Genomic DNA, 55,068 nt, shown 5'->3' on the forward strand with positions numbered 1-55,068 from the left:
AAGTCCGGTGTTTACCTGCGTGTTGTAAAGAATACCCTTGTGCGTCGTGCCGTCGCCGGCACCCCGTTCGAAGGCTTGTCCGACAAACTGGCCGGTCCCCTGATTTATGGAATTTCCAGGGACCCGGTGGCTGCCGCCAAGCTGCTCAACGATTTCGCCAAGGGCAACGACAAGCTCACCATCAAAGTCGGCGCAATGCCCAACTACGTCATGGACGCAGTTGGTGTCAAGGCGCTGGCGACGATGCCGAGCCGCGAGGAACTGTTGTCCAAGCTCCTCGGCACCATGCAGGCACCGATCACCCAGTTCGTCCGCACGCTCAACGAAGTCCCGACGAAGTTCGTTCGGGGCCTCGCTGCCGTGCGTGACGCCAAAGAGGCTGCGTAATCGTTTTTTATTGAAGCAATCATTCATTCAGGAGTTGTAATCATGGCTGTAAGCAAAGCTGAAATACTTGATGCCATCGCTGGCATGACCGTTCTGGACCTGTCCGAACTGATCAAGGAAATGGAAGAGAAGTTCGGCGTTTCCGCCGCCGCTGCGGCTGTTGCCGTGGCTGCTCCCGCTGCCGGCGCCGCCGCCGCTGTCGAAGAGCAGACCGAGTTCACCGTGATGCTGCTTGCCGCGGGTGAGAAGAAGGTGGAAGCAATCAAGGTCGTTCGCGCTGCCACGGGCCTCGGCCTCAAGGAAGCCAAGGATCTGGTCGATGGCGCGCCGAAGGCCGTCAAGGAAGGCATCAGCAAGGCCGACGCGGAAGCCCTCAAGAAGCAGTTGGAAGAGGCTGGCGCCAAGGTCGAAGTCAAGTAACCGAAGTTCAATCGCGGGTTGGCGGCGAGGCCGCCAACCCGCTTTTGTGCTTGCAGGAACATGTATTGAAGCAGCACTTCCAGCAATTGACGCGGAAGTCAGACGAGAGTGCTGAACCAGTTTGCCGCAGCCCTGTCTTTTGACCTTGACGTCTGAATCCTGAACGGAGCCACCATGGCCTATTCCTACACCGAGAAAAAGCGCATTCGCAAGAGCTTTGCCAAGCGGGCCAACGTCCTTGACGTTCCCTTCCTGCTGGCCACGCAGATTGAGTCCTATACGCGCTTTCTGCAAGCGGACGTGCCGCCGGCACAGCGCCGCAACGAAGGCCTGCAGGCGGCGTTCACGTCGATCTTCCCGATCGTTGCGCATTCTGGAAATGCACGCCTGCACTTCGTGGAGTTCATGCTAGGCGAGCCGACCTTCGACGTCAAGGAATGCCAGCAGCGAGGCCTGACCTTCGCCAGTCCTTTGCGCGCCAAGGTGCGCCTTGAACTTCTGGATCGCGACACGAAGGCGGTCAAGGAGGTCAAGGAAGACCAGCCGCTCTACATGGGCGAAATTCCGCTGATGACCACCACGGGTTCGTTCGTCATCAACGGTACCGAGCGCGTCATCGTTTCCCAGTTGCATCGTTCCCCGGGCGTGTTCTTCGAGCACGACAAGGGCAAGACCCACAGCTCGGGCAAGCTGCTGTTCTCCGCGCGGATCATTCCCTACCGTGGCTCCTGGCTGGATTTCGAGTTCGATCCGAAGGACATCCTCTATTTCCGTATCGACCGCCGCCGCAAGATGCCGGTGACGATCCTGCTCAAGTCGATCGGCATGACTCACGAGCAAATCCTCGCCACCTTTTTCGAATTCGACACCTTCCATTTTGCGAAGAAGGGCGTCTCCTTCGAAGTGGTGCCGGAACGTCTGCGTGGCGAGGTGGCCAAGCTCGACATACTCGACAAGGCCGGAAAACTGATCGTGGCCAAGGACAAGCGGATCACGGTCAAGCATATTCGCGAGATGGCAGAGGCTGGCATCAAGCGCATCCTGGTTCCCGATGAGTTCATGATAGGCCGAATCGTTGCCCACAACATCGTGAACCCGGAAACGGGCGAGATCCTGGCGAACGCTAATGACGAGATCACCGAGGACCTGCTGGCAAAACTCGCGGCCGGCGCCATCGAGCAGATGCAGACCCTCTATATCAATGACCTGGATCGTGGCGCCTACATTTCCTCGACCCTGCGCATCGACGAGACGGCCGACCAGTGGGCCTCCCGTGTCGCCATCTACCGCATGATGCGTCCCGGTGAGCCTCCCACCGAGGATGCCGTCGAGAACCTGTTCCACGGGCTGTTCTACTCGGAAGAGCGCTATGACCTCTCCGCCGTGGGCCGCATGAAATTCAATCGCCGGGTCGGCCGCGACGAAATCCAGGGGGCAGGGACGCTGTCGAACGACGACATCGTCGACGTGGTGCGCATCCTTGTCGAATTGCGCAACGGCCGTGGCGAAGTCGACGACATCGATCACCTCGGCAATCGCCGTGTACGATCGGTAGGCGAACTCGCGGAGAATCAGTTCCGTGCCGGCCTGGTTCGCGTCGAGCGAGCCGTCAAGGAGCGCCTCAATCAGGCGGAGTCAGACAACCTGATGCCGCACGATCTGATCAACGCCAAACCGATCTCGGCGGCGATCAAGGAGTTCTTCGGCTCCAGCCAGCTTTCGCAGTTCATGGACCAGACGAACCCGCTGTCGGAAATCACCCACAAGCGCCGCGTTTCGGCACTTGGCCCGGGCGGCCTGACGCGCGAGCGCGCCGGCTTCGAGGTGCGCGACGTGCATCCGACGCACTATGGCCGCGTTTGCCCGATCGAAACGCCGGAAGGTCCGAACATCGGTCTGATCAATTCATTGGCGCTGTACGCCCGCACCAATGAATATGGATTCATGGAGACGCCCTACCGCAAGGTGGATGGCAGCCATGTCACGGACGAGATCGAGTACCTGTCCGCGATCGAGGAGGGCAAGTACGTTATCGCCCAGGCCAATGCCCAACTGGACAAGAAGGGCAAGCTCACCGATGCGCTCGTGTCGTGCCGTTTCAAGGGCGAGTTCGAGCTAAAGGAGCCGTCGGAGGTCCAGTACATGGACGTCGCGCCCAGCCAGATCGTTTCGGTTGCTGCATCGCTGATCCCGTTCCTTGAGCACGATGACGCCAACCGCGCCCTGATGGGTGCCAACATGCAGCGTCAGGCCGTACCCTGCCTGCGTCCGGAAAAGGCGCTGGTCGGCACCGGCATCGAGCGCACCGTCGCCGTCGACTCGGGTACCGCAGTGCAGGCGTTGCGCGGCGGGGTCGTGGATTACATCGATGCCAACCGCATCGTGGTTCGTGTCAACGACGCCGAGACGGTTCCTGGCGAGGTCGGCGTGGATATCTACAACCTGATCAAGTACACGCGTTCCAACCAGAATACCAACATCAATCAGCGCCCCATCGTCAAGGTCGGGGACCTGATTGCCAAGGGTGACGTGGTTGCCGACGGCGCGTCCACGGACCTGGGCGAACTGGCATTGGGGCAGAACATGCTGGTGGCCTTCATGCCCTGGAACGGTTACAACTTCGAGGATTCGATCCTGATCTCGGAGCGCGTCGTTGCGGATGACCGGTTTACGTCGGTACATATCGAAGAACTGACGGTTGTGGCGCGCGATACCAAGCTGGGCGCGGAAGAGATAACCCGCGACATCGCTACGCTTGGCGAGTCCCAACTGGGGCGCCTCGACGAATCCGGCATCGTCTATATCGGAGCCGAAGTGGAGGCTGGTGACGTGCTGGTCGGGAAGGTTACCCCCAAGGGCGAAACCCAGCTGACACCGGAAGAAAAGCTGCTGCGCGCCATCTTCGGCGAGAAGGCTTCGGATGTGAAGGACACTTCGCTGCGCGTACCCTCGGGCATGATCGGGACCGTGATCGACGTGCAGGTATTTACCCGCGAGGGCATTGAGCGCGACAAACGTGCCCAGTCGATCATCGATGACATGCTGAAAGGCTACAAGCAGGATCTCGCCGACCAGATGCGCATTGTCGAGCGTGATACCTTCTCCCGGATCGAGAAGCTTCTGACCAACCGCGTCGCCGCCAAGGGCCCGAAGAAACTCGTCAAGGGCACCAAGATTACCAAGGCCTATCTTGAGTCCGTTGAGCACTATCACTGGTTCGACATTTCCCTGGTCGATGAAGATGCGCAGCAGCAGTTGGAGAACCTGCGTGACAGCCTGGAGCAGACCCGCAAGGACTTTGATGTCGCTTTCGAGGCAAAACGCAAGAAGCTGACGCAGGGGGACGAACTGCCGCCTGGTGTGCAAAAGATGGTCAAGGTGTACCTGGCCGTCAAGCGCCGCCTGCAGCCCGGCGACAAGATGGCTGGTAGGCATGGCAACAAGGGCGTGGTATCCAAGATCGTTCCGATCGAGGACATGCCGCATATGGCGGACGGCACACCGATGGACATCGTGCTGAACCCGCTGGGCGTACCTTCGCGGATGAACATCGGCCAGATTCTGGAAACCCACCTCGGTTGGGCCGCGAAGGGATTGGGTCACAGGATAGGCGAGATGCTGCGCAAGCAGGCCGCTGCGGCGGAAATCCGCAGGTTCATGAACAAGATCTACAGCTCCTCCGGCCGTGGCGAGGACATCGACGGTCTTAGCGAAAAGGAAGTTGTCGAGCTGGCGGAGAACCTCCAGGGCGGCGTGCCGTTTGCGACACCGGTTTTCGATGGCGCACACGAATCGGAAATCAAGGCGATGCTGGAGCTCGCCGGCTTGCCGAGCAACGGACAGGTGGAATTGTTCGATGGGCGCACCGGCGAATCGTTCGAGCGCAAGGTGACCGTCGGCTATATGCACGTGCTGAAGCTGCACCACCTGGTCGATGACAAGATGCATGCGCGGTCGACCGGCCCCTACAGCCTTGTTACCCAGCAGCCCTTGGGCGGAAAAGCCCAATTCGGCGGCCAGCGCTTCGGCGAAATGGAGGTCTGGGCGCTTGAAGCTTACGGGGCAGCCTACGTGCTGCAGGAAATGCTTACGGTCAAGTCGGACGACGTAAATGGCCGGACCAAGGTGTACGAAAACATCGTCAAGGGCGAGCACAAGATCGACGCCGGCATGCCGGAATCCTTCAACGTACTGGTCAAGGAAATCCGTTCGCTGGCGATCGACATCGATCTCGAGCGTTACTGAGCCGCCAAAGCCCCTAGGAGAAAATACACATGAAAAGCCTGTTTGCAGACCTGTTCAAGCAGAACCTGGCGGCCGAAGAGGAGTTCGACGCGATCACGATCGGTCTTGCTTCCCCGGACAAGATCCGTTCCTGGTCCTACGGTGAAGTCAAGAAGCCGGAAACGATCAATTACCGTACCTTCAAGCCCGAGCGCGACGGCCTGTTCTGCGCCAAGATCTTCGGGCCGGTCAAGGACTACGAGTGCCTCTGCGGCAAGTACAAGCGCCTCAAGCATCGTGGCGTGATCTGCGAAAAGTGCGGCGTAGAGGTTACCCAGTCGAAAGTGCGCCGCGAGCGCATGGGCCACATCGAATTGGCCTCGCCGACCGCGCACATCTGGTTCCTCAAGAGCCTGCCGAGCCGTCTCGGCATGGTGCTCGACATGACGCTGCGCGACATCGAGCGCGTGCTGTACTTCGAGGCCTTTGTGGTGGTCGATCCAGGCATGACTCCGCTCAACCGTGCGCAACTGCTGACGGAGGACGACTACCTCGCAAAGGTCGAGGAGTACGGCGACGACTTTACTGCGGTGATGGGTGCCGAGGGCGTACGTGAACTGCTGCGTACCCTGGACCTCAACCGCCAGGTTGAGACCCTGCGCCAGGAATTGGAAACCACGGGTTCTGAAGCGAAGAGCAAGAAGATTTCCAAGCGCCTCAAGGTACTCGAGGGCTTTCAGCAGTCCGGCATCAAGCCGGAGTGGATGATTCTAGAAGTGTTGCCGGTCCTGCCGCCGGACCTGCGTCCGCTGGTGCCGCTGGACGGCGGCCGTTTCGCCACCTCGGATTTGAACGACCTGTATCGCCGCGTCATCAACCGCAACAATCGCCTGAAGCGCCTGCTTGAGCTCAAGGCACCGGACATCATCGTGCGCAACGAAAAGCGCATGCTGCAGGAGGCTGTCGACTCGCTGCTCGACAATGGCCGTCGCGGCAAGGCCATGACGGGCGCCAACAAGCGCCCGCTGAAGTCGCTGGCCGACATGATCAAGGGTAAGGGTGGCCGCTTCCGCCAGAACCTGCTGGGCAAGCGCGTGGACTACTCCGGTCGTTCCGTAATCGTGGTCGGTCCGCAGCTCAAGCTGCACCAGTGCGGCCTGCCGAAGAAGATGGCGCTCGAACTGTTCAAACCCTTCATTTTCGAGCGCCTCGAGAAGATGGGCATCGCCAGCACCATCAAGGCAGCCAAGAAGGAAGTCGAAGCCGAGACCCCGGTGGTGTGGGACATCCTTGAAGAAGTCATCCGCGAGCATCCGGTGATGCTGAACCGCGCGCCGACTCTGCACCGCCTCGGCATCCAGGCCTTCGAGCCGACGCTGATAGAAGGCAAGGCCATCCAATTGCATCCGCTGGTCTGCGTGGCCTTCAACGCCGACTTCGACGGCGACCAGATGGCCGTGCATATTCCGCTGTCGCTGGAAGCGCAAATGGAAGCCCGCACGCTGATGCTGGCCTCGAACAATGTTCTTTCGCCGGCCAATGGCCAGCCGATCATCGTGCCTTCACAGGACGTGGTCTTGGGCCTGTATTACGCCACGCGCGAGAACGTCTCAGCGCGCGGCAATGGCATGATCTTCACCGATATTGCCGAAATCACCCGCGCCATCGACTCGCGCCAGATCGACCTGCACGCCCGCATTTCGGTTCGCATCCGCGAGTTCGAACTGGACGCGGACAAGCAGTGGCAGCCCAAGATCACCCGCTATTCCACCACGGCCGGGCGTGCCCTGCTGTCCGAAATACTTCCGCGCGGGCTGCCTTTCAAGGTGATTGACAAGCCGTTGAAGAAAAAGGAGATCTCAAAACTGATCGACGAGAGCTTCCGGCGCTGCGGTCTCAAGGAGACCGTGGTGTTCGCCGATCAGTTGATGCAGGCGGGTTTCCGTCTGGCCACGCGCGCCGGCATCTCGATCTGCGTCGATGACATGCTGGTGCCGACGCAGAAGCACAGCCTGATTGCCGCCGCGGAAGCCGAGGTCAAGGAAATTGAAAAGCAATACACTTCCGGCCTCGTGACGGTCGGCGAGCGCTACAACAAGGTGGTTGACATCTGGGGTCGTGCTGGTGACCAGGTGGCGAAGGCCATGATGGACCAGTTGGCCCATCAGACGGTAACGGGTGCAGATGGCAAGCAAGTAAGTCAGGAATCGTTCAATTCCATTTACATGATGGCTGACTCGGGTGCCCGCGGTTCGGCCGCCCAGATTCGCCAGTTGGCCGGCATGCGAGGCCTGATGGCGAAGCCGGACGGATCCATCATCGAGACCCCGATTACCTCGAACTTTCGCGAGGGCCTCAATGTATTGCAGTACTTCATTTCGACTCACGGCGCACGTAAGGGCCTGGCCGACACCGCACTGAAGACCGCCAATTCGGGTTACCTCACTCGGCGATTGGTGGACGTGACCCAGGATCTGGTTGTGATCGAAGATGACTGCGGAACACAAAACGGCTTCGCGATGAAGGCGCTGGTCGAGGGCGGTGAGGTCATCGAGCCTCTACGCGAACGCATCCTCGGACGTGTTGCGACCAACGACGTCATTCATCCGGAAACACAGGACGTGTTGTTCCCCGCGGGTTCCCTGCTTGATGAAGACGCCGTCGATGCCATCGAAGCCCTTGATATTGACGAGGTACGTGTGCGCAGCGCCTTGTCCTGCGAAACGCGATATGGACTCTGCGCAAAATGCTACGGGCGCGATCTGGGGCGGGGTTCGTTGGTCAACGCCGGCGAGGCAGTCGGTGTAATCGCCGCGCAGTCGATCGGCGAACCGGGAACGCAGTTGACGATGCGCACTTTCCACGTCGGCGGCGCTGCGTCGCGGTCGGCGGCGCAGAGCAGCATCGAGGCAAAGAGCGCCGGTGTCACCCGGTTCACAGCCACGATGCGTTACGTAACCAATCCCAAGGGCGAAAAGATCGTTATCTCTCGCTCCGGCGAGGTAATGATCACGGACGACAATGGTCGTGAACGCGAGCGTCACAAGGTTCCCTATGGCGCGACTCTTCTGGCTGATGACGGCAATTTGGCAAAGGCTGGAACCCAGCTTGCCACTTGGGATCCGCACACGCGTCCGATCGTTACCGAGTATGCCGGGACAGTCAAGTTCGAAAATGTCGAAAAGAACGCGACCGTAGCCGAGCAGATGGACGAGGTTACCGGTCTTTCAACTTTGGTCGTTATCGATTCGAAGCGCGGCTCCAAGTCGTCAAAGGGAGTTCGGCCACAAGTCAAGCTGATTGACGACTCCGGGCAGGAAGTCAAGATCCACGGTACCGATCACGTGGTAACCATTACCTTTCAGGTAGGTTCGCTGATCACGGTGAAGGATGGCCAACCTGTCGCAGTCGGCGACATTCTGGCCCGCATTCCACAGGAGTCGTCAAAAACGCGCGATATTACGGGCGGATTGCCGCGAGTCGCCGAACTGTTCGAAGCTCGCGTGCCGAAGGACGCTGGTGTGCTGGCGGAGGTCACTGGTACGGTTTCTTTCGGCAAGGACACCAAGGGCAAGCAGCGACTAGTGATCACGGAGCCGGACGGCACTGCTCACGAGTATCTGATCACCAAGGACAAGCATGTGATGGCGCATGACGGCCAAGTGGTCAACAAGGGTGAGGTCATCGTCGATGGACCTGCAGATCCTCACGACATTCTCCGCCTGAAGGGAGTGGAGGAACTGGCGCGCTACATCATCGATGAAGTTCAGGATGTCTACCGGTTGCAGGGCGTCAAGATCAACGACAAGCACATCGAAGTCATCGTGCGGCAGATGTTGCGTCGTGTGGTGATCACCAATCCGGGCGATTCCAGCTTCATCAAGGAAGAGCAAGTAGAGCGCGCCGCCGTGCTTGACGAGAACGATAAGTTGATCGCAGCTGGCAAGACACCGACGATGTACGACTTCATGTTGCATGGAATCACGAAGGCAAGCTTGTCGACGGATTCTTTTATTTCAGCGGCGTCCTTCCAGGAAACAACCCGTGTCCTTACCGAGGCGGCCATCATGGGCAAGCGCGACGAATTGCGCGGGCTAAAGGAGAACGTGATTGTCGGCCGCTTGATTCCCGCTGGCACCGGCATGGCGTACCACAGGACCCGTCGCAAGCAATCTGCCGGGGATGCCGAGGCACAAAATCTATTCGATCTGCCAGCCCAGGCGGATGGCGCAACGGTTGCAGAGGAAGACGCACAGGCAGGTTGACGCTGGTCGGCGGCCATTCTATAATCCGGCCTCTTTGCCTTTGGCAGGGGCCGACTTTTCGTAAATTTGCAGTGCATTTGGCACAGCATTCAGGACATATACATGCCTACCATTAACCAACTTGTGCGCAAGGGTCGCCTTGCTCCGCAGTCCAAGAGCAAGGTGCCGGCGCTCGGTAGCAGCCCGGCACGGCGCGGCGTTTGTACCCGCGTGTACACCACTACCCCGAAGAAGCCGAATTCTGCTTTGCGGAAGGTGGCCAAGGTGCGCTTGACCAACGGTTTCGAGGTTATCTCGTACATTGGCGGTGAGGGGCATAACCTGCAGGAGCACTCGGTGGTTCTGATTCGTGGCGGTCGCGTCAAAGACTTGCCCGGGGTGCGTTATCACATTGTGCGAGGCAGCCTTGATACCCAGGGCGTCAAGGATCGCAAGCAGAGCCGTTCCAAGTACGGCGCCAAGCGGCCCAAGGCCGCCTGATCAGGCATTTAGGAGATACCATGCCCCGTCGTCGTGAAGTTCCCAAACGTGACATTCTGCCGGACCCGAAGTTCGGCAGCGTTGACCTTTCCAAATTTGTAAACGTTTTGATGGCCAGCGGCAAGAAATCTGTCGCTGAGCGCATCATTTACGGCGCCTTTTCGCAAATCCAGACGAAGAGCGGCAAGGATCCGCTGGAGGTCTTCACGCTTGCGGTGAATAACGTCAAGCCGCTCGTCGAGGTCAAGAGCCGTCGCGTCGGCGGCGCCAACTACCAGGTCCCGGTCGAGGTTCGTCCTTCCCGCCGGATGGCCTTGTCGATGCGTTGGCTTCGTGAAGCAGCGCGGAAGCGCAGCGAAAAATCGATGGGCCAGCGCCTCGCCGCCGAATTGCTGGAGGCGTCCGAAGGGCGCGGTGCGGCGATGAAAAAGCGGGAAGAAGTGCACCGTATGGCCGAAGCCAACAAGGCGTTCTCGCACTTCCGCTTCTAAGTAGTAGCGCGTCTCGCTGGTTCTCCTGCGAGGCTTTCGTTTTTCGTCCGCCGCCCTGTCGCTTCGTCCCACGAGGCGTCATGGCGGTTTGGTTTAGATAAGGCAGGTAAATCAAGTGGCCCGCAAGACTCCCATCGAGCGCTATCGCAATATCGGCATATCGGCGCACATTGACGCCGGCAAGACCACCACCACCGAGCGTATTTTGTTTTACACCGGTGTCAATCACAAAATTGGCGAGGTCCATGATGGCGCGGCCACCATGGACTGGATGGAGCAGGAACAGGAACGCGGAATCACCATTACTTCAGCCGCGACCACTTGCTTCTGGAAGGGTATGGGCGCGAACTTTCCCGAGCATCGCGTCAACATCATCGACACTCCGGGGCACGTCGACTTTACGATCGAGGTAGAGCGCTCGATGCGTGTTCTGGACGGCGCCTGCATGGTCTATTGTGCCGTGGGCGGCGTCCAGCCGCAGTCGGAAACGGTTTGGCGCCAGGCCAATCGCTACGGCGTTCCTCGCCTTGCCTTCGTGAACAAGATGGACCGCCAGGGAGCGGACTTCTTCAAGGTGCACGACCAGATGCGCCTGCGCCTGAAGGCCAACCCGATTCCCCTGCAAATCCCGATCGGCGCCGAAGAGAAGTTCGAAGGCGTAGTGGATTTGGTCAAGATGAAGGCCATCATTTGGGACGAGGCCAGTCAGGGCATCAAGTTCGCCTACGGTGATATTCCTGCCGAACTGCAGGTCAAGGCAGGGGAGTGGCGGGAAAAGATGGTCGAGGCGGCTGCCGAGGCTTCCGAGGAATTGATGAACAAGTACCTCGAATCCGGCGAACTGACCGAGGAGGAAATCAAGGCTGGACTGCGTTCACGTACCTTGAGCGCGGAAATCGTGCCGATGCTTTGCGGCTCTGCCTTCAAAAACAAGGGCGTTCAGGCCATGCTTGACGCCGTCATTGAGTATCTGCCGGCGCCTACCGATATTCCGCCGGTCGACGGCATCCTCGAGAACGAGACGCAGGGCAACCGCGCTGCTAACGATACCGACCCCTTTGCGGCGCTGGCCTTCAAGATCATGACCGACCCCTACGTCGGCCAGCTTACCTTCTTCCGCGTCTATTCCGGAACCGTCAAGACGGGCGACACCATCTTCAATCCGATCAAGGGGCGCAAGGAACGCCTTGGACGGATTCTGCAAATGCACGCCAATCAGCGCGAAGAAATCAAGGAAGTATTCGCGGGTGACATCGCCGCTGCGGTGGGTCTCAAGGAGGCGACCACGGGTGAGACGCTGTGTGACCCTGCTCATGTCATCACGCTGGAGCGCATGGTATTCCCGGAGCCGGTGATTCACGTGGCGGTGGAGCCGAAGACCAAGGCCGACCAGGAGAAGATGGGCATCGCCCTCAATCGCCTGGCGCAGGAAGACCCTTCGTTCCGCGTGCGAACCGACGAAGAGTCCGGTCAAACAATCATTTCCGGTATGGGCGAGCTTCATCTGGAAATTCTCGTCGACCGCATGAAACGCGAATTCGGCGTCGAGGCCAACGTCGGCGCGCCTCAGGTTGCATACCGCGAAGCCGTTCGCAAGTCGGTCGAGCAGGAAGGCAAGTTCGTCAAGCAGTCCGGCGGTCGCGGTCAGTATGGCCACGTCTGGATCAAGCTGGAGCCGAACGAGGCGGGCAAGGGGTTCGAGTTTGTCGACATGATCAAGGGCGGTTCCGTGCCGCGCGAGTTTATCCCGGCGGTTGAGAAGGGGCTCATCGACACGTTGCCGAACGGCGTTTTGGCAGGCTTCCCGGTGGTAGACGTGAAAGTCACTCTGTTCGATGGCTCCTACCACGATGTGGACTCGAACGAAAATGCCTTCAAGATGGCTGCATCGATGGCGTTCAAGGACGCTATGCGCAAGGCCAGTCCCGTGCTGCTCGAGCCGATGATGGCGGTCGAGGTCGAGACGCCCGAAGACTACATGGGTAACGTCATGGGCGACCTGTCTGGTCGTCGTGGCATCGTCCATGGCATGGAAGATCAGGTTGGTGGCATAAAGCTGATCAAGGCGGAGGTTCCGCTTGCGGAAATGTTCGGTTACTCCACTCAGTTGCGCTCTCTGTCGCAAGGCCGGGCCACCTATTCGATGGAATTCAAGCACTACACCGAGGCGCCGAAGAATGTCGCCGAAGCAGTCATCAACAAGAAGTGATCGACTAACAATCGTTCTTTAAGGAAAGCAGACATGGCAAAAGGCAAATTTGAGCGTACGAAGCCGCACGTGAACGTGGGGACGATTGGTCACGTAGACCATGGCAAGACAACATTGACGGCGGCGATCACGACGGTGCTGTCGGCGAAGTTTGGTGGCGAGGCGAAAGCCTATGACCAGATTGATGCGGCGCCGGAAGAAAAGGCACGCGGCATCACGATCAACACCGCGCACGTCGAGTACGAAACCAAGAACCGTCACTACGCCCACGTCGATTGTCCGGGCCACGCCGACTACGTCAAGAACATGATCACCGGCGCCGCGCAGATGGACGGCGCCATCCTGGTCTGTTCCGCCGCCGACGGCCCCATGCCGCAAACCCGCGAGCACATCCTGCTGGCGCGCCAGGTGGGCGTGCCCTACATGGTCGTGTTCATGAACAAGTGCGACATGGTCGATGATGCCGAACTGCTCGAACTCGTCGAAATGGAACTGCGCGAGCTGCTCTCCAAGTACGACTTCCCGGGCGACGACATCCCGATTGTCAAGGGTTCGGCCCTGAAGGCCCTCGAAGGCGACAAGGGCGAGCTCGGCGAAATGGCCATCATGGCCCTGGCCGATGCCCTGGACAGCTACATCCCGACGCCCGAGCGCGCGATCGACAAGCCCTTCCTGATGCCGATCGAAGACGTCTTCTCGATCTCCGGCCGCGGCACCGTCGTGACGGGGCGTGTCGAACGCGGCGTGGTCAAGGTCGGCGAAGAAATCGAAATCGTCGGCATCCGCCCCACCACCAAGACCACCTGCACCGGCGTCGAAATGTTCAGGAAGCTGCTGGACCAGGGGCAGGCCGGTGACAACGTCGGCGTGCTGCTGCGCGGCACCAAGCGTGAAGAAGTCGAGCGCGGCCAGGTGCTGGCCAAGCCGGGCAGCATCACGCCGCACACGCACTTCACCTCCGAGGTGTACATCCTGTCGAAGGACGAAGGTGGCCGTCACACCCCGTTCTTCAATGGCTATCGCCCGCAGTTCTACTTCCGCACCACCGACGTCACGGGCAGCATCGAACTGCCGGCCGGGACGGAAATGGTGATGCCGGGAGACAACGTGGCGATGACGGTGCGACTGATCGCCCCGATCGCCATGGAAGAAGGCCTGCGTTTCGCCATTCGCGAAGGCGGCCGTACCGTCGGCGCCGGTGTCGTCGCCAAGGTCATCGAATAACTTCTATTGCAATACGGCGAAAAGGGCGATAAAATCTCGCCCTTTCGCGATTTGCGACCCCGCTCTTTAAGGATTCTAAATGCAAAGCCAAAAAATACGCATTAGGCTCAAGGCCTTTGACTATCGCCTTATCGATCAGTCGGCGCTTGAGATTGTCGAGACGGCCAAGCGTACCGGCGCGGTAGTTCGGGGTCCGGTGCCATTGCCGACGCGTATTGAGCGATTTGACGTACTGCGCTCTCCGCATGTCAACAAGACTTCGCGCGACCAGTTCGAGATTCGCACCCACCTTCGGCTGATGGATATCATAGATCCGACCGACAAGACGGTGGATGCATTGATGAAGCTGGACCTTCCGGCCGGTGTGGATGTCGAAATCAAGCTGCAATAATTTCTGTTGGTGATTCGGGCACAGTCTTTTTCCTGCCCTCCATGGCGGCGTATGCCGCCGAATTCTGCAAGTGGGCCCGGCCAATCGTAGCTGGGGTTTAGGAGAATAAAATGAGTCTAGGCCTTGTTGGACGCAAGGTCGGCATGACGCGCATTTTTGCCGAAGATGGATCCTCCATCCCGGTGACGGTGCTTGACGTGTCGAACAATCGCGTCACACAAATTAAGACGCCTGAAGTGGATGGGTATTCCGCAGTTCAGGTGACCTTCGGCAAGCGTCGCGCCAGTCGTGTAAGTAAGCCGGCTGCGGGGCACCTTGCGAAGGCTGGCGTTGAAGCCGGCGAAATATTTAAAGAATTCCGTGTTTCGCAGGATCAGTTGGCGGGCTTTAAGCCTGGTGACGTGGTTGCTGCAAGCATTTTCTCCATTGGCCAAAAAGTCGATGTCAGCGGAACGACAATCGGCAAAGGATACGCTGGTGCCATTACCCGGCATCACTTTTCATCGAACCGCGCCTCGCATGGCAATTCGGTGTCGCACAACTCGGCGGGCTCCATCGGTATGGCCCAGGATCCGGGTCGGGTGTTTCCGGGCAAGAAAATGGCGGGCCATCTCGGTGATGTGGCGCGTACCACCCAGAATCTGGAAGTCGTTCGCATTGACGAGGCACGCCAGCTCCTTTTGATCAGGGGTGCGGTGCCTGGGGCCACCGGTGGAGATGTCGTCGTTGCCCCGGCTGTCAAGGCATCCATGGAGCGGGGATGACATGGAACTTAAATTAATTAATGACCAAGGGCAAGCGGCGTCGACAGTGACGGCATCAGATGTCCTTTTCGGCCGCGACTTCAATGAAGCCCTGGTGCATCAGGTGGTTGTCGCCTACCAGGCGAATGCCCGTGCTGGCAATCGTAAGCAGAAGGATCGCGAAGAGGTCCACCACAGCACCAAGAAGCCGTTTCGGCAAAAAGGCACCGGCCGTGCTCGTGCCGGTATGACCTCGTCGCCGATCTGGCGAGGCGGCGGCCGCATATTCCCGAACACCCCCGAGGAAAACTTCACCCAGAAAGTTAACCGGAAGATGTACCGCGCTGGCGTGGCAACGATTCTTTCGCAGTTGGCTCGTGAGGACCGGTTGGCGGTGATCGAGGATTTCTCCATGGAGGCCCCCAAGACCCGGTTGTTCGCTCAGAAGCTGAAGGCGATGGGCCTTGAGTCGGTATTGCTTGTGACGGACAACCTGGATGAGAACCTGGCTCTGGCGTCCCGCAACCTGCCAAATGTTCTCGTACTTGAAGCGCAGCAAGCTGATCCAGTCTCTCTGGTTCGTTTTCCCAAAGTGGTTTTCACCAAGGGTGCAGTCGCCAAGATCGAGGAGATGCTGGGATGATCAAGACCTTCAATCAGGAACGTCTGCTGCAGGTGCTGGTGGCCCCACAGATCTCTGAAAAGGCGACCTATATCGCCGACAAGAATGAGCAGGTGGTCTTCATCGTGACGCCCGACGCGACCAAACCGGAAGTAAAGGCGGCTGTCGAGTTGCTGTTCAAGGTCGAGGTCAAGTCGGTGCAGATCGCAAATCTTAAAGGCAAGATCAAGCGCGCCGGACGCAATGCCGGTCGTCGCAGCGACGTCCGGAAGGCTTTCGTCTGCCTCAAACCCGGCCAGGAAATCAATTTTGCGGAAGGGGGGGTGGCTTAAATGGCTCTCGTAAAGGTCAAGCCGACTTCACCGGGTCGTCGTGGGGTCGTCAAGGTTGTCAACGCGAATTTGCACAAGGGTCGGCCGCACGCTGCGCTGATTGAGCGGAAGACAAAGACCGCTGGTCGCAATACTCACGGTCACATCACCACCCGCCACATGGGTGGCGGCCACAAGCAGCACTATCGTGTCGTTGATTTTCGTCGCGACAAGGACGGGATACCGGGCAAGGTGGAGAATCTCCAGTTCGATCCGAACCGTTCAGCCAATATTGCCTTGATTTTGTACGCGGACGGCGAGCGTCGTTACATTATTGCGACGAAGGGCATGGTCATCGGCCAGTCCGTGCTCAGCGGCCCCGAGGCGCCGATCAAGCCAGGTAACACGTTGCCGATTAGAAGCATCCCGGTTGGTACGACCGTTCACTGCGTCGAGATGATGCCGGGCAAGGGCGCTCAGATCGCTCGATCGGCAGGCACTTCGGCGCAATTGCTTGCTCGCGAAGGCACCTATGCGCAGCTGCGTTTGCGTTCCGGTGAGATTCGCCGTATTCATGTCGAATGCCGGGCCACAATCGGCGAAGTCGGCAATGAGGAGCATAGCCTGCGCAAGATCGGCAAGGCTGGCGCGATGCGCTGGCGAGGAATTCGTCCGACCGTGCGCGGGGTGGCAATGAATCCTGTGGATCACCCGCATGGCGGTGGTGAGGGGCGGACCGGTGAAGGGCGTGTTCCCGTCAGCCCTTGGGGCCAGCCGACCAAAGGCTATCGGACCCGCAACAACAAGCGCACTGACGTCATGATTGTCCAGCGCAGACCAAAAGGTAAGAGGTAAACATGGCACGCTCTATCAAGAAGGGTCCGTTCATCGATGCACACCTGTTAAAGCGTGTGGACGCAGCGCGTGCATCAAATGACAAACGCCCGATCAAGACCTGGTCGCGTCGTTCGACCATCCTTCCGGACTTCGTGGGATTGACTATCGCCGTGCATAACGGGAAGCAGCATATTCCGGTTTATGTCTCGGAAAATATGGTCGGACACAAGCTTGGCGAGTTCGCGTTGACGCGAACCTTCAAGGGCCACACCGGCGGCAAGAAAGCCGTCGCCAAGAAGTAAGGAGCGATGATGGAAACCAATGCAAACTTGCGCGGTGTCCGACTCTCCGCCCAAAAAGGCCGTCTTGTGGCCGATCTAGTGCGTGGCAAGCCGGTTGATCAGGCGTTGAGCATCCTGGCATTTTCACCGAAGAAGGGTGCCGGAATTATCAAAAAGGTACTTGAGTCGGCGATTGCCAATGCGGAGCACAACGATGGCGCTGACATAGATGCGCTGAAGATCACGCGCATTTATGTTGAAAAAGGCACGGTGCTCAAGCGTTTTACGGCGCGAGCCAAGGGACGCGGAAACCGCATCCTCAAGCCTACCTGTCACATTTTCGTGACTGTCGGCGACTAAGGGGGACACATGGGACAAAAGATTCATCCGACCGGATTCCGTCTTTCGGTCACACGTAACTGGACTTCGCGTTGGTATTCGAATAGCAAATCGTTTCCCCAGATGCTCAAGGAAGACATCGAGGTCCGCGATTACCTGAAGAAGAAGCTGGCACATGCCTCCGTTGGTCGTGTGGTGATTGAACGCCCCGCAAAGAACGCGCGCGTAACGGTCTATAGCGCACGCCCGGGGGTGGTTATCGGGAAAAAGGGCGAGGATATTGAACACCTCAAGGCCGAGCTTCAGCGCAAGATGGGGGTGCCGGTTCACGTCAATATCGAGGAAATTCGCAAACCCGAGATCGACGCTCAATTGATCGCCGATTCAATCGCGCAGCAGCTCGAAAAGCGCATCATGTTCCGCCGCGCCATGAAGCGCGCCATGCAGAACGCGATGAGACTGGGTGCCCAAGGAATCAAGATCATGAGCTCCGGGCGACTGAACGGCGCAGAGATTGCGCGCCGCGAATGGTATCGCGAGGGCCGGGTTCCCTTGCACACCTTGCGTGCAGATATCGACTACGGAACCTCCGAGGCCAAGACGACCTACGGCATCATCGGAATCAAGGTTTGGGTGTTCAAGGGGGAAAGTCTGTCGCGCAGCGATGCCCTGCTGGCTCCACCGGAGCCGGCTGTCGATGATCAGAGGAAGCCTCGGCGAGCCCCTCCAGGCAAGCCGCGAACTGACGGTGAGGGAGATGCCAAACCGGTGCGCAGAGGTGCCGCGAAGGCAGCCGAGGGCGCAACAAAGCCGGAAGTGAAGCCGGAGGCCGCGGCAGCTACCCCCAAGCCCCCCGTCAAGCGTGTCCGCAAGGCTCCGGTGAAAGTTGATGGCGCGGATAGTGCGTCGAAAGAAGGCAAGGAGTAAAACATGCTGCAACCCGCCCGTAGAAAATATCGCAAGGAACAAAAAGGTCGAAACACCGGGCTCGCCACGCGTGGCGCGAAGGTAAGTTTTGGCGAGTACGGTCTGAAAGCGATCGGTCGCGGTCGTCTGACCGCACGACAAATTGAGGCTGCTCGCCGTGCCATGACCCGTCATATCAAGCGCGGCGGTCGCATTTGGATTCGGATCTTCCCGGATAAGCCGATTTCGAAGAAGCCGCTTGAAGTTCGAATGGGTAATGGCAAGGGGTCTCCGGAGTATTGGGTCGCCGAGATCCAGCCAGGGAAGGTGTTGTACGAAATGGACGGTGTGGATGAGACACTGGCTCGTGAGGCATTTCGCCTTGCAGCTGCCAAGCTTCCCCTCGAGACCACCTTTGTTATCCGTCATTTGGGATAGGCCATGAAGACTAGTGAGTTGAGAGCAAAGAGTACCGACGAACTGCAAAAGGAGTTGCTGGATCTTCGCAAGGCGCAATTCGGCCTCAGAATGCAGATCGCGACTCAGCAACTGACGAATACCAGCCAGGTCGGGAAGGTGCGTAAAGACATAGCACGAGTAAAAACCATACAGCGTGAAAAGGCGGCTGCGAAATGACGGATGCGACCACACAAACGGTACGACGCACGCTCCAGGGGCGTGTTGTTTCTGACAGGATGCAGAAAACCATCACTGTTCTCATTGAGCGCAAGGTCAAGCATCCGGTGATCGGCAAGATCATGACCCGGTCAAAGAAATATCACGCGCATAGCGAGGGATTTGAAGCAGTGACTGGCGACCTCGTGCAGATCGAAGAATGCGCTCCGATATCGAAAACCAAGGCGTGGCGTGTAGCCAAGATCCTGGAGAAGGCCCGCGTCGTTTGACTCGTTGGCTGCTTCTTGATTCGATAATGCTAGTTAGTACTTGACATCTTGGTGGCGGGATGTAAAATCCCGCCTCTTTGCCCCGCCGGGTAGATGGTTTGGCCCGGCATTCCAGCCCCTAGCGGGCTCCAAGACTGATCGCGATGTTCAATTCGTTCGCGGATTAAGTTGGAGATGAAAAATGATTCAAATGCAGTCTCTGCTGGATGTCGCCGATAACACTGGCGCGCGTTCGGTCATGTGCATCAAGGTGCTCGGCGGGTCCAAGCGTCGCTACGCCGGTATCGGCGATGTGATCAAGGTCAGCATCAAGGATGCTGCACCTCGCGGTCGCGTCAAAAAAGGCGAAGTCTACAGCGCCGTAGTGGTACGCACGGCCAAGGGCGTGCGCCGGTCCGATGGATCGCTGGTCAAGTTCGATGGCAACGCGGCCGTGTTGCTGAATAACAAGCTGGAACCGATCGGCACGCGCATTTTTGGCCCGGTCACGCGCGAGTTGCGCACCGAGCGATTCATGAAGATCGTCTCGCTGGCTCCAGAGGTTCTTTGAACCGGCAATCGAGGAATCAACAATGAACAAGATTCGCAAGGGTGACGACGTCGTCGTGACAACCGGCAAGGACAAGGGCAAGCGCGGCGTCGTGCTAAATTGTCTCGACGCCGATCGGTTGCTCGTCGAGGGCATCAATCGTGTCAAGAAGCACACCAAGCCCAACCCCCTCAAGGGCAATCAGGGTGGCATTGTCGAGAAGGAAATGCCGATCAATATCTCCAATGTGGCGCTGTTCAATTCGGCCACCCAGAAGGCGGATCGCGTCGGTTTCAAGCAACTCGATGACGGCCGCAAGGTTCGGGTGTTCCGGTCGAACGGCGAAGTCGTTGACGCGTAAGGATCAGTCATGGCGCGCTTGCAGGAATACTACAAACAAACGGTTGTCCCCGAATTGCTCCAGAAATTCGGCTACAAATCTATCATGGAGGTCCCGCGTATCACCAAGATCACCCTGAACATGGGTGTCGGTGAGGCGGTTGGCGACAAGAAGATCCTGGATCACGCCGTGAGCGACATGATCAAGATCGCCGGGCAGAAGCCGGTTGTCACGAAAGCAAGAAAGGCTATTGCCGGGTTCAAGATTCGCGAGGGTTATCCGATCGGGTGCATGCTCACCTTGCGCGGGAATCACATGTTCGAGTTTCTCGACCGATTGATCACGATTGCCATGCCGCGCATTCGTGACTTTCGCGGTATCTCCGGAAAAGGGTTCGACGGGCGTGGCAACTACAACGTAGGTGTCAAGGAGCAGATCATTTTCCCCGAGATCGAGTACGACAAGATCGATGCGCTACGTGGAATGAACATCAGCATTACCACCACGGCGAAGAACGACGAGGAAGCGAAAGCGCTTCTCGCCGCATTCAAGTTCCCCTTCAAGAACTGAGGGACGTATGGCGAAACTAGCTCTAATCAACCGCGAAGAGAAGCGCGCTAAAACGGTGGCGAAGTACGCTGCCAAGCGTGCCGAACTCTTCGCCATCATCAACGATGTCAAGCTGTCGGACGAGGAGCGCATGGATGCGCGCCAGAAGCTCCAGCAACTGCCACGCAATTCCAGTCCGTCCCGTCAGCGCAACCGATGCACATTGACCGGACGTCCCCGCGGAGTGTTCCGCAAGTTTGGTCTGTGTCGCAACAAGCTGCGCGAAATTGCCATGCGCGGCGAGGTGCCTGGCATGACCAAGGCAAGCTGGTAAGGAGAGCGCTATGAGCATGACCGATCCGGTTGCCGACATGTTGACCCGCATCCGCAATGCGCAGATGGCGGAAAAGCTGTCTGTTTCGATGCCGTCTTCCAAGTTGAAGGTGGCAATCGCCAAGGTATTGAAGGACGAGGGTTACATTGACGACTTCGCCATCCGTGAAAGCGGTGCAAAGCCTGAGCTCGACCTGGCGCTGAAGTACTATGCCGGTCGCCCCGTCATCGAGCGAATCGAGCGCGTTTCAAAACCTGGTCTGCGCGTCTACAAAGGCAAGGACGATTTGCCCCGCGTGATGAACGGACTCGGTGTTGCCATTGTCTCCACGCCCAAGGGTGTGATGACAGACCGCCGCGCGCGGGCCGGCAACATGGGCGGCGAAGTCCTCTGCATCGTCGCCTAAGGAGCTGCTGCCATGTCACGTATTGCAAAATATCCGGTCGAAGTGCCGAAAGGTGTCGAGGTAACGCTCTCGGATTCCGAAATCGCCGTCAAGGGACCTCTTGGTACGCTTAAGCAGTTCATGTTGCCAGCCGTCACGATCGAGCGGGACGGTGAAAAGCTCCTGTGCCGTGCGGTTGAGGGTGCGCCGAATGCAGGAGCGATGTCCGGCACCATGCGTGCGCTGCTCAACAACATGGTTACCGGCGTAACCAAGGGCTTTGAGAAGAAATTGACCCTGGTGGGCGTCGGTTACCGGGCCCAGGCGCAGGGGGCAAAGCTCAACCTTACGCTGGGTTTCTCCCATCCGGTTGTGCATGAGATGCCAAATGGGATCAAGGTTGAAACTCCGACCCAGACTGAGATTCTCATCAAGGGGATCGACAAGCAGGTGGTTGGTCAGGTGGCTGCGGAAGTTCGTGCCTATCGGTCCCCCGAGCCCTATAAGGGCAAAGGCGTCCGTTATGCCGACGAAGTTGTCGCGATCAAGGAAACCAAGAAGAAATAATCGAGGCGCCGAATCATGGAAAAGAAACAAGCTCGACTGCGCAGGGCGCGCAAAACCCGCGCCAAAATTGCAGAGCTCAAGGTGGTGCGCCTCGCCGTGCATCGAAGCAATTTGCATATTTCCGCCCAGATCTTCTCGGGCTGTGGCACTCGGGTGCTGGCTGCGGCTTCCACCATGGAACCGGAAGTCCGGAGCCAGGTGCCGAACGGTGGCAACGTCAATGCTGCCAAGACGATCGGCAAGCTTATCGCCGAACGCGCCAAGGCAGCCGGTATCGAGCAGGTAGCGTTTGACCGCTCCGGTTTTCATTATCACGGCCGCGTCAAGGCGCTGGCTGAAGCCGCCCGTGAGGGCGGACTCAAGTTCTAAGCGAGACGGACATGGCTAAACCACAAGGCAGGAAACAGCAGCAGGCCCAGGAAGAGCGCGACGATGGCATGCGCGAAAAGATGGTGTCCATCAATCGCGTTACCAAGGTGGTCAAGGGCGGCCGGATTCTCGGCTTTGCCGCGCTGACCGTCGTTGGTGACGGTGATGGCGGCGTCGGCATGGGCAAGGGCAAGTCCCGTGAAGTTCCGGTCGCCGTGCAAAAGGCCATGGAAGAAGCCCGCCGCAAGATGGCCAAGATCAGCCTGAAGGATGGGACTCTTCACCACTCGGTAACCGGCAAGCATGGCGCAACCACCGTACTGATGTCGCCGGCGTCCCCCGGAACCGGCGTCATTGCCGGTGGTCCGATGCGCGCGGTATTTGAAGTGATGGGCGTTACCGATGTGGTCGCCAAGACCATCGGTTCGACCAATCCCTATAACGTGGTGCGAGCCACGCTGCATGGTTTGCTGGCCATGAGCACACCGGCTGAAATTGCTGCGAAGCGCGGCAAGGCCATAGCTGAAATTCTGGAGTGAACCATGGCTGAAAAGACTATTAAGGTCACGCTGGTAAAAAGCATCATCGGCACCAAGCAGGATCACCGCGCTACCGTGCGCGGCCTTGGCTTGCGGAAGCTCAACAGTTCAGCAGTGCTCGAGGATACTCCGGCGGTTCGCGGCATGATCCGTAAGGTGGCTTATCTGGTCAAGTGCGAAGGCTAAGGGGAAACTGATGGGCATGGAACTCAATAAAATCAAGCCGGGAGCCGGCTCCAAGCACGCGGCGAAGCGTGTCGGGCGCGGGATCGGCAGCGGTCTCGGCAAGACTGCGGGCCGTGGCCACAAGGGACAGAAGTCCCGTGCAGGCGGCTTTCACAAAGTCGGTTTCGAAGGCGGTCAGATGCCGTTGCAGCGGCGCCTTCCCAAGCGTGGCTTCGTCTCCCTGACGGCAAGCCGCAACGTTGAGGTGCGTCTTTCCGAACTGGACAAGTTGCCGGTGGAAGATGTCGATCTGCTCGTGTTGAAGCAGGCAGGTATTGTTGCTGCGGATGCGTTGTCCGCCAAGGTAATTCTGTCCGGCAAACTCAATCGCAAGATCGCTTTGAAGGGTGTGGGCGCGACCAAGGGCGCGCGCGCCGCCATCGAAGCCGCCGGCGGCTCAGTGGCTGCCATTGCCGCCGCTGCCTGACCGCGGACGAGGACAGGCGCAAGTGGCAACTCCCCAGGCAGCGGCTCTAGGCAAGGCAGGCAAGTTCGGCGACCTCTGGCGCCGGCTATGGTTCCTGCTTGGTGCCTTGGTCGTATTCCGGATTGGGGCGCATATTCCGGTACCAGGAATTGATCCGGTAAAACTCGCGGAGTTGTTTCAAACTCAGCAGGGTGGGATTCTCGGCGTATTCAACCTGTTTTCCGGTGGTGCTCTATCGCGCTTCACGTTGTTTGCCTTGGGCATAATGCCTTACATTTCAGCGTCGATCATCATGCAATTGATGACGGTCGCTGTCCCTACGCTTGAGGCACTGAAGAAGGAAGGTGAGGCCGGGCGTCGCAAGATCACGCAGTACACCCGCTATGGCACGGTCGGCCTGGCGCTGTTCCAGGGGCTGGGAATGGCTGTCGCTCTTGAGTCGCAGGCCGGGCTGGTACTTGATCCAGGTCTGATGTTTCGCTTCGTCACCGTTTTGACGCTCCTGACCGGAACCATGTTCCTGATGTGGCTGGGCGAGCAGATCACGGAGCGCGGCTTGGGCAATGGCATTTCGATCATCATTTTTGCCGGCATTGTGGCGGGTCTACCCAGCGCCTTGGGCGGACTTTTCGAACTGGTTCGTACTGGTTCGATGCATGCACTCTCTGCCTTGTTCATCTGTGGCGTGGCGGTCTTGGTGACGGGCTTTGTGGTATTCGTTGAAAAGGGCCAGCGCAAGATACTGGTGAACTACGCCAAGCGACAGGTCGGCAACAAAGTTTACGGTGGCCAGAGTTCCCATCTTCCCCTGAAGCTGAACATGTCGGGCGTCATTCCGCCCATCTTCGCCTCGTCGATCATATTGTTCCCTGCGACCGCCGCCGGCTGGTTTGGAGCCGGCGAGGGCATGACCTGGCTCAAGGACATAGCGGCGACGCTTTCCCCGGGGCAGCCGATATACGTGATCCTTTACGCAGTAGCGATCGTGTTCTTCTGCTTTTTCTATACAGCACTGGTGTTCAACTCAAAGGAAACGGCAGACAACTTGAAGAAGAGCGGCGCATTCGTCCCGGGCATTCGACCGGGCGATCAAACCAGTCGCTATATCGACAAGATCCTGACCCGTTTGACTCTGGCAGGTGCGATTTACATCACGGCAGTCTGCCTGCTTCCCGAGTTTCTGATTTTGAAATGGAACGTTCCGTTCTACTTCGGCGGCACTAGCTTGTTGATCATCGTCGTCGTGACGATGGACTTCATGTCCCAGGTCCAGGCCTACGTCATGTCGCACCAGTATGAGAGTCTTCTGAAAAAGGCCAATTTCAAGGGGGCCGGTTTTCCGGCTCGCTGAATCATGTCCAAGGAAGACGTAATTGAAATGCAGGGAGAAGTCGTCGAAAACCTCCCGAATGCCACGTTTCGGATCAAACTCGAAAACGGGCATGTGGTTCTTGGCCACATCTCCGGAAAAATGCGCATGCACTATATTCGCATCCTTCCAGGAGACAAGGTCACCGTGCAGCTCACGCCTTACGATCTTTCCAAGGGTCGTATCGTGTTTCGCGCCAAGTAGTTTGGCAATATTTCCGGAGAACTCCAATGAAAGTTCTGGCTTCGGTCAAGCGTATATGTCGTCATTGCAAAGTCATCCGCCGCAAGGGCGTGGTCAGGATCATCTGTACCGATCCTCGCCACAAGCAGCGTCAGGGTTGATGGAGCGATTCAGATCAGATAGAATCTACGGTTTCGCGTTTTTCAGCAAGCCCACCCTACCGCATTCACTAACGGCGACGAACAGGTAAGCACATGGCTCGTATTGCAGGCGTCAACATCCCGAACCACCAGCACGCGGAAATCGCTCTCACGGCGATCTACGGCATCGGCCGTACCCGCGCACGCAAAATCTGCGACGCTGTCGGCGTCAAGCGTTCGGTCAAGATCAAGGAACTCACGGACAGCGAGATGGATCGCCTGCGTGAGGAGGTAGGCAAGTTCACCGTCGAGGGCGATCTGCGCCGCGAGACGACGATGAACATCAAGCGCCTGATGGATCTTGGCTGCTACCGCGGTGTGCGTCATCGCCGCGGCCTTCCCGTCCGCGGTCAGCGCACCCGCACCAACGCGCGAACCCGCAAGGGCCCGCGCAAGGCAATTTCGATGGGCAAGAAGTAAACCAGGAACCATTACATGGCTAAGACTGCAACCAAAGTTCGCAAGAAGGTCAAGAAGAACGTCGCGGAGGGTATCGCCCACGTTCACGCTTCCTTCAACAACACCATCATCACCATCACCGACAGGCAGGGTAACGCCCTGTCATGGGCGACCTCCGGCGGCGCCGGCTTCAAGGGTTCGCGCAAGTCGACTCCGTTCGCCGCACAGATTGCCGCGGAAGCGGCTGGCAAAGCTGCTCAGGAGTGTGGTGTGAAGAATCTCGAGGTTCGCATCAAGGGCCCCGGCCCCGGGCGCGAATCGGCCGTACGGGCACTCAATGCGCTCGGCATGAAGATCACCAGCATCACCGACATTACCCCGATTCCCCACAACGGATGCCGGCCGCCCAAGCGCCGCCGCATCTAAGGCAGATACGACACCATGGCCCGAAATCTAGATGCAAAATGCCGCCAGTGCCGCCGCGAGGGCGAAAAGCTCTTCCTCAAAGGCGAGAAGTGCTTCACTGACAAGTGCTCCGTCGAGCGTCGCGCCTACGCGCCGGGCCAGCATGGCCAGAAGTCCGGCCAGCGCCTGTCCGGATACGGCACCCAGCTGCGCGAAAAGCAGAAGATCCGCCGTATCTATGGCGTTCTCGAGCGGCAATTCCGCAAGGTATTCTTCGAAGCCGAGCGCAAGAAGGGCCAAACCGGTGAGAACCTGCTCAAGCTTCTCGAATCGCGGCTCGATACCGTTGCCTATCGCATGGGGTTTGGCGTTTCGCGCGCGGAAGCTCGTCAGGTCGTGCGCCACAATGGCGTGCTGATCAACGGCAAGCGGGTCAACATTCCTTCCTACAGCGTGCGTCCTGGCGACGTCATTCAGTTGCTGGATGGCACCCGTGGCCATCTGCGCACCAAGGCTGCGCTTGATGCCGCCGAATCGCGCGGCTTTCCCGCATGGCTCGAAGTCGACGTCAAGGCCGGCAAGGGTGTGTTCAAGTCCTATCCGGCACGTGAAGACCTGCCGCCCTCGATCAACGAAGGTCTGGTCGTCGAACTGTATTCGCGCTAACCGGTAGTTTTGCGCCTGGCGTCCTTCGGACGCCAGGCGTCGTCCATTTGAAGGAATGCACATGCACACACTTCTGAAACCCCGCAGTATCGACGTCCAGCAGCTTTCGCCGGTTCATGCCCGCGTGGTCATGGAGCCGTTCGAACGCGGTTATGGCCATACCCTTGGCAACGCGCTGCGCCGTATCCTGCTGTCATCCATGGAAGGTGTCGCGCCGACCGAGGTATCGATCGAAGGCGTGCTGCACGAGTACTCGACGCTTGACGGTGTGCGTGAAGACGTGGTCGACGTGCTGCTGAACTTGAAAGGCGTCGTGCTGAAGATGCACAACCGCCGTGAAGCGACCTTGACACTCTCCCGCGATGGTGAAGGCGTGGTCACCGCGCGCGACATCGAAACCACCCATGATGTCGAGATCGTGAATCCGGACCACGTCATTGCCCATATCGCGCCGGGCGGCAAGCTCAATATGCAGATTCGTGTCGAATCGGGTCGTGGCTATGTTCCCGCCAACCAGCGCGAGATCGCTCGCGAGAACCGCGCCATTGGCCAGATCATGCTCGATGCGTCGTTCAGCCCGGTGCGCCGCGTCAGTTACTCGGTCGAGTCCGCCCGCGTCGAGCAGCGTACCGACCTGGACAAGCTGATCCTCGACATCGAGACCAACGGCGCCATCGACAACGCGGAAGAGGCGGTACGCACGGCGGCTCGCATCCTGATGGAACAGCTTTCGGTATTCGCCGACCTGGAAGGCACGCCACTGTCGGCCGAAGCGCCGAAGCAGACCACGGTCGATCCGGTTCTCGTGCGTCCTGTCGATGACCTGGAATTGACCGTTCGTTCGGCAAACTGCCTGAAGGCCGAGAACATCTATTACATTGGCGACCTGATCCAGCGTACCGAAACCGAGTTGCTGAAGACGCCGAACCTGGGTCGCAAGTCGCTCAACGAAATAAAGGAAGTGCTGGCGTCGCGCGGCCTGACTCTGGGCATGAAGCTGGAAAGCTGGCCGCCGGCGGGATTGGAAAAGCTCGCATAAGCGAGCTTTCAGTGGAAACTTGCCTTCAGGTTAGTTGTAACTAAAGGCTCGCCTGATAGATTCACGCCGGGCTTCGGCACGGTCGCTTCGACCGCTTCACTTAGCTGCAAACTACTACTCGATAACCATTAACCGGCCACTTGCATTGCGCGGTGGCTGCAAAAAACGAGGGAATCAAAATGCGTCACGGAAACGGACTTCGCAAACTCAATCGGACCTCGGCCCATCGCCAGGCGATGCTGCGCAACATGGCGGTTTCGCTGTTGCGCCACGAGGCCATCAAGACCACACTGCCCAAGGCCAAGGAATTGCGCCGCGTGGTGGAGCCCCTGATCACCCTGGGCAAGAAGCCCAGCCTGGCGAATCGCCGCCTGGCCTTCGACCGCACGCGCGACCGCGATATCGTCGGCAAACTGTTCGAGGTGCTCGGCCCGCGCTATGCCGCTCGCAACGGCGGCTATCTGCGCATCCTCAAGATGGGCTTCCGTGTTGGCGACAATGCACCGATGGCCTTCGTCGAGTTGCTGGATCGTCCGGCCGGGGAAGTGGTCGACGCGACGGCCGAGTAAGTTCATCGCGCTCACCAAAAAGGCCAGGCATTGCCTGGCTTTTTTGTTTCCTGCGACGGCCGCGATCAGAGGATCATCCCGGCCCCGACCGTGTTGTTATTGCTTTCGTCGATCACGATGAAGGCGCCGGTGGCGCGATTCTCGGCATAGCGATCGACGACCAGCGGCTGCGCCAGCTTGAAGGCGACGCGGGCAATGTCGTTCATGCCGAGCCCTTCTGCCGCAACCTGCTGCAATGAATTGATGTCGAGCCGGTAGGCGATGCCGTCGAGCAAGGCGCGCGAGTCCCGCGTCGTCTGGCGGATCAGGTATTTGCGCTGGGCATCGAGCGGGCACTCGCCCAGCCAGCACAGCATCGCTTCGATGCGCCGTGTCACCAGCGCCGACTCTTTGGTTTCGCCACGAACAATCATGTCGCCGCGCGAGATGTCGATCTCGTCTTCCAGCAACAAGGTCACCGACTGTTCGGCGACGGCGCGCTGCAATGCGCGGCCGCCAAGCTCGATGCCCTTGACGCGGCTGCGCCGCTCGGACGGCAGCGCCACGACCTCGTTACCGACGGCAATCTCGCCCGATTCGACGCGCCCCATGAAGCCACGGTAGTCGTGCAGCAGCGGATCGTCAGCCCGCTGCGGACGGCAGACATACTGCACCGGGAAGCGGAAGCGCTCATCGCTTTCGCTGTGCGCGACAGGCGCCGACTCGAGGATGTCGATCAGGGTAGGCCCCTCGTACCAGTCGAGGTTGTCGCCGCGATCGACCAGCATGTCGCCGTTCAGCGCCGACAGCGGAATGAAGCGCACTTCCTCGATGCCCAGCTGGCTCGCAAAGTCGAGGTAGTCGCCGCGAATGCGTTCGAAGACCGCGCGGTCGTAGCCGACCAGGTCCATCTTGTTCACCGCGACGACCAGGTGCGGAATGCCGACCAGGTGGGCCAGGTACGAGTGGCGCCGAGTCTGCGTCAGCACGCCCTTCCTGGCGTCAATCAGGATGATCGCCAGATTGGCGGTCGAGGCGGCGGTGACCATGTTGCGCGTGTACTGCTCATGCCCCGGCGCGTCGGCGATGATGTATTTGCGCCGGCCGGTGCTGCAGTAGCGATAGGCGACGTCGATGGTGATGCCCTGCTCGCGTTCGGCCTGCAGGCCGTCGGTCAGCAGCGACAGATCGACCGCCTCCATGCCACGCCGCAACGAGGTCTTCTCGATGGCGTGCAGCGTGTCGGCAAGAATCGCCTTGGTGTCGTAAAGCAGGCGGCCGATCAGCGTGCTCTTGCCGTCATCGACGCTGCCGCAGGTGAGGAAGCGCAGCAAGCCGTTGTCCACCGGACTGCCAAACTCGGGAATGTGTTCGATCGCGCTCATCAGAAATACCCTTCCTTCTTGCGTTGCTCCATCGCGGCTTCGGAGGCCTGGTCATCCAGCCTTGTCGCGCCGCGCTCGGTTACGGTGGTGGTGGCGGTCTCGGCGATGATCTTGTGCACCGTGTCGGCATCCGATTCGACCGGTGCCGTGCAGGTGATGTCGCCGACGGTGCGAAAGCGCACCCGCAGCTGCTCGACCACGTCGCCGTCGCGCGCCGGCGTGAGTTCCGTCACCGGCTGCAACAGACTGCCCCTGCGGATAACCGGGCGAACGTGGGCGAAGTAGATCGACGGCAAGGCCAGGCCTTCGCGCTCGATGTACTGCCAGACGTCGAGTTCGGTCCAGTTCGAGATCGGAAAGGCGCGGATGTTCTCGCCCTTGTGCACCCGGGCGTTTAACAAATTCCACAGCTCGGGGCGCTGATTCTTCGGATCCCATCCGCCGAATTCGTCGCGGAAGGAAAAGATGCGCTCCTTGGCGCGGGCCTTTTCCTCGTCGCGGCGGGCGCCTCCGATGCACGCATCGAAGCCGAATTCCTCGATGGCTTCGAGCAGGGTCACCGACTGGTGCTTGTTGCGCGACTCGTCGGCCGACTTGAGGCGCACCGTGCCGCGCGACATCGAGCTTTCGACCGAACGTACGATCAGGCGCTCGTTCAATTGGCAGGCACGGGCATCGCGGAAATCGATGACTTCGGGGTAGTTGTGCCCGGTGTCGATGTGCAGCAGCGGGAAGGGGAAGCGGCCGGGACGGAAGGCCTTCTCGGCCAGGCGCAGGAGCACGATGGAATCCTTACCGCCCGAGAACAGCAGAGCCGGATTGCTGCACTGGCCTGCGACTTCGCGCAGGATGTAAATCGCTTCGGCCTCCAGCCAGTCGAGGTGGTCGAGGGCGGGACGCAGCGGCAGTAGCGGATTGAAGACAGGCGCGTTCATGCCGCCGCCGTTCCGTCAGCGACCGAAGGAAGTCCCTGTGGGGCGCCGACTTTTGGCGTGGCGATGCGTTGCAGCTTGCCATCCACCAGATGCAGGCCGCATTCCTTGCTCTCCGGGGATTCCCACCACCAGCGACCCGCGCGCACGTCCTCGCCGGGCTGGATGGCTCGGGTGCAGGGGGCGCAGCCGATCGAAGGATAGTTGCGGTCGTGCAGCGCGTTGTAGGGCACCCGGTTGGCGCGCAGATAAGCCCAGACTTCGCGTTCGCTCCAGTCCGCCAGCGGGCTGATCTTTACCAGGTTGTTGGCGCTGTCGAAGCTGATGGTCTTGAGCTTTTCGCGGGTCGGCGATTGCGCCGCACGCAGGCCGGCGATCCAGGCCTGCTTGCCGGCCAGCGCGCGCTGCAGCGGTTCGATCTTGCGTGCGTGGCAGCAGGCCTTGCGCGCCTCCACCGAGTTGTAGAAGCCGTTGATGCCATGGGCAGCGACGAAGTCCTGCACGGCTTCGTGGCGCGGTGCGAATACCTCCAGGCGGCGGCCGTAGTGGCGCTCGGCGCGTGCCATCAACTCGCAGGTTTCGGCCGGCAGTCGCCCGGTGTCGAGCGAGAAAATACCGATCTCGATGCCTTCGCTCCAGATCATGTCGGTCAGCACCATGTCCTCGGCGCCCAGGCTGTTGGCGAACACGACGGGTGCGTAGTCGCGCGCGACGTCGCGCAGCAGTTGCTTGACGCCGACGGCTTTATCGGCAACGGTGGCGACCAATTCCAGGTCGGCAAGATCGGGCAGGTTTTCGCGCAGCATGGCAGGCTCCTTCAAATCCGTAATCAGGCGGCCCGTCGGCGGAACAGGGGCAGCGGTTGTACCGCGTCACCCTGGTAGCTTTCGGGGAAATCATCGAACGCGGCCAGCGCCTCCTCGGCGCTCTTGCCTTCGCCGATGACGAAGGCGTCGAAGCCGACGCGATTGAGGAAGAAGATCTGGTCGCGGCCGATGTCGCCGAAGGCGCGTAGCTCGCCGTCGTAGCCGTGGCGCTCGCGCAGCAATCGGCCGGTCGAATAGCCGCGGCCGTCGGCGAGTTTCGGGAAATGCACGGCGATCACGGTGAAGTCGTCGATGTCGGCCGCGATCTCGGCCAGGTCGTCCTCGGGCGCGAGCCAGATGCCCAGCGGCGTGCCATGTTCGTACTCCCGATGGATCAGGCAGGCTTTCTTCGCCTTCCATACCGCGACAGGGACCAGCAGCGGACCGACCGGCAGGCAGACGTCGAAGGGCGCCTCGCCGTCGACCAGGTTCACGACTTTCCAGGCGTCATCCTGCAGCCGACGCTCCTTGATGATTTGCTTAGCCATTGACGGCTCTCCTTGATTGATGGGGATGCGGATATGCAGCGTGCTGAAAGACTAGGATGCCGATGCGGTCGAAGGTATCGATGAAGCGCTCGTCGGCGTGGCGGTGCGCGAGGTAGGCTGCGATCAGGCGCTCGACGGCGTCCGGCACGTCGGCGGCGGCAAAGGCCCGGCCGATCACTTCGCCGATGCGTGCCTCACTGCCCTGGCGACCGCCCAGCGTGATCTGGTACCACTCCGCGCCGTTCTTGTCGACGCCGAGGATGCCGATCGCGCCTAGATGATGGTGGCCGCAGGAGTTCATGCAGCCGGACATGTTGAGTTCGAGTTCGCCGATGTCGTGCTGGTAGTCGAGATCCTCGAAGCGCTCCTGGATCGCGGCGGCAATCGGCAGCGAGCGGGCGTTGGCCAGCGCGCAGAAATCGCCGCCGGGGCAGGCGATCAGGTCCTGGATCAGGCCCACGGTCGGAGAAGCAAGTCCCGCCGCCTTGGCGCGATGCCAGACGGTGTAAAGCTCGCGCTGCGGCACATCGGCGAGGATCAGGTTCTGCTCGTGGGAGACACGGATCTCGCCGAAGCTGTAGCGCTCGGCCAGGTCCGCCGCCGCTTCCATCTGTTCGCTGCTTGCGTCGCCCGGCGCTGCACCCAGCTTTTTCAGCGACAGCGTAACGGCGGCGTAGCCCGCAATCTTGTGTGCCTGCACGTTGCGCGCTACCCAGCACGCGAAAGCCTTGTCCTCGCGCAGGTGGGAGAGGTGGCAGAGGTCGTCCGCGGCCAGGGTTTCATAAGCGGGTGCGGCAAACTGCGCGGTCACGCGCGCGACTTCCGCTTGGGTCAGGGTCGCTGGGCCGCCCTGGAGGTTTGTCCACTCCGCTTCTACCTGCCGGGAAAACTCCTCACGGCCGAGTGCCTTGACCAGGATCTTGATGCGCGCCTTGTAGGTATTGTCGCGGCGGCCATGGCGGTTGAATACCCGCACCAGCGCCTCGGTGTAGGTCAGCAGATGTTGCCAGGGCAGAAACTCTCGAATCACCTGACCCAGCAGCGGGGTACGGCCGAGGCCGCCGCCGGCGTACACCTTGAAGCCGATCTCGCCGGCATCGTTCCGGACCACCTGCAAGCCGATGTCATGCACCTGGATCGCCGCGCGGTCTTCCGTGGCGCCGGAAATGGCGACCTTGAACTTGCGCGGCAGGTAGGAGAACTCCGGGTGGAAGGTGGACCACTGACGAAGGATCTCGGCCCAGGGGCGCGGATCGGCGATCTCGTCGGCGGCGATGCCGGCGAAATGGTCGGTGGTCACGTTGCGGATGCAGTTGCCCGAGGTCTGGATCGCGTGCAGTTCGTCCCGCGCCAGGTCGGCCAGGATATCCGGCACCTCGGCCAGCTTGACCCAGTTCAGTTGCAGGTTGTGGCGCGTGGTGAAGTGGCCGTAGCCGCGGTCAAAACGGCGCGCCACGTCAGCAAAGCGGCGCAGCTGCGCCGCCGAGATCAGGCCGTAGGGCACCGCGAGGCGCAGCATCGGGCCGTGGCGCTGGATGTAGAGGCCGTTCTGCAGGCGCAGCGGGCGGAACTCGTCATCCGACAGTTCGCCGGCCAGGTAGCGTTCCGTCTGGCCGCGAAACTGGGCAACGCGGGCCTGGACAATGGCGTGGTCGTGGTCGTCGTATCTGTACATGGTGTTTCCTTAATGTGAAACAACGCGTTCGAAGCGACGGGTGATTGCCGAGCGAAGCGAGCCGACTGGTAGCCCCGCCCTGGGGCGGGGATGGGGGTGGGGGGCGTTCAATTTGCCTTTCGCGCGTTTCATCTTTCGCAGGTGGTACCGGGTGCCATGAGCGTTAAGTCAAGATCAATTTGCCGCCGATCAGCAGCAGCACGGAAGCGAGCAGGCCGCGCAGGGCGCGTTCGGGAACCCGGGCGGCAAAATGGGCACCGAGCGCGATGCCGGGTAGCGAACCGATCAGCAGCGAAACCAGCAGCACCACGTCGACCGTGCCCAGCCACCAGTGGCCGAGCCCGGCGACCAGGGTCAGCGGCACGGCGTGGGCGATGTCGGAGCCGACAATGCGGCGCGTAGCGAGCTGCGGATAGAGGAAGGTCAGCGCGGTGACACCGAGGGCGCCGGCGCCGACCGAGGAGATCGTCACCAGTGCGCCGACCACGACACCGACGGCGACCGTCAGGCTGGCAACATGGCGATGCGAAAAGTCGGCGCTGGCGCTACGGCGTTTTGCGAGGTCCAGCAGGCGCTGGCGGAAAAACAGGGAGAGGGCGGTCAGCAGCAGGGCGAATCCGAGCACCACCGAGATCAGGCCCGTGGCGCCGTGGCCCTGCACCCCGAGTTGCGCCAGCACCAGCAGAGTCAGCGCGGCCGCCGGCACGCTGCCCAGCGCCAGGCGTCCGGTGATCGCCCAGTCGATGTTGCCGTGGCGATGGTGCACCCAGGAACCGCCGCTCTTGGTGATCGCCGCGTAAAGCAAGTCAGTACCCACTGCGGTGGCCGGCTTGAAGCCGAAGAGCAGGACCAGCAGCGGAGTCATCAGCGAACCGCCGCCGACGCCGGTCAGGCCGACCAGAACGCCGACGGCGAAACCGGAAAAAGGGAGGGCGGGATTGAAGGCGAATTCCATGATGCAGTGCATCGTAGCGGCTTCATATAGTCCTGAAAAATACTTAGTAGTAATTTCAATAGAACCATTTGTTATATAATGGCCTTATGAAACTTCAGCAGCTTCGCTACCTGGTGGAAGTCGAGCAACGCGGCCTCAGCGTTTCCGCCGCGGCGGAAGCCCTGTTCACCTCCCAGCCCGGAGTCTCCAAACAAATCGGAATGCTCGAAGAGGAATTGGGCGTGACCATCTTCGAGCGCAGCGGCAAACGCCTCGTCGCCGTGACCGCGCCCGGCCGCACCGTGCTGGCCATGGCGCGCCGCATCCTTGGCGAGGCGCGGAACATGAAACGGGTGGGCGAGGATTACGCAGCGGAAGGCAGCGGCAGCCTGTCCATCGCCACTACCCACACCCAGGCGCGGTACACGCTACCACCGGTGATCCAGCGCTTCGTGCAGCGCCACCCGGCGATCCGCCTGCACATCCAGCAGGGCAGTCCGTCGCAGGTCGCGGATTGGGTTCTTGACGGCAGCGCCGACCTCGGCATCGCCACCGAGGCGCTCGACCGCTATCCGGAATTCCTGACCCTGCCCTGTTTCCAGTGGGCCCACCTGGTCGTCACGCCGCGCGGGCATCCCCTGTTGGCGCAGCAACCGCTGACGCTGGCGGCGCTGGCCGGCTATCCGCTGATTACCTATGATGCGACTTTCACCGGCCGCTCCCGCATCGACCGCGCCTTCGAGCGACACGATCTGCGCCCCAACGTGATGCTGACCGCGATCGACTCCGACGTGATCAAGACCTACGTCGGACTGGGGCTCGGTGTCGGCATCATCGCCGAGATGGCCTTTGATCCGCAGCGCGACGATTCCCTGTCGGCAATTGCGGCAACCCACCTGTTCGAGGGCAACACCACGCGCGTGGCTTTCCGCCGCGACGCCTGGATGCGGGGCTTCGAGTATGACTTCATGGAACTGCTCGCACCCCAATTGACCCGGCCGGTGATCGAGGCCACGCAACGCGGTGAGGGCATCGACCCCGGCTTGTAGCCTGAGCTGCCGCAGATTTCGCCCGCGCCGATGACGGCATTTCCCGCGCCGGAAGCTAGAATGGACGCGTTCTCCGATGGCCCCAGCCACATTTCCTTGCGCGAGGTTCGACCATGCCCTATACGCCCGATCTAGTCCATGAACTGAACACGCTGATCCGCTTCGACCTGGCGACCAGCCAGCAGGGCATCAAGGTGCACAAGACCGCCGATCCGGACGTGATCGCGGCCACCCGCCGGCTTCATGCCAAGGGATTGTTGACGCAGGCCGACGGCGGCTACCTGACGGGATTGGGGCGGGATGCGGCGGAACACGCACAGGCCATGCTGACCATACTTACTTCCAGCGCCAGTTCGTCGTCCGTGCTGCTGCGTGACCTGGCCTAGCCTTCCCTAGTCGTCGGCACCGGCGCTTGCGGCGGCTTCCGGTGTGGCGGCGCCCTTCAGTTCGCGCAGTTCGCGGAACAGTTCGCGATAGGATCGCGGCGGCTTGCCCAGTTGCGCCTCCTTCAGCGCGTTGCGCCGCAACTGGCGCAAATGCTGCACATCGGCGCCCGGGTAATCGCGGGCCAGTTCGCTGAACGCCGATTCGTCTTCCATCAGGCGCGTGCGCAAGCGTTCCAGCTGATGCTGGCGAATGTTGGCCGCCTCCGAAACGCCGTTGATTTCATCCATCGCCGCGCGCAGCGGCGCGGCATCGACATCGCGCATGATCTTGCCGATGTACTGCATCTGGCGGCGTCGGGCTTCGTGCTTGGTGATGCGCTGCGCTTCCAGCAGGGCATCGCGCAGGCGCTCCGGCATCTCGATTTTCGCCAGGCGCTCCTTCGATAGCGCCACCAGTTCCGCGCCCAGATCCTGCAGGGCGGTCATTTCGCGCTTCAGCTGCGATTTGCTGGGGCCGGAGTACTGCGGATCGTCGTCGTAATACGTGTCTTCCACGGTCTTTTCCCCGGCGCTTGCGAAGGGGAAGGTATCCCCGCTGGGATATGATTATAACTTCGCCAATTGAAGGGTTCCCCGCATGTCACAGGCTTTTGCACACACTCAGGAGGCGTTGCGCGCGCTGGCGCAGGATGTCCTCGACTATGCGGCGAGCCGTGGTGCGACGGCCTGCGAGGTCGATGTTTCGGAAGGGTCCGGCCAATCGGTCAGCGTGCGGCGCCAGGAAGTCGAAACCATCGAGTACAACCGTGACAAGGGGCTCGGCATTTCGGTGTATATCGGCCAGCGGCGCGGCCATGCCAGCAGCTCCGATTTCTCGTCGGCGGCGACCCGCGCCTCGGTCGATGCCGCATTGTCGATCGCCCGCTTCACCGCCGAGGACGACTGCGCCGGGCTGCCCGACGCGAAGTTGCTGCAGAAGAAGGAAATGGACCTCGACCTCTTCCACCCATGGAACATTTCCGTGGAAGATTCGATCGACCTCGCCCGGTGCTGCGAGCAGGCGGCGTTCGATGTCAGCCCGATGGTGAAGAACTCCGAAGGCGCCACCATCTCCGCACAGCAATCGCATTTCGTTTCCGCCAACAGCCTGGGCTTCATGGGCGGCTTCGCCACGTCGCGCCACTACATCTCCTGCTCGGTGATCGCCGGCGAGGGCGACGACATGCAGCGCGACGACTGGTACGCGACGCGCCGCGACGCTGCCGGCTTCCCCGATGCCGCGCGCATCGGCGACTACGCGGCGCGGCGCGCGCTGGCGCGCCTGGGCTCGCGCAAGCTGAAGACGCGCAAATGCCCGGTGATCTTCGAGGCGCCGCTGGCATCAGGCCTGATCGGCAGCTTCGTGCACGCGATTTCCGGCGGCGCGCTGTACCGCAAGACCTCCTTCCTGCTCGACAGCCTCGGCAAGAAACTGTTTCCCGATTTCGTCGAGATCAGCGAGCGCCCCCACATTCGCGGCGGCTTCGCCTCCTCGCCCTTCGATGACGATGGCGTTGCCACGCGTGATCGCGAGGTAGTGAAGAACGGTGTGCTGCAAGGCTACTTCCTGTCCAGCTACTCGGCGCGCAAGCTGGGCATGCAGACCACCGGCAATGCCGGCGGCTCGCACAACCTGCTGGTGCAACCGGGGCGGCACGACCTCAAGGGACTGTTGCGCGAAATGGGCAGCGGCCTGCTGGTGACCGAACTGCTCGGACAGGGAGTCAACTACGTCACCGGCGACTACTCGCGCGGCGCCGCCGGCTACTGGGTGGAGAAGGGCGAGATCGCCTACCCGGTCGAGGAAATCACCATCGCCGGCAACCTGCGCGAGATGCTGCGCGGAATCGTCGCCATCGGCAATGACATCGAGGTTCGCGGCTCGAAACAGGTCGGTTCGATCCTGGTCGAACGCATGACCATCGCCGGCAATTAGAAAGTCGGCGCTGGCGCTACGGCGAGATTTTATTGAGGCAGAGACAGGCCATTTCCGGTCAATGGCACCGCGCTTCCATACCGGTCATTGGTTCTGATCTACTGCGCTTTCGTGAGATCGATACTCAGTGAGCCTTGCTTTTCTGCGTAACTGGCAAGGTAGAACTCAATTGTGTCGCCTTCAATTTGGAGGGAATTCTCCGTCACGAAACGGCGAAGTTTTCCCAATGCCTCGGCCGCCTTGATGTCATCCAGACTTACGGCAATCACGCATTCGATGGTCATCCTATCGGGCATCTTTCCATTGAATCCGAGAACGTCCTTGTACCAGATATGCCCCGATTCCTCTGCCCGCAGCATCTTTAGCACAGTCACGCCGTAGATGTAGGCCTGCCTGTAGGCCTGCTCAATTGCCTGCGCCTTTACTCCGGGCCGCTTCAGTTCCCAAATGGATAGTCGCGTCCGATTTCCAACGCGACGGCGCGCCATGATGTCGATATTGCCCCTTTTCGCCTCGGGCTTACCTGTGTTTCCAGAGATCGGGACGGGCAATTGGAACGGGCAGCCGGCGAGTAGAACTGGCTGTATATTGTTCTTCATGGTGTTATTGAATATCTTGCTTGAACTATCCGCCATCTGCTGGAGAAATATTGACTCAATGCGATGTTCCTCTGAGCGCCCTCGTGGCTCAGCGCCTAGATTCTTGAAATGCCTTCTGAATTTCTTGGATTCCTCGCCCGTCCAATCGAAGTGGCCCTCCTGACCAACCCCGAAATATTTCTTATTTTTGTCGGCCGTATTCTTGTCAATATGCAGTTGCGGACTGCCATCGACAAGTAGGTCGGCTACATGTTGTCCTTGGTAACGCAAAGAGAACGCAATACGCTTTTTCTTGGCTCGCGCCACGGAAAGATAGACCTTGAGCGGTTCCCACTGATGGAACGTCTTTGCCGCCTTCAGCAAAACCTCTTGGCTGCCAACCAAGTCATTAGCCCACCCGACACCCTTGTACCCCTTCGTCCGAACTTCTTCCCAACGTACTTCAATCTGTTCAAGTAAGCTCAAAGTCGAAAACTCCTGTTGATGTCGGGTCATAGCGAGATAGATTTTGGCCAACATGTGCGCATCCAGCAATGTGCCGTGATACTGGCGACGGGGAATATCCAACTGGTAGTCTGCGCAGAGCGCATTTATATTGTTCTTGAGGCCCGGTCGAATTGCCCTAGCCATTTTGAGCGTATCGACTATGCCGGCGACGATTGTCTCTAGTGGCGAAAGTTTCAATAGGGCTAGCTCGTGGTTGAGATAGGTGGCATCGAACTCCGCGTTGTGTAGGACCAGTTCGGCACCGCGGACGAAATCCATAAAGTCAAAGGCGACCTCGGCGAACTTAGGCTTGTCGGCAAGGAATTCGTCGGACAGACCGTGTATGTACTCGGAAGAGCCCACCAAACGTTCCGGATTCAGATAGTGATGGAAAGTGCGGCCTGTTCGCTTCCTCCCGATCATCTCGACGCCGCCAATTTCCGTGATGCGATCGTCAGGCTCCAATCCGGTTATTTCGAGGTCCAGTACAACTCTGCGCACATCATGTCCTGCTGTCGTCGCGCCGTGCTTTAGGTCATCGGCAGCTTTGGCGGCGACCAAACGTTTATGGTTCATCTTCATTCCTTCGACATGTTTTCAACAGTATCTGCTACTTCCAAACGAGAAAGCGTAATCCAAGGGCGTCGAGCATGATTCATATTTCCCACCATTCGCCGTCAGCGTGAGCGGTGACGTAAGGATACAGTTCGCTATACCGTTCGGGTACATCGCTATGGATGGGTACAAGCATCTTCGGATTCAGTGCTGTTACTAGTCGTTTGAGATCACCCGGGCTGGCATGGCCGGACGTGTGCACTTGATGGAATGGCATGCCGTTAGTTTTTCGCCATGCGTCGATTTTGAGAAGGCGATCTTCCTTCAAGTAACCATCCCATTGCGAATGAATCAGACAGGCACCATCCAGACAGTTCGCTCGTTCAAGGTCCCGCATCCATAGTTCCCGGAAAATCAGCGCGTAACCTCCCGGATTCTTGGCGATGGTCTTCGGAAAAATGCGGTGGCGAGAGTGTCGTTCCAATGCCTCAAACAAACCGGCCTTCTTGATCTGTAGCCGTTGCCGCTGTGGAACACAAAGCGCAATGCGATTCCAATCAGATTGGGGAATGTGGGGATTGCCAGTTGCCGCAAGAATTTCGGCGGTGTATAGATCAACTACCAATGTTCGGTGGGTTTTCAGGCATGCACGAAATATTGACACCAGACGGTCGATGTTCTGGGCCGAAGCATGGATAAGAGCGATTCCCGTGGTTTCCCGGAATATTTCAGCCAACTCATCTTCAATCGCATCCTCTGGCTTTGGGGCAACGTTGCATGCTCGCCCCAAGGTGGTTCCTTCGAGAAGAAGAACATCTAGGGATGCAGGTGGGGTCGCCATCAGTCGATCGACCAGTTCGCGCTTGCGTCCATGCACCCGTATGTCGCCGCTGTAGAAAAGTCGCTTCCCATCAGCTTCGATGAGCAAGGCATAGGAATCATATGCAGAGTGATCCACCAAATAGAGGGTAATCCGAAACGACCCAAGGCTTACTGTCTTCCGATCCACAAGACTTGGCCCATCGAGATTGAGTGACGGCTGTCGCATGAAGGGCGCGGCAGCCCGAAGAATGCGGCGAGCAGCATCCCCCATCAGTACGGGAGTTGTCGGCATCCAGGGCAGCAGGCCGTAATGATCTTGGTGTGGGTGTGAAATAACGATGCCACGCAACGAACTTCCGTCGACTATGGGCGGAATTGGCGGAGATTCTGAGTCGCTTGTCAGCGGCATTCCAGCGTCAATTAGGATGGACTCGCCGCCAGCCTCGACCTGAACACAGGAGCCGCCGATTTCCTTGGCGCCACGATGAATGCAGATTTTCATAAGCGGCATACTGCCATGCTCGAGGCTCACCACGTGAGCCATCTTGGACGGGAGTACGCGATGAAGGTCCGCTATCTATTTCCTGCACCGGCAGCAAAGGGCACTCACGAGCCCTTGATGCTTGTCGGCAGGCGTCAATCGCCGTATCACCAGCGCCGACTTTCTCGTGCATCGACTTCCGGACCTGTTTCCTGCGTTGCTTACGGCGAGCGCGCGCTGTCAACGTCCGCCAGGTTCCGCTCGTCGACGTAGATCCCCGTCGCGTCGCCACCCTCGTTGGCAATGCAGGTGACGATCACGTTGCTGCGCGGCGCGGACTTGCGCAGCACTTCGACCGCGCAGCGGCCGTAGGCGCTTTCGATGGTCGCCAGCAAGTTGCGCGCGTAGGGGCTGGCGAGCTGGCCGTCGAGGATCAGGTTGGCCAGCATTGCACCGCCCGGCTTCAGCGCGTGCCGCGTGTCCAGCCAGAACTCGCGCGTTACCAGGTGGCCCGGGATCGAGGTGCGCGAGCTATAGACGTCGACCACCACGGCGTCATAACGCTTCTTCGTGTCGACCACGAAGCGCCGCGCGTCGGCGGCGATGAATTCGCCGCGGATCGGTTCGCGCAGGAAGTCGCGCTCGGCGATGGCGCGGATCGCCGGGTCGATATCGACATAGGTGTAGCGATTCAGCGCTTCGCCCTGCGACAGGGTGAAGCCGCCGGCGCCGAGTACCAGGACGTCGCGCCCGACGAAGCCGAGGTCGTCGAGCAGGATGCGCCGCATGTGCTGCACATAGCGCGCATGGTTCGGCGGCTGGCTGTCGTCGATCACCGAGGCGTGCTGGTTGTTGACCACGAAGGCGCGGGGAGCCACCATGCCGCCACGGGTCACCGACTGCACTTCATAGTCGGCGTAGGCCGTGTCGGCGCGCTGCCGGTCGCCGAGGTTGGCGCCTAGGCTGAGCGCCGCAATGGCCGCCAACAGCGTCGCCGCGAAGGGTCGCGGGCGCTGCACCAGCGCGGCACCGGCGACCAGCATCAGGGCGCCGAGCAGCACTGCGGCCCAGACGCCGAACATCTGCATCACGACCAGCGACAGCGTGACGGAACCGAGGAAGGAACCGAGCGTCGACCAGTAGAGTGCGCGTCCCGCCGCTTCGCCGCTGCGCTGCGCCAGCGTCAGGTTGGTCAGGATGGGCACGGTCTGCCCCAGCAGCCAGGCCAGCGGGCAAAGGATGCCGCCGATGAAGATCAGGTAGGCCAGCCCGGCCTGCGTTCCGGAGAAGATCGCATTGACGCTGCCGCCGGCCAGGCCCGCGCCCATCAAGGCCGCGGAGATCATGAAATTGCGCGCCACCACCTTGCGGTAGTCCACCGCGACGCGGCTGCCGGAGTAATAGCCTAGCGCCAGCGCCAGCAGGAACAGGCCGATGGTCGGCGCGGTGACCACGATGGAACTGCCGACATGGGGAATCAGTCGGCGCAGGGCGATTATTTCCGCGCCGAGCGAGCAGTAACCTTCGATGAAGACGATAGCAAACAGCAGGCGAGGCGGCATGGCGAAGGTGCCGTGGGCAGGGATGGCGACTTTAACCGAAGAGTCGGCGCCCCACAGGGACTTCCTTCGGGCGCTGGCGATACGGCGTCACGGGGGGCAGGGCAATTGCATGAATGCCGTTGAGCTTGCAACCGGCAGCCAATGACCCATTCCATCATTCCGGCGAACGCCGGAATCCAAACTTTCGGCGTAAAACTGGATCCCGGGTCAAGCCCGGGATGACGCTCAACACGAAAATTGAAGAGTGTTGTACTTCACAAGCTAGACGTTCGCGTTCATGCGATCGCCCTGTGGGGGGTAAGGGATCGCGCGGAAATTTACAGGCTGCCGGGTGCCGCGTACCATGCGCCCTCCGATTCCATCGAGGTTCCGACCGTGTCGATACGAGGCAGGCAGTCTGGCGGAGGTCTGGCGTGCGCCCTCCGCCGGGCCGCCCCAAGGAGGGCGCAGACAATTCCCGGAGCCGCACCGCGGCGAACCGCAGTCACCCCCTCGCTTGGCGAGGGGGCTGGGGGGAGGGTAGTCCAGTGAGCGTCGATGCGCCGTCGATCACCTGGGGCGAGGACGGCATGACGCATTCGCTGCGCTGGCAGTCGGAGGCCGGCGTGACGTCACCTCGGCGCATCGTGGTGGCCGACGATCGCATGACGGCGGATGCGGCTTGGCGGCTTGCCTGCGAGGGCACGGCCCTGCTCTGGCGCGGCGACTTCCAGAACGCGCGCCAGTTGCTGCAGGCCATGGCCCGGCGCATCGAACGCAAGCCGCCCAAACAGGCTGCGGCAAACTCGGCTTCCGCGAGCTTCCATCAGTACCGGCTCGCCCAGGCGCAGCGCGCACGCACGCTGGGCATGCTGCTGTTGCCCTTCGACGACGGCTACCGGATTCCTCTGCGACGCGCGCCCGATGTGAACGATGCCTGTGTCGAAGCCTACGGTCCCGCCAGCGGGCCGTTTGCGGCATCGCTGCGCGAACTGCTGGGCGTCATCGGCGCCCACGAATGGCGCAAGAAAGGCGTACCGATAGGCGCGCTCGGCGCGCGGATGCACCCGCACTATGGCGTGTTCTCCCCGGTGCGCGGCGAATACGTGGCACTGGTGGCGCAGGCGCCACTGCCGCCGAACTGCGAGCGCGCCTTCGACATCGGTACCGGTACCGGCGTGCTGGCGGCCGTTCTGGCGCGGCGCGGCGTGGCACGGGTGGTGGCGACCGACAATGATGCCCGGGCCATCGCTTGCGCTGCGGACAACATCCGGCGGCTTGGCCTGTCCGGACAGGTGGAAGTCGTCGCGGCCGACCTGTTCCCGCCGGAGCAGGCGCAAGTCGTGGTCTGCAATCCGCCATGGCTTCCCGGACGGGCGGGGACCACGCTCGAACGCGCCGTGTATGACCCGGACAGCCGCATGATGCAAGGATTCCTGGCGGGTCTGGCGGCTCGCCTCGCCCCCGGGGGCGAAGGCTGGCTGATCCTCTCCGACCTCGCCGAGCACCTCGGTTTGCGTTCCCGCGACGATTTGCTGGCGGCCTTCGCCAAGGCCGGACTGGCGGTGGTCGGGCGTCTCGACGCCGCACCGATCCACAGCCGCGCAAGCGATCGCAGCGACCCCTTGCATGCCGCCCGGGCACGCGAAATCACCTCCCTCTGGCGCTTGCGCCCGATCTCCACCGCGTAGCGAGGTCCTCAGTATTTGCCGCAGAAGCGAGACATCGCTCTAATATTTGTGCAACGCAGCAATATAATAATCTGCAAGTTGTCCGAATTCCGTTGAAAGCAAGCCATGACCCATGATGAACTGATTCCCTTTCTGCTAGACAAGGCGCCGCTGTTCGAGAGCTTCGGGCGGGACAGCATCGAGGCGATCGTCGAAGGATCCGAGTTGCGCACCTTCGAGGGCAACGAGTCGATCATCCAGTGCGGCGACGAGGGGCGCTTCATCGGCGTCTTGCTGGACGGCCACGGCGAGATTTCGGTGGCCGACAATACGGGCGGCCGCATCGTCATGAGCCCGCTGGAAGTGGGTGACGTGTTCGGGGAAATGTCGGTGCTGACCGGCGATCGCACCGTTGCCGACGTCATCGCGGGCAATCGTTGCCTGGTGCTTCTGATTCCCCAGGACGTGGTCAGCAGCCTCATCCTGGTCTATCCCAAGGCCATCCTGTATCTCTCGAAATTGCTCGCGGATCGCGCTCGTGCCCAGGCCGTCGATGTCACCAGCAGCCAGCTGCGCGCCCGCGCCCTGGCGCAATCCGACGACCCCTATGCGCTGAGCCTGAAGAAGGACGTGCACGGCAAGATCCTCTCAATCAATGCCGGTCTCTCCCAGATCCGCTTCGGTATCTACGACACGCATGACGAGGCGCTGGATGTGCACGGCGTGGTCGATTGTGCCGGCTGCGAGTCGGTGCACATCACCATGACCGCCGCCGGCAAGGCGGTGCGCCGCGAACGGCCGCCCTTCGCCATCGGCGAGTTCTTCAACGTCCTGTTCGAGTCCATGCTCGAGCTCGACAACCGCTTCCTGTTTACGCCGCTGGACGTCATCGCCGTCGGCCACCGCGTGGTCCATGGCGGCAGCAAGTTCTCCAGCGCCACGGTTATCACGCCGCAGGTGCTGGCCGACATCGAAGCCCTTGCGACGTTGGCGCCGCTGCACAACCCGCACAACCTCGAAGGCATGCGCGAGGCGATGAAGTTCTTTCCCGGCGTGCCGCATGTCGCCGTGTTCGACACCGCCTTCCACCAGACGCTGCCGACCTATGCCTACCTCTACGGCCTGCCCTACGAGTGGTACAAGAAGGAGGGCATACGCCGCTACGGTTTCCACGGCACATCGCATCGCTACGTGTCGCTGAAGGCGGCGGAAGTCCTCAAGCGGCCGCTCGGCGAACTGGAGATCATTTCCTGCCACCTCGGTGTCGGCGCCTCGATGTGCGCCATCGACCACGGCCGCTCGGTGGACACCACGATGGGCATGACGCCTTCGGACGGGCTGATCATGCCCAGCCGATCCGGCAGCCTCGACCCGGCGATCATGATCCAGCTCATGGAGCGCTACAAGCTCGGTCCGGACGAACTCAACAAGCTGATCAATTCGGAAAGCGGCCTCAAGGGCATTTCCGGGATTTCCAGCGACATCCACGAGATCGAAGCCGCCGCCGCCGAGGGCCACCATCGCGCGCTGCTGGCGCACAAGGCCTTCTGCTACCAGATCCGCAAGAACATCGGCGCCTACGTCGCCGCGATGGGCGGCGTCAGCGTCCTGGCCTTCACGGGCGACATCGGCGAGACCAGTCCCGCCGTGCGCAGCCTCGCCTGCCAGGGCCTGGCCTACATGGGCATCAAGCTCGACGAAGACAAGAACAGCAGCCTGGGCGCGGTGAGCGACTATGCGGTCATCTCCGCCGACGACTCGCCGGTCACCATCATCGTCGTCGCCAACAATGACGAACGTCTGCTGGCATGGGAAGCCTTGCGTGCCATCGAGCGCAACCAGATCACCCTGGCGATTCGCGACGAGGCGGCGTCGCCGATTCCGATCGAGGTCTCGGCGCACCACGTGCATCTGGCCCAAGCCGATGTCGAGAAACTCTTTGGCCCCGGCCACCAGCTCACGCCGGAACATGAACTGTCGCAGCCGGGGCAGTTTGCCTGCGCCGAGAAGGTGGATCTGGTCGGCCCCAAGGGGCGCATCGCCAATGTGCGCGTGCTCGGGCCGACGCGCAAGGAAACCCAGGTCGAGATCGCCATGACCGAGCAGTTCAAGCTGGGCGTGCAACCGCCGATACGCGAGTCCGGCGACCTTGCCAATACGCCGGGAATCCGCCTCGAAGGTCCCGCCGGGAGTACACAGCTCGACCGGGGCGTGATCTGTGCCCAGCGTCATATCCACATGTCTCCCGAGGATGCCATGCGCCTGCGCCTGCGCGATCGCTACGTGGTGCGCGTGCGCATCGAGGGCGAGCGCGAAGTGACCTACGGCGACGTCGTGGTGCGGGTAAATCCCAACTACCGTTTGGCCATGCACATCGACACCGATGAAGGCAATGCCGGCAACATCACCACGGGCATGCAGGGCTTCATCGAGGAAATCCAGAGTCGCGCCTGAGGGCGCGGCCGGCGCATCAGCCGCCTGCGGACTTCAAGCGTTCCTGCGCCTCGTCGCGGCTGCCGAAGATCTGCGGGTCGGCGACGCGCTTGCCGAAGGATTCGCCGAGTCTGGCGCGCAGGAAGGTACTCGAGGTATAGCGCGTCACGTCCGTGTAGTGCCGGTCCATGATGCCCTTGACCATGGCCGTGTAATCATCGATCAGTTCCGGCGCGATGCTGAAGCGGTCGTAGTTGACGATGGCCGCCACCCTGTGGCCGATCGGCGCCAGGCGTGATTCCACGGCGGCGAGGATGCGGTCGATGTCGGCGCGGGAGCGTACCGAGAGGCCCTCGAAATTGACGAAGAACACGTTCTGCGCCGCGTCGTAGCTCAGGCGTTGTTCGAGCGGCATTTCCAGCAGGCCGGGGCGCAGGCCCATCGGCTCCGCGCTGAAAACGCGCGCGTCCATCAGCGCTGGCGGCTGGCGCATGAGCGGAGCGAATTCCATGCGGTCCAGAATGTCGCGCCGCAGATCGACGCCGGGCGCGATCTCGATCAGTTCCAGTCCCTCGGCGCAAAGGCGGAAGACGCAGCGCTCGGTGACGTAGAGCACGGTCTTCCCGCTCGCGGCGGCAACCGGGCCGCTGAACGTGCGGTGTTCGACCTCGTTCACGAACTTCATCGCCTTGCCGTCGGCAAGAATCTTTAGGACGCCGGCTTCAAGTGCGAGTTCGAGCTTGCCGGCGGTGAAAGTGCCGACGAAGACCACCTTCTTTGCGCTCTGGCTGATGTTGATGAAGCCGCCGGCGCCGGCAAGCTTGGGGCCGAACTTCGAGACGTTCAGGTTGCCTTCCCGGTCGGCCTGGGCGAGGCCGAGAAAAGCGATGTCGAGGCCGCCGCCGTCGTAGAAATCGAACTGGCTGGGCTGGTCGACGATGGCTTGGGTATTGATTGCCGCGCCAAAGTTCAGGCCGCCGGCCGGAACGCCGCCGATCACGCCAGGCTCGGCGGTGAGGGTGATGAGGTCGAGGATCTTTTCCTCCGTCGCAACGCTGGCGATGCCTTCCGGCATGCCGATGCCGAGGTTAACCACGTCGTTTGCGGTGAGTTCCATCGCCGCGCGGCGGGCAATGATCTTGCGCTCGTCGAGCCCCATCGGTGCCACGGCCGAGATCGGTACCCGTATCTCGCCGGAAAACGCGGCACTGTAGGGTTCGATGAAGGTCTGCATGTGGTATTCGGGCTTTTCCGCCACCACCACGCAATCCACCAGCACGCCGGGAATCTTCACCTGGCGCGGGTTCAGGGTATTGCGATCGGCGATGCGCTCGACCTGGGCGATGACGATGCCGCCGGAGTTGTGCGCCGCCATGGCGATCGCCTGTGCTTCGAGCGTCAGGGCTTCGCGCTCCATGCTGACATTGCCGTCGGAATCCGCCGTGGTGCCGCGGATGATGCCGACATGGATCGGGAAGGCCTTGTAAAACAGAAAATCCTCGCCGTCGATCGGCATCAGGCGCACCAGGTCGACACCGCTGGCAAGGGTCCGCTGGTTGAGCTTGCCGCCGCCATGGCGCGGATCGACGAAGGTGCCGAGCCCGATCCGGGTCAAGGTTCCGGGCTTGCCGGCGGCGATATCGCGGAACAGGTGACAGATCACGCCCTGCGGCAGGTTCCAGGCCTCGATGCGGTTGGCGACCGCGAGCTGCTGCAGCGTCGGCACCAGTCCCCAATGCCCGCCAACGACTCGCCTGACCAGGCCGTCGTGGCCCAGGTGATTGAGGCCGCGCGCCTTGCCGTCGCCCTGGCCGGCGGCATACACCAGCGTGAGATCACGCGGATGGCCCAGGCCGTGGGCATCGGCCTCTTGCGTCTCGAGAAATCGCGTCTCGAGCGCGACGGCGATGTTCTCGGCAAAGCCGATGCCGACGAAGCCGCCGGTGGCGATCGTGTCGCCGTCGCGGATCAGCTTCACGGCCTGGGCGGCGCTCATGACCTTGCCGGTGTCGCCACCGCGTAGGGACGCGATCAGGGGATGCTGGGACATGGGTTGCTCCTTGCGTGCTGTTGCGGACGTCGTGGATGGACGATTATCGCGCCATGCCGGATCACGGGAGTGTGACCGAAACACCGATGCCAGAAAAACAAACCCCGCCGGAGCGGGGTTTGCAGTATCCGTCCGCTGCCGCGAGCGGCAGCATGGAATTTACTTCTTCTTCGGCGCTGCCTTGGCCGGCGCGCTGCGGCCGGTCTGCATGAAGTTGTCGAACGTGGCCTCGGTGAAGCGGAACCAGAGGTTCTGCTCGTCGCGGAAGGCCGCGTAGTCGGCATACACCTTCTTCCAGTTCGGGTTCTTCGCCGACAACTCGTCGTACAGCTGCATCGCCGCGTCGTGCGCCGCCTTGAGGATGCTCTTGTCGAAGGCGGCGAGCTTGGCGCCGTTGGCCACCAGGCGCTTCAGCGCCGCCGGGTTCTTGGCGTCGTAGCGTGCCTGCATCTCGACGTGGGCGTGCGAGGCGGCGGCGGTGACGATGGCCTTGTAGTCTGCCGGCAGCCCTTCCCAGGCCTTGTTGTTGACGTACAGGGACAGCTGCGGGCCGCCTTCCCACCAGCCAGGGTAATAGTAGTGCTTGGCGACCTTGTAGAAGCCCAGTTTCTCGTCGTCATAGGGGCCGACCCACTCGGTGGCGTCGATGGTGCCCTTTTCCAGCGCCTGGTAGATTTCACCGCCGGGGATGTTCTGCGGCACGCCGCCGATCGCCGCCAGTACCTTGCCGCCGAAGCCGCCGATGCGCATCTTGAGGCCCTTGATGTCGGCCACCGACTTGATCGGCTTGCGGTACCAGCCGCCCATCTGGGCGCCGGTGTTGCCCATCGGGAAGTTGACGATGTTGTAGCCGGCATAGAACTCGCGCAGCAGCTTCATGCCGTTGCCTTCGTACATCCAGGCCGTCATCTGGCGGCTGTTGAGGCCGAAGGGAATCGCGCAGTCGATGGCGAAGGTTTCATCCTTGCCGAAGAAGTAGTAAGGCGCGGTGTGCGCGCATTCGACCGTGCCCTGCTGCACGCCGTCGACCACGCCGAAGGGGGGCATCAGTTCGCCGCCGGCATGGACGGAAATCGTGAACTTGCCGCCGGTGGACTCGCTCACCGACTTCGAGAACACCTCGGCGGCACCGTAAATGGTGTCGAGCGCCTTGGGGAAGCTCGAGGCCAGGCGCCAGCGGATGGTCGGGGACTGGGCGTGGACCGCCGGCGCGGCGCCGGCAGCCAGGATGCCGGCGATACCGGCGTTTTGCAGAAACTTGCGACGTTCCATGTATGAGATCTCCTCGTTGTGGTTCAACCAGACAGGCGGCCCCAGGCTGGGTGCCGCCGGATACTACACCATCACTTCTTGCCCTGTTTCAAGGACTGTTCGAGCGCTTTGCCCGGATCGTCCGCCTCGTCTTCCTTGTCGGCCTTGCCGTCCGCGCCTTCCTTGTCCTTTTCGCCATCGTCCTCCTCGGCCTCCGGCGCCATGGACTCCAGGCTACCGGGAGCCTCGATCTGGACATCCTGGGTGCTTGCCGCGGCCGGCTTGTCCAGGCTGTCGAGCACCAGGTTCGGGTAGATCACCACGGCAGAGACCATGATCAGCTGCAGGATGATGAAGGCGATCGCGCCCTTGTAGATCTGCGTCGTGGTCACCGCCGGGATGCGCTCGTTGGTGACGCGGTCGTTGTAGTCGGACTTCGCCGCCACGCTGCGCAGGTAGAACAGGGCGAAGCCGAAGGGCGGGGTGAGGAAGGAGGTCTGCAGGTTCATGGCGACGATGACGCCGAACCAGATCAGGGCATCGCTGCCGGCCGGCAGCAGGGCCGGCAGGATCTTCTCCGCCACCGGCGCCAGGATGGGCACGACGATGAAGGCGATTTCGAAGAAGTCGATGAACATGCCGAGGATGAAGATCAGCAGATTCACGATAATCAGGAAACCCATGGCGCCGCCGGGCAGCTTGTCGAACAGGTGCTCGACGAACTTGTGGCCGTCGGCGGCGTTGAAAGTGAAGGAGAACACCGTCGAGCCGATCAGGATGAAAAGCACGAACACCGAAAGCTTGGTGGTGTTCTCCAGCGCCTGCACCAGCAGGTCCTTCGACAACTGGCGGCGAGCGATCGCCATCACCAGCGCGCCGAGCGCGCCCATCGCGCCGCCCTCGGTCGGCGTCGCCAGGCCGAGGAAGATGGTGCCCAGCACCAGGAAGATCAGCACCAGCGGCGGGATCAGAACGAAGGTCACGCGTTCGGAGAGCTTGGAGAGCAGACCCATGCCGGTGAGTTTGTTGATCAGCGCGAGGCCCAGCGCGACGAACGAGGAGATAGTCATCGACAGGATCAGGATTTCGTCGCCGGGCGCCGCGTTTTCGCGGCCGGTCCAGCCCTTGATCAGGCCGTCGTGCACCTGGGACCAGGCGATGCCGGCCGCCGCCGCGACCAGCAGCAGCAGCAGCAGCGAAATGTGGCCCGAGGACCCATTGGCTTCCTTGTAGATGCGCGCCTCGGCGGGCAGGGCCGGCACCCAGGCCGGCTTGACGAAGGCCACCACGATGACGAACAAGGCATAAAGGCAGACCAGCAGCACGCCGGGGACCAGGGCGCCGGCATACAGGTCGCCGACCGAGCGGCCGAGCTGGTCGGCCATCACGATCAGCACCAGCGAGGGCGGGATGGCCTGGGCCAGGGTGCCCGAGGCGGTGATCACGCCGGTGGCGATGGCGCGGTTGTAGCCGTAGCGCAGCATGATCGGCAGCGAGATCAGGCCCATCGAGATCACCGCCGCGGCGACCACGCCGGTGGTGGCGGCGAGCAGGGCGCCGACGAAGATCACGGCAAGGGCGAGGCCGCCGCGCAGCGGGCCGAACACCTGGCCGACGGTCTCCAGCAGGTCCTCGGCCATGCCGCTGCGCTCGAGGATGATGCCCATGAAGGTGAAGAAGGGGATGGCCAGCAGCGTGTCGTTCTGCATGATGCCGAAGATGCGCAACGGCAGCGCCTGGAACAGCGAGGGTGGGAACATGCTCGCTTCCATGCCGAGGAAGCCGAAAAAAAGCCCCGTCGAGGCGAGCGCAAACGCCACCGGAAAGCCGGTGAGGAGAAAGAACAGCAGGCCGCAAAACATCAGCGGCACGAAGTTTTGGGCGATGAATTCCATCAGCGGACTTCCTCTCGTACGTGTGCGGCGTGTTCCTCGATCTCGTGGCCGATCTCATCCTTGGCCGCGGTTGCTTCATGGCCGATGGCATCGGGTGCAGCGCCGGCGAGAAAGGCCGCGCGCTTGATCAGTTCGGAGGCGCCCTGCAGCCCCAGCAGCGTGAAGCCGAGCGGGATCAGTGCATACATCGGCCAGCGAATCAGGCCGCCGGCGTTCTGCGACATCTCGCCGCTGTTCCAGGCATTCACGAACAGGGGCCAGGAGATCACGACCAGCATGTAGCACAGCGGGAACAGGAAGACGACGATGCCGACGATGTCGATGATGTTGCGTGTCTTTGCCGAGAGGTGGTTGGAAATGAAGTCGATGCGCACGTGGGCGTTCTTGAGGAAGGCGAAGCCGGCGCCGAGCATGAAGACGGAGGCAAACAGGTACCACTGGATTTCCAGCAGCGCGTTCGAACTGGTGTCGAAGGCCTTGCGCACGATGGCGTTGCCGGCGGAGATCAGCACGGCGGCGAGGATCAGCCAGATCAGACTGCGGCCGAGCCGGTCGTTCATCCAGTCGACCCCGCGGGAGAATTTCAACATGGCGTTCATCGGTGCGACTCCAGGGTGGCGTTGCGCAGGCCGCGGCGATTCAAGGGAATGCCGGAGAATGGAAGGGGCATCATAACCTGAGGTTTCAATATTCGTCGAATCGAAAGCCTGCCGGCACCGGGTGCGTCAGCAGGTGTGCGGTGCAGCAAGCGATTCCCGTGATATCGGTGGATTGGATCAATGGTAAGACCAAAACGTTCGGCATGATATCGATGCCAACCTACATTGTCAATTGAAATATTTTCATGGCCCCGGTTTATTTCAGGGCAATTGATCTTTTGGTCAGACCAATGATATATTGAGTCAATGGATACCAGAATGACCGCTCCCCGACTCGCCGACGTCGTTGCGCGCGAGATCGAACAGCGCGTGCTCGAGGGCCGCCTGAAACCCGGCGACCGCTTGCCGTCCGAGCGGGAACTGTCGGTCCAGCTCGGCGTTTCGCGCGCTTCGCTACGTGAAGCCATCCAGAAGCTTGCCGCGCGCGGCTTGCTGGAAAGCAGGCAGGGCGGGGGAACCTTCGTCACCGACCGGCTGGATTCGAGCTTCGGCAATCCGTGGGAGGAAATCCTGCGCGATCATCCGGGTGTCCATGAGGACATGCTGGAGTTCCGCCACATGCTGGAAGCGCGTGCCGCCGAATGCGCGGCGACGCGGGCCACGACCGTCGACCGCGAACGTGTGAGGCAGTGCCTCGCAGCACTCGAGGATTCATTTCGCGGCCAGGACCTCGACCTGCAGGTGGATAGCGACCTGGCCTTCCATCAGGCCATCGCCGAGGCCTCGCACAACGTCATCGTCGGCCACCTCACGGCCAGCCTGTTGCGCCTGATGCGCGACAACCTGCGCCGCAACCTCTCCGAACTGATGCAGGTGCCGGCGGCCCGCGAAGCCTTGCTCGACCAGCACCGGGCGGTGTGGCATGCCATTGAGCAGGGGGATGCCGGCCAGGCGCTGGATGCGGCTGCCAGCCATATCGGCTACGTGCGCCAGAACCTGACGCGCATGCTGCGCAGCGACGCCCGCCACAAGCCGTAAAATACGCCGCATGACGGCAACACGCATCACCCGCTTCTGCCTGATTCGCCATGGCGAGACCGACTGGAACGGCGAAAAGCGCATCCAGGGGCAGATCGACATCGACCTCAATGCCCGCGGCGAAGCCCAGGCACGGGCCGTCGCCGACGGCCTGCAAGGGCAGTCTTTTGCCGCCATCTACAGCAGCGACCTGCGCCGCGCCTGGCATACGGCGAGCATTGCCGCCGCAGGGCTCGGTCTCGCCGTCTCGCCGGCGCCGACTTTGCGCGAGCGGCATTTCGGCGTGCTGCAGGGCGTCACCGCGAGCGAGGCGCGCGAGCAGCTGCCGCATGCCCACCATCACCACCTGGCGCGCACGCCGGACTACGATTTCGACAGCGGCGAATCCCTGGTCGTGTTCGCCGAGCGGGTGATGAGCGGGCTCGATGCGCTGGCGGAGTGTCACCTCGGGCAAAGTGTGCTCGCCTTCACCCACGGCGGCGTGCTCGACATTGCCTATCGCGCCGCGACGCGCCGCGCGCTCGATGCGCCGCGCGATTTCATGCTGCCCAATGCTGCCTTCAACTGGCTGGAACGCGATGACGTCGGCTGGCGATTGATTTCCTGGGCCGATTGCGGGCATCTGCAGCGCGCGCTGGACGAAGTGCCCGGCTAGCCGCCGCTTGGCGGCCGGACCGGGGCGGATGCTAAAATTCGATGTTTCCCACCCCTCTCCGGATCCCGCCATGTTCCAGAAGCAAAACGCCCTCGCCAAGACCGATCCCGAACTCTGGACCGCGATCCAGAACGAGAACCGCCGCCAGGAAGACCACATCGAGTTGATCGCCTCGGAGAACTATGTGTCCTGGCCGGTGATGGAAGCCCAGGGCTCGCAACTGACAAACAAGTATGCCGAGGGTTATCCGGGCAAGCGCTACTATGGTGGCTGCGAGAACGTGGACGTGGTCGAGCAGCTGGCCATCGACCGGGCGAAGCAGCTGTTCGGCGCCGATTGCGCCAACGTGCAGCCCAATTCCGGCTCGCAGGCCAACCAGGCGGTGTTCTTCGCCTTCCTCAAGCCGGGCGACACCATCCTCGGCATGAATCTGTCGATGGGCGGTCACCTGACCCACGGCATGCCGCTCAACATCAGCGGCAAGTGGTTCAACATCGTGCCCTACGGCCTCGACCAGAACGAGGAAATCGACTACGCCGAGATGGAGCGGCTGGCGCACGAGCACAAGCCCAAACTGATCATCGCCGGTGCTTCCGCCTACGCGCTGCGGATCGACTTCGAGCGTTTCGCCAGGGTGGCCAAGGCCGTCGGCGCCATTTTCATGGTGGATATGGCGCACTACGCCGGTCTGGTCGCTGCCGGCTGCTACCCGAATCCGGTACCCCACGCCGATGTCGTCACCACGACCACGCACAAGACCCTGCGCGGTCCGCGCGGCGGCCTGATCCTGATGCGCGCCGAGCACGAAAAGGCGATCAACTCGGCGATCTTCCCCGGCATTCAGGGCGGACCGCTGGAGCATGTGATAGCCGCCAAGGCGGTGGCGCTGAAGGAGGCGATGACGCAGGAATTCAAGGACTACCAGAGGCTGGTGATCGACAATGCCCAGGTGATGGCCAGGGTATTGAAGAGCCGCGGCCTGCGCATCGTCTCGGGACGTACCGAGTCGCATGTATTCCTGGTCGATCTGCAGGCCAAGAACATCACCGGCAAGGATGCCGAGGCCGCGCTGGGCCGCGCCCACTTGACGGTGAACAAGAACGCCATCCCCAATGATCCGCAAAAGCCCTTCGTCACCTCCGGCATCCGCCTCGGCACGCCGGCGATGACCACGCGCGGCTTCACCTCGGTCGAG

59 protein-coding genes (2 of these 59 cut by a window edge) are annotated in these 55,068 nt (G+C 61.1%); 45 read left to right on the forward strand and 14 right to left on the reverse strand.

The annotated features are described in order from the left end of the window. From rplJ to rplQ, 37 genes are all read left to right on the forward strand, one after another. A protein-coding gene (rplJ, locus tag J0M27_RS04790; protein WP_294987986.1) for a 50S ribosomal protein L10 crosses the window boundary here: on the forward strand, positions 1–387 show its 3' portion. 138 nt of this gene lie to the left of the window's left edge; only the last 387 of its 525 coding nucleotides appear in the window; its start codon lies beyond the left edge, outside the window; its stop codon occupies positions 385–387. A gap of 42 nt (positions 388–429) precedes the next feature. After that, positions 430–807: a 50S ribosomal protein L7/L12 gene (gene rplL / locus J0M27_RS04795; protein WP_294987988.1), complete on the forward strand. Its 378-nt coding sequence runs from the start codon at positions 430–432 to the stop codon at positions 805–807. 174 nt (positions 808–981) lie between these two features. After that, positions 982–5,052 carry a DNA-directed RNA polymerase subunit beta gene (rpoB, locus tag J0M27_RS04800; RefSeq protein WP_294987990.1) on the forward strand — a complete coding sequence of 1,357 codons (4,071 nt, stop codon included), beginning with the start codon at positions 982–984 and terminating at the stop codon, positions 5,050–5,052. A gap of 29 nt (positions 5,053–5,081) precedes the next feature. Further along, on the forward strand, positions 5,082–9,296 hold the full coding sequence (gene rpoC, locus J0M27_RS04805) for a DNA-directed RNA polymerase subunit beta' (RefSeq protein ID WP_294987992.1): 4,215 nt from the start codon (positions 5,082–5,084) through the stop codon (positions 9,294–9,296). Between the two features lie 102 nt (positions 9,297–9,398). Next, entirely contained in the window at positions 9,399–9,776 is a 378-nt protein-coding gene (gene rpsL, locus J0M27_RS04810) for a 30S ribosomal protein S12 (RefSeq protein ID WP_294987994.1), read from the forward strand. Positions 9,777–9,796: 20 nt separating this feature from the next. Continuing rightward, complete coding sequence (rpsG, locus tag J0M27_RS04815) at positions 9,797–10,267, forward strand: 30S ribosomal protein S7 (RefSeq protein ID WP_294987997.1); 471 nt, start codon at positions 9,797–9,799, stop codon at positions 10,265–10,267. 115 nt (positions 10,268–10,382) lie between these two features. Further along, a complete protein-coding gene (gene fusA, locus J0M27_RS04820; RefSeq protein WP_294987999.1) occupies positions 10,383–12,476 on the forward strand; it encodes an elongation factor G in 2,094 nt (697 codons plus the stop codon). Positions 12,477–12,509: 33 nt separating this feature from the next. After that, positions 12,510–13,700, forward strand: a complete 1,191-nt coding sequence (gene tuf / locus J0M27_RS04825; protein WP_294987976.1) for an elongation factor Tu — start codon at positions 12,510–12,512, stop codon at positions 13,698–13,700. 79 nt (positions 13,701–13,779) lie between these two features. After that, positions 13,780–14,091: a 30S ribosomal protein S10 gene (gene rpsJ / locus J0M27_RS04830; RefSeq protein ID WP_294988002.1), complete on the forward strand. Its 312-nt coding sequence runs from the start codon at positions 13,780–13,782 to the stop codon at positions 14,089–14,091. A 110-nt stretch (positions 14,092–14,201) separates the two neighbouring features. Next, on the forward strand, positions 14,202–14,855 hold the full coding sequence (gene rplC / locus J0M27_RS04835) for a 50S ribosomal protein L3 (protein ID WP_294988004.1): 654 nt from the start codon (positions 14,202–14,204) through the stop codon (positions 14,853–14,855). A gap of 1 nt (position 14,856) precedes the next feature. After that, positions 14,857–15,477: a 50S ribosomal protein L4 gene (rplD, locus tag J0M27_RS04840; protein ID WP_294988006.1), complete on the forward strand. Its 621-nt coding sequence runs from the start codon at positions 14,857–14,859 to the stop codon at positions 15,475–15,477. After that, positions 15,474–15,788: a 50S ribosomal protein L23 gene (gene rplW, locus J0M27_RS04845; protein ID WP_294988008.1), complete on the forward strand. Its 315-nt coding sequence runs from the start codon at positions 15,474–15,476 to the stop codon at positions 15,786–15,788. Before rplD ends, rplW begins: the two co-directional genes overlap by 4 nt. Next, a complete protein-coding gene (gene rplB, locus J0M27_RS04850; RefSeq protein ID WP_294988010.1) occupies positions 15,789–16,622 on the forward strand; it encodes a 50S ribosomal protein L2 in 834 nt (277 codons plus the stop codon). A 2-nt stretch (positions 16,623–16,624) separates the two neighbouring features. Further along, positions 16,625–16,906 (forward strand): 30S ribosomal protein S19, encoded by a 282-nt coding sequence (gene rpsS, locus J0M27_RS04855; RefSeq protein WP_294988012.1) that lies wholly within the window; start codon positions 16,625–16,627, stop codon positions 16,904–16,906. A gap of 9 nt (positions 16,907–16,915) precedes the next feature. Then, complete coding sequence (gene rplV / locus J0M27_RS04860; protein ID WP_294988014.1) at positions 16,916–17,245, forward strand: 50S ribosomal protein L22; 330 nt, start codon at positions 16,916–16,918, stop codon at positions 17,243–17,245. 9 nt (positions 17,246–17,254) lie between these two features. Next, positions 17,255–18,151 (forward strand): 30S ribosomal protein S3, encoded by an 897-nt coding sequence (rpsC, locus tag J0M27_RS04865; protein WP_294988016.1) that lies wholly within the window; start codon positions 17,255–17,257, stop codon positions 18,149–18,151. Positions 18,152–18,154: 3 nt separating this feature from the next. Further along, a complete protein-coding gene (gene rplP, locus J0M27_RS04870; RefSeq protein WP_294988018.1) occupies positions 18,155–18,568 on the forward strand; it encodes a 50S ribosomal protein L16 in 414 nt (137 codons plus the stop codon). Between the two features lie 3 nt (positions 18,569–18,571). After that, positions 18,572–18,766 (forward strand): 50S ribosomal protein L29, encoded by a 195-nt coding sequence (gene rpmC, locus J0M27_RS04875; protein ID WP_294988020.1) that lies wholly within the window; start codon positions 18,572–18,574, stop codon positions 18,764–18,766. Continuing rightward, positions 18,763–19,035: a 30S ribosomal protein S17 gene (rpsQ, locus tag J0M27_RS04880; RefSeq protein WP_294988022.1), complete on the forward strand. Its 273-nt coding sequence runs from the start codon at positions 18,763–18,765 to the stop codon at positions 19,033–19,035. Before rpmC ends, rpsQ begins: the two co-directional genes overlap by 4 nt. Before the next feature lie 181 nt (positions 19,036–19,216). Continuing rightward, on the forward strand, positions 19,217–19,585 hold the full coding sequence (gene rplN / locus J0M27_RS04885) for a 50S ribosomal protein L14 (RefSeq protein WP_294988024.1): 369 nt from the start codon (positions 19,217–19,219) through the stop codon (positions 19,583–19,585). Between the two features lie 22 nt (positions 19,586–19,607). Continuing rightward, on the forward strand, positions 19,608–19,925 hold the full coding sequence (rplX, locus tag J0M27_RS04890) for a 50S ribosomal protein L24 (protein ID WP_294988027.1): 318 nt from the start codon (positions 19,608–19,610) through the stop codon (positions 19,923–19,925). A gap of 9 nt (positions 19,926–19,934) precedes the next feature. Beyond that, positions 19,935–20,474, forward strand: a complete 540-nt coding sequence (gene rplE / locus J0M27_RS04895; RefSeq protein WP_294988029.1) for a 50S ribosomal protein L5 — start codon at positions 19,935–19,937, stop codon at positions 20,472–20,474. Positions 20,475–20,481: 7 nt separating this feature from the next. Continuing rightward, the gene (gene rpsN / locus J0M27_RS04900; protein WP_294988031.1) at positions 20,482–20,787 is read left to right on the forward strand and encodes a 30S ribosomal protein S14; all 306 of its coding nucleotides are present in this window, start codon (positions 20,482–20,484) and stop codon (positions 20,785–20,787) included. Positions 20,788–20,797: 10 nt separating this feature from the next. Next, on the forward strand, positions 20,798–21,193 hold the full coding sequence (rpsH, locus tag J0M27_RS04905) for a 30S ribosomal protein S8 (RefSeq protein ID WP_294988032.1): 396 nt from the start codon (positions 20,798–20,800) through the stop codon (positions 21,191–21,193). A 12-nt stretch (positions 21,194–21,205) separates the two neighbouring features. Beyond that, positions 21,206–21,739: a 50S ribosomal protein L6 gene (gene rplF, locus J0M27_RS04910; RefSeq protein ID WP_294988034.1), complete on the forward strand. Its 534-nt coding sequence runs from the start codon at positions 21,206–21,208 to the stop codon at positions 21,737–21,739. 15 nt (positions 21,740–21,754) lie between these two features. Continuing rightward, positions 21,755–22,108, forward strand: coding sequence for a 50S ribosomal protein L18 (rplR, locus tag J0M27_RS04915; protein WP_294988036.1), 354 nt, complete (start codon positions 21,755–21,757; stop codon positions 22,106–22,108). Between the two features lie 11 nt (positions 22,109–22,119). Then, complete coding sequence (gene rpsE, locus J0M27_RS04920) at positions 22,120–22,647, forward strand: 30S ribosomal protein S5 (protein WP_294988038.1); 528 nt, start codon at positions 22,120–22,122, stop codon at positions 22,645–22,647. A 3-nt stretch (positions 22,648–22,650) separates the two neighbouring features. Continuing rightward, the gene (rpmD, locus tag J0M27_RS04925) at positions 22,651–22,833 is read left to right on the forward strand and encodes a 50S ribosomal protein L30 (protein ID WP_294988040.1); all 183 of its coding nucleotides are present in this window, start codon (positions 22,651–22,653) and stop codon (positions 22,831–22,833) included. Between the two features lie 16 nt (positions 22,834–22,849). Continuing rightward, on the forward strand, positions 22,850–23,299 hold the full coding sequence (gene rplO, locus J0M27_RS04930; protein WP_294988154.1) for a 50S ribosomal protein L15: 450 nt from the start codon (positions 22,850–22,852) through the stop codon (positions 23,297–23,299). Between the two features lie 22 nt (positions 23,300–23,321). Then, on the forward strand, positions 23,322–24,650 hold the full coding sequence (gene secY / locus J0M27_RS04935; protein ID WP_294988042.1) for a preprotein translocase subunit SecY: 1,329 nt from the start codon (positions 23,322–23,324) through the stop codon (positions 24,648–24,650). A 3-nt stretch (positions 24,651–24,653) separates the two neighbouring features. Beyond that, the gene (gene infA, locus J0M27_RS04940) at positions 24,654–24,872 is read left to right on the forward strand and encodes a translation initiation factor IF-1 (protein WP_294988044.1); all 219 of its coding nucleotides are present in this window, start codon (positions 24,654–24,656) and stop codon (positions 24,870–24,872) included. 26 nt (positions 24,873–24,898) lie between these two features. Beyond that, the gene (gene rpmJ / locus J0M27_RS04945; RefSeq protein ID WP_294988046.1) at positions 24,899–25,012 is read left to right on the forward strand and encodes a 50S ribosomal protein L36; all 114 of its coding nucleotides are present in this window, start codon (positions 24,899–24,901) and stop codon (positions 25,010–25,012) included. A 93-nt stretch (positions 25,013–25,105) separates the two neighbouring features. Continuing rightward, a complete protein-coding gene (rpsM, locus tag J0M27_RS04950) occupies positions 25,106–25,471 on the forward strand; it encodes a 30S ribosomal protein S13 (RefSeq protein ID WP_294988048.1) in 366 nt (121 codons plus the stop codon). 15 nt (positions 25,472–25,486) lie between these two features. Then, on the forward strand, positions 25,487–25,876 hold the full coding sequence (gene rpsK / locus J0M27_RS04955; protein ID WP_041097093.1) for a 30S ribosomal protein S11: 390 nt from the start codon (positions 25,487–25,489) through the stop codon (positions 25,874–25,876). A gap of 15 nt (positions 25,877–25,891) precedes the next feature. Beyond that, complete coding sequence (rpsD, locus tag J0M27_RS04960; RefSeq protein ID WP_294988051.1) at positions 25,892–26,521, forward strand: 30S ribosomal protein S4; 630 nt, start codon at positions 25,892–25,894, stop codon at positions 26,519–26,521. 55 nt (positions 26,522–26,576) lie between these two features. Continuing rightward, a complete protein-coding gene (gene rpoA / locus J0M27_RS04965) occupies positions 26,577–27,560 on the forward strand; it encodes a DNA-directed RNA polymerase subunit alpha (RefSeq protein ID WP_294988053.1) in 984 nt (327 codons plus the stop codon). A 179-nt stretch (positions 27,561–27,739) separates the two neighbouring features. Then, positions 27,740–28,129, forward strand: a complete 390-nt coding sequence (gene rplQ, locus J0M27_RS04970; RefSeq protein WP_294988055.1) for a 50S ribosomal protein L17 — start codon at positions 27,740–27,742, stop codon at positions 28,127–28,129. A gap of 65 nt (positions 28,130–28,194) precedes the next feature. On the opposite strand, the gene J0M27_RS04975 is transcribed toward rplQ, so the two are convergent. The 6 genes from J0M27_RS04975 to J0M27_RS05000 form a co-directional block, all read right to left on the reverse strand. Further along, positions 28,195–29,493, reverse strand: coding sequence for a GTP-binding protein (locus J0M27_RS04975; RefSeq protein ID WP_294988057.1), 1,299 nt, complete (start codon positions 29,491–29,493; stop codon positions 28,195–28,197). Beyond that, positions 29,493–30,428: a sulfate adenylyltransferase subunit CysD gene (gene cysD / locus J0M27_RS04980; protein ID WP_294988059.1), complete on the reverse strand. Its 936-nt coding sequence runs from the start codon at positions 30,426–30,428 to the stop codon at positions 29,493–29,495. Before cysD ends, J0M27_RS04975 begins: the two co-directional genes overlap by 1 nt. Then, a complete protein-coding gene (locus J0M27_RS04985) occupies positions 30,425–31,231 on the reverse strand; it encodes a phosphoadenylyl-sulfate reductase (protein ID WP_294988061.1) in 807 nt (268 codons plus the stop codon). The genes cysD and J0M27_RS04985 overlap by 4 nt, the downstream gene beginning before the upstream one ends. A gap of 23 nt (positions 31,232–31,254) precedes the next feature. Further along, positions 31,255–31,779: a DUF934 domain-containing protein gene (locus J0M27_RS04990; protein WP_294988062.1), complete on the reverse strand. Its 525-nt coding sequence runs from the start codon at positions 31,777–31,779 to the stop codon at positions 31,255–31,257. Further along, positions 31,772–33,454: a nitrite/sulfite reductase gene (locus J0M27_RS04995; protein WP_294988063.1), complete on the reverse strand. Its 1,683-nt coding sequence runs from the start codon at positions 33,452–33,454 to the stop codon at positions 31,772–31,774. Before J0M27_RS04995 ends, J0M27_RS04990 begins: the two co-directional genes overlap by 8 nt. A gap of 163 nt (positions 33,455–33,617) precedes the next feature. After that, on the reverse strand, positions 33,618–34,409 hold the full coding sequence (locus J0M27_RS05000; RefSeq protein ID WP_294988064.1) for a sulfite exporter TauE/SafE family protein: 792 nt from the start codon (positions 34,407–34,409) through the stop codon (positions 33,618–33,620). 86 nt (positions 34,410–34,495) lie between these two features. Here J0M27_RS05000 and J0M27_RS05005 point away from each other — a divergent pair, with 86 nt between their 5' ends. Next, positions 34,496–35,437, forward strand: a complete 942-nt coding sequence (locus J0M27_RS05005; RefSeq protein WP_294988065.1) for a CysB family HTH-type transcriptional regulator — start codon at positions 34,496–34,498, stop codon at positions 35,435–35,437. 113 nt (positions 35,438–35,550) lie between these two features. Beyond that, positions 35,551–35,823, forward strand: coding sequence for a TIGR02647 family protein (locus J0M27_RS05010; protein WP_294988067.1), 273 nt, complete (start codon positions 35,551–35,553; stop codon positions 35,821–35,823). Between the two features lie 6 nt (positions 35,824–35,829). On the opposite strand, the gene yjgA is transcribed toward J0M27_RS05010, so the two are convergent. Next, positions 35,830–36,378 (reverse strand): ribosome biogenesis factor YjgA, encoded by a 549-nt coding sequence (gene yjgA / locus J0M27_RS05015; protein ID WP_294988068.1) that lies wholly within the window; start codon positions 36,376–36,378, stop codon positions 35,830–35,832. 82 nt (positions 36,379–36,460) lie between these two features. Here yjgA and pmbA point away from each other — a divergent pair, with 82 nt between their 5' ends. After that, positions 36,461–37,798 carry a metalloprotease PmbA gene (gene pmbA, locus J0M27_RS05020; protein ID WP_294988071.1) on the forward strand — a complete coding sequence of 446 codons (1,338 nt, stop codon included), beginning with the start codon at positions 36,461–36,463 and terminating at the stop codon, positions 37,796–37,798. A gap of 98 nt (positions 37,799–37,896) precedes the next feature. Here the strand turns inward: pmbA and dnaQ are convergent, their stop codons facing one another. The 3 genes from dnaQ to J0M27_RS05035 all read right to left on the reverse strand — a co-directional run bounded on the left by dnaQ (position 37,897) and on the right by J0M27_RS05035 (position 42,303). Further along, positions 37,897–39,459: a DNA polymerase III subunit epsilon gene (dnaQ, locus tag J0M27_RS05025; RefSeq protein WP_294988073.1), complete on the reverse strand. Its 1,563-nt coding sequence runs from the start codon at positions 39,457–39,459 to the stop codon at positions 37,897–37,899. A gap of 79 nt (positions 39,460–39,538) precedes the next feature. Further along, the gene (locus J0M27_RS05030; RefSeq protein ID WP_294988075.1) at positions 39,539–40,792 is read right to left on the reverse strand and encodes an MBL fold metallo-hydrolase; all 1,254 of its coding nucleotides are present in this window, start codon (positions 40,790–40,792) and stop codon (positions 39,539–39,541) included. A gap of 170 nt (positions 40,793–40,962) precedes the next feature. Beyond that, a complete protein-coding gene (locus J0M27_RS05035; protein WP_294988077.1) occupies positions 40,963–42,303 on the reverse strand; it encodes a fused MFS/spermidine synthase in 1,341 nt (446 codons plus the stop codon). A 569-nt stretch (positions 42,304–42,872) separates the two neighbouring features. Between J0M27_RS05035 and J0M27_RS05040 the strand changes: the two genes are divergently transcribed. Further along, complete coding sequence (locus J0M27_RS05040; RefSeq protein ID WP_294988156.1) at positions 42,873–43,973, forward strand: class I SAM-dependent methyltransferase; 1,101 nt, start codon at positions 42,873–42,875, stop codon at positions 43,971–43,973. Between the two features lie 105 nt (positions 43,974–44,078). Next, the gene (locus J0M27_RS05045) at positions 44,079–46,406 is read left to right on the forward strand and encodes an acetate/propionate family kinase (RefSeq protein WP_294988079.1); all 2,328 of its coding nucleotides are present in this window, start codon (positions 44,079–44,081) and stop codon (positions 46,404–46,406) included. A 16-nt stretch (positions 46,407–46,422) separates the two neighbouring features. Here J0M27_RS05045 and J0M27_RS05050 read toward each other — a convergent pair whose 3' ends face one another. The 4 genes from J0M27_RS05050 to J0M27_RS05065 all read right to left on the reverse strand — a co-directional run bounded on the left by J0M27_RS05050 (position 46,423) and on the right by J0M27_RS05065 (position 52,180). Then, positions 46,423–48,435 carry an acyl CoA:acetate/3-ketoacid CoA transferase gene (locus tag J0M27_RS05050; RefSeq protein WP_294988081.1) on the reverse strand — a complete coding sequence of 671 codons (2,013 nt, stop codon included), beginning with the start codon at positions 48,433–48,435 and terminating at the stop codon, positions 46,423–46,425. A 159-nt stretch (positions 48,436–48,594) separates the two neighbouring features. Continuing rightward, positions 48,595–49,707: a TRAP transporter substrate-binding protein gene (locus J0M27_RS05055; protein ID WP_294988083.1), complete on the reverse strand. Its 1,113-nt coding sequence runs from the start codon at positions 49,705–49,707 to the stop codon at positions 48,595–48,597. 71 nt (positions 49,708–49,778) lie between these two features. Next, entirely contained in the window at positions 49,779–51,581 is a 1,803-nt protein-coding gene (locus J0M27_RS05060) for a TRAP transporter large permease subunit (RefSeq protein ID WP_365962193.1), read from the reverse strand. Further along, positions 51,581–52,180 carry a TRAP transporter small permease subunit gene (locus J0M27_RS05065; RefSeq protein WP_294988085.1) on the reverse strand — a complete coding sequence of 200 codons (600 nt, stop codon included), beginning with the start codon at positions 52,178–52,180 and terminating at the stop codon, positions 51,581–51,583. Before J0M27_RS05065 ends, J0M27_RS05060 begins: the two co-directional genes overlap by 1 nt. Positions 52,181–52,498: 318 nt before the next feature. Between J0M27_RS05065 and J0M27_RS05070 the strand changes: the two genes are divergently transcribed. From J0M27_RS05070 to glyA, 3 genes are all read left to right on the forward strand, one after another. Then, on the forward strand, positions 52,499–53,218 hold the full coding sequence (locus J0M27_RS05070) for a GntR family transcriptional regulator (RefSeq protein ID WP_294988086.1): 720 nt from the start codon (positions 52,499–52,501) through the stop codon (positions 53,216–53,218). Between the two features lie 10 nt (positions 53,219–53,228). Continuing rightward, positions 53,229–53,873, forward strand: a complete 645-nt coding sequence (locus J0M27_RS05075; RefSeq protein ID WP_294988088.1) for a histidine phosphatase family protein — start codon at positions 53,229–53,231, stop codon at positions 53,871–53,873. A 70-nt stretch (positions 53,874–53,943) separates the two neighbouring features. Then, positions 53,944–55,068: the 5' portion of a serine hydroxymethyltransferase gene (glyA, locus tag J0M27_RS05080; RefSeq protein WP_294988090.1), read on the forward strand. Its footprint extends 120 nt past the window's final position; only the first 1,125 of its 1,245 coding nucleotides appear in the window; the start codon lies at positions 53,944–53,946; its stop codon lies beyond the right edge, outside the window.

This window comes from Sulfuritalea sp. (genome assembly GCF_017302275.1).
GTDB lineage: Bacteria > Pseudomonadota > Gammaproteobacteria > Burkholderiales > Rhodocyclaceae > Sulfuritalea.

What these genes read in the sequence shown, in the direction of transcription:
- rplL (WP_294987988.1), top strand. Translation starts at nt 430, where the DNA reads ATGGCTGTAAGCAAAGCTGAAATACTTGATGCCATCGCTGGCATGACC.
- rpoB (WP_294987990.1), top strand. Translation starts at nt 982, where the DNA reads ATGGCCTATTCCTACACCGAGAAAAAGCGCATTCGCAAGAGCTTTGCC.
- rpoC (WP_294987992.1), top strand. Translation starts at nt 5,082, where the DNA reads ATGAAAAGCCTGTTTGCAGACCTGTTCAAGCAGAACCTGGCGGCCGAA.
- rpsL (WP_294987994.1), top strand. Translation starts at nt 9,399, where the DNA reads ATGCCTACCATTAACCAACTTGTGCGCAAGGGTCGCCTTGCTCCGCAG.
- rpsG (WP_294987997.1), top strand. Translation starts at nt 9,797, where the DNA reads ATGCCCCGTCGTCGTGAAGTTCCCAAACGTGACATTCTGCCGGACCCG.
- tuf (WP_294987976.1), top strand. Translation starts at nt 12,510, where the DNA reads ATGGCAAAAGGCAAATTTGAGCGTACGAAGCCGCACGTGAACGTGGGG.
- rpsJ (WP_294988002.1), top strand. Translation starts at nt 13,780, where the DNA reads ATGCAAAGCCAAAAAATACGCATTAGGCTCAAGGCCTTTGACTATCGC.
- rplC (WP_294988004.1), top strand. Translation starts at nt 14,202, where the DNA reads ATGAGTCTAGGCCTTGTTGGACGCAAGGTCGGCATGACGCGCATTTTT.
- rplD (WP_294988006.1), top strand. Translation starts at nt 14,857, where the DNA reads ATGGAACTTAAATTAATTAATGACCAAGGGCAAGCGGCGTCGACAGTG.
- rplW (WP_294988008.1), top strand. Translation starts at nt 15,474, where the DNA reads ATGATCAAGACCTTCAATCAGGAACGTCTGCTGCAGGTGCTGGTGGCC.
- rplB (WP_294988010.1), top strand. Translation starts at nt 15,789, where the DNA reads ATGGCTCTCGTAAAGGTCAAGCCGACTTCACCGGGTCGTCGTGGGGTC.
- rpsS (WP_294988012.1), top strand. Translation starts at nt 16,625, where the DNA reads ATGGCACGCTCTATCAAGAAGGGTCCGTTCATCGATGCACACCTGTTA.
- rplV (WP_294988014.1), top strand. Translation starts at nt 16,916, where the DNA reads ATGGAAACCAATGCAAACTTGCGCGGTGTCCGACTCTCCGCCCAAAAA.
- rpsC (WP_294988016.1), top strand. Translation starts at nt 17,255, where the DNA reads ATGGGACAAAAGATTCATCCGACCGGATTCCGTCTTTCGGTCACACGT.
- rplP (WP_294988018.1), top strand. Translation starts at nt 18,155, where the DNA reads ATGCTGCAACCCGCCCGTAGAAAATATCGCAAGGAACAAAAAGGTCGA.
- rpmC (WP_294988020.1), top strand. Translation starts at nt 18,572, where the DNA reads ATGAAGACTAGTGAGTTGAGAGCAAAGAGTACCGACGAACTGCAAAAG.
- rpsQ (WP_294988022.1), top strand. Translation starts at nt 18,763, where the DNA reads ATGACGGATGCGACCACACAAACGGTACGACGCACGCTCCAGGGGCGT.
- rplN (WP_294988024.1), top strand. Translation starts at nt 19,217, where the DNA reads ATGATTCAAATGCAGTCTCTGCTGGATGTCGCCGATAACACTGGCGCG.
- rplX (WP_294988027.1), top strand. Translation starts at nt 19,608, where the DNA reads ATGAACAAGATTCGCAAGGGTGACGACGTCGTCGTGACAACCGGCAAG.
- rplE (WP_294988029.1), top strand. Translation starts at nt 19,935, where the DNA reads ATGGCGCGCTTGCAGGAATACTACAAACAAACGGTTGTCCCCGAATTG.
- rpsN (WP_294988031.1), top strand. Translation starts at nt 20,482, where the DNA reads ATGGCGAAACTAGCTCTAATCAACCGCGAAGAGAAGCGCGCTAAAACG.
- rpsH (WP_294988032.1), top strand. Translation starts at nt 20,798, where the DNA reads ATGAGCATGACCGATCCGGTTGCCGACATGTTGACCCGCATCCGCAAT.
- rplF (WP_294988034.1), top strand. Translation starts at nt 21,206, where the DNA reads ATGTCACGTATTGCAAAATATCCGGTCGAAGTGCCGAAAGGTGTCGAG.
- rplR (WP_294988036.1), top strand. Translation starts at nt 21,755, where the DNA reads ATGGAAAAGAAACAAGCTCGACTGCGCAGGGCGCGCAAAACCCGCGCC.
- rpsE (WP_294988038.1), top strand. Translation starts at nt 22,120, where the DNA reads ATGGCTAAACCACAAGGCAGGAAACAGCAGCAGGCCCAGGAAGAGCGC.
- rpmD (WP_294988040.1), top strand. Translation starts at nt 22,651, where the DNA reads ATGGCTGAAAAGACTATTAAGGTCACGCTGGTAAAAAGCATCATCGGC.
- rplO (WP_294988154.1), top strand. Translation starts at nt 22,850, where the DNA reads ATGGAACTCAATAAAATCAAGCCGGGAGCCGGCTCCAAGCACGCGGCG.
- infA (WP_294988044.1), top strand. Translation starts at nt 24,654, where the DNA reads ATGTCCAAGGAAGACGTAATTGAAATGCAGGGAGAAGTCGTCGAAAAC.
- rpmJ (WP_294988046.1), top strand. Translation starts at nt 24,899, where the DNA reads ATGAAAGTTCTGGCTTCGGTCAAGCGTATATGTCGTCATTGCAAAGTC.
- rpsM (WP_294988048.1), top strand. Translation starts at nt 25,106, where the DNA reads ATGGCTCGTATTGCAGGCGTCAACATCCCGAACCACCAGCACGCGGAA.
- rpsK (WP_041097093.1), top strand. Translation starts at nt 25,487, where the DNA reads ATGGCTAAGACTGCAACCAAAGTTCGCAAGAAGGTCAAGAAGAACGTC.
- rpsD (WP_294988051.1), top strand. Translation starts at nt 25,892, where the DNA reads ATGGCCCGAAATCTAGATGCAAAATGCCGCCAGTGCCGCCGCGAGGGC.
- rpoA (WP_294988053.1), top strand. Translation starts at nt 26,577, where the DNA reads ATGCACATGCACACACTTCTGAAACCCCGCAGTATCGACGTCCAGCAG.
- rplQ (WP_294988055.1), top strand. Translation starts at nt 27,740, where the DNA reads ATGCGTCACGGAAACGGACTTCGCAAACTCAATCGGACCTCGGCCCAT.
- J0M27_RS04975 (WP_294988057.1), bottom strand. Translation starts at nt 29,493, where the DNA reads ATGAGCGCGATCGAACACATTCCCGAGTTTGGCAGTCCGGTGGACAAC.
- cysD (WP_294988059.1), bottom strand. Translation starts at nt 30,428, where the DNA reads ATGAACGCGCCTGTCTTCAATCCGCTACTGCCGCTGCGTCCCGCCCTC.
- J0M27_RS04985 (WP_294988061.1), bottom strand. Translation starts at nt 31,231, where the DNA reads ATGCTGCGCGAAAACCTGCCCGATCTTGCCGACCTGGAATTGGTCGCC.
- J0M27_RS04990 (WP_294988062.1), bottom strand. Translation starts at nt 31,779, where the DNA reads ATGGCTAAGCAAATCATCAAGGAGCGTCGGCTGCAGGATGACGCCTGG.
- J0M27_RS04995 (WP_294988063.1), bottom strand. Translation starts at nt 33,454, where the DNA reads ATGTACAGATACGACGACCACGACCACGCCATTGTCCAGGCCCGCGTT.
- J0M27_RS05000 (WP_294988064.1), bottom strand. Translation starts at nt 34,409, where the DNA reads ATGGAATTCGCCTTCAATCCCGCCCTCCCTTTTTCCGGTTTCGCCGTC.
- J0M27_RS05005 (WP_294988065.1), top strand. Translation starts at nt 34,496, where the DNA reads ATGAAACTTCAGCAGCTTCGCTACCTGGTGGAAGTCGAGCAACGCGGC.
- J0M27_RS05010 (WP_294988067.1), top strand. Translation starts at nt 35,551, where the DNA reads ATGCCCTATACGCCCGATCTAGTCCATGAACTGAACACGCTGATCCGC.
- pmbA (WP_294988071.1), top strand. Translation starts at nt 36,461, where the DNA reads ATGTCACAGGCTTTTGCACACACTCAGGAGGCGTTGCGCGCGCTGGCG.
- dnaQ (WP_294988073.1), bottom strand. Translation starts at nt 39,459, where the DNA reads ATGAACCATAAACGTTTGGTCGCCGCCAAAGCTGCCGATGACCTAAAG.
- J0M27_RS05035 (WP_294988077.1), bottom strand. Translation starts at nt 42,303, where the DNA reads ATGCCGCCTCGCCTGCTGTTTGCTATCGTCTTCATCGAAGGTTACTGC.
- J0M27_RS05040 (WP_294988156.1), top strand. Translation starts at nt 42,873, where the DNA reads ATGACGCATTCGCTGCGCTGGCAGTCGGAGGCCGGCGTGACGTCACCT.
- J0M27_RS05045 (WP_294988079.1), top strand. Translation starts at nt 44,079, where the DNA reads ATGACCCATGATGAACTGATTCCCTTTCTGCTAGACAAGGCGCCGCTG.
- J0M27_RS05050 (WP_294988081.1), bottom strand. Translation starts at nt 48,435, where the DNA reads ATGTCCCAGCATCCCCTGATCGCGTCCCTACGCGGTGGCGACACCGGC.
- J0M27_RS05055 (WP_294988083.1), bottom strand. Translation starts at nt 49,707, where the DNA reads ATGGAACGTCGCAAGTTTCTGCAAAACGCCGGTATCGCCGGCATCCTG.
- J0M27_RS05060 (WP_365962193.1), bottom strand. Translation starts at nt 51,581, where the DNA reads ATGGAATTCATCGCCCAAAACTTCGTGCCGCTGATGTTTTGCGGCCTG.
- J0M27_RS05065 (WP_294988085.1), bottom strand. Translation starts at nt 52,180, where the DNA reads ATGAACGCCATGTTGAAATTCTCCCGCGGGGTCGACTGGATGAACGAC.
- J0M27_RS05070 (WP_294988086.1), top strand. Translation starts at nt 52,499, where the DNA reads ATGACCGCTCCCCGACTCGCCGACGTCGTTGCGCGCGAGATCGAACAG.
- J0M27_RS05075 (WP_294988088.1), top strand. Translation starts at nt 53,229, where the DNA reads ATGACGGCAACACGCATCACCCGCTTCTGCCTGATTCGCCATGGCGAG.